We start from the raw sequence: 57671 nt of genomic DNA, 5'->3' as shown, positions 1-57671 counted from the left end.
CAACAGCCGGAACAACCCGACCCTGTATCCCTGATGGCAAAGGTCTACACTGCACCATAGCCGTGTACACGTACTTATTAAAACTTAAAACAACGAACAATGAAATACAATTTTATTGCTTGCTGCCTCTTTGCGTCCCTACTGGGAGCCGGATGCACTGCCGAAACCGAATTTTCCGATACACCCGCCGCAGGACAGTTATCTGTGATTCTGCAACCTGCCGGACTACAAGGTACTGTCGCTACCACCGACGACAAACGGATGAACGACGTAAAAGCTTTCCGTTTCGATGGTGGGCAGTTGCAGGAAATTTACGGTCCGCTGGTGCCCGGCGATGACGGCCGCTGCTATCTGAATCTGGCCGACAATCGCGGAACCCTCTACTTCCTGGCCAATGCTTCGCAAGTAACAGCCTTGGAAGCACTGGTGCCCGACGCTACTACCCTCGATGACTTTCTTGCCTTCTCAGCTTCGACCAGCGATATGACGGAACACGGACTGTTGATGAGCGGTCGGGAGGAACTGGGCAGTCAGTCAGCGTCGGAACTGACCGTTGCCATGACACGCAGTGTTGCCCGCATCGACCTCGAATCGACCGACCAAGGTGTAGAAGTGCTGCAAATCAGTATCGACGGTCTGGTCGACGAAGGCTACCTCAACCCGCAGGCAACCGCCACACCTCCTCAGAATGCCGCGACCACCCGTTTCGACAAGCAGTATTGTACTCCCCTGTCCAATGCGCGCGAAACTATCTTTTACCTCTGCGAGCAGCAGGGCACTGACATACAGGTCGAAGTATTGGTGCGTTTCCGAAATGCGTTGCACAAGATGAAGGCTTCCCTACCCACCACCATCCGACGCAACACGGTCTACACCATCCATGTGTACGGACGCGGAGGTGACGTAACGATGAACATTAGCAATGGCGACTGGGAACAAGGTGATACCTCCGGTTCTGAAACCCAAATCAAAGCAAGGGTTAACATCGAAGACTCTGCCTTGCCGGCCAACGTTAAAGTAAACAGTACCTGCGACAGTGTCTTCATTCCCTATACCGAGAACAATTTCAACCTTGTTCTCGATGCCGAACTGGGAGCAACAGTCACAGTTGACGGACGCATCACCGGAGTCAGTGTACAGGCTACAGCCAGCCGTAACCTTGAACCGGTAGCTCGCCTTGCAGTAAGCAATGTTCACCGTTTGCCCGGTACCATACGCGAGTACATCTATGCCGATGTATACAAAGAGCAGATCCATAAAGGGCGCATCGTGCTTGTTTTCTTACCTAGTCCTATCCAGCTCGAAGGCAGCATTATTTTCGATGAAGACGGTATATGTAACTTTGACCGATACGTAGACGGAGAACTGGGACGTCTCACTCTGCCCGATGGTAAAATAGCTACAGTAGAAACGGACAACGGACAGACACCGTGGATAAAACTGGCCGAGAATGCCGGCAGTTATCGCATACTGGGCGGATGGAAACCCAATGATCCCGAAGCCGACGGACGCATGCAGGAAGCTCGCCTGGTCATTACCGACAGCGACGGAAGTAACCGCGAGGTTTATCCCATACGGCGCAGAAACTGGGGACTCCCCGTTGTCAACATCGGCGGAACCTGGTGGTGTAAATACAATTTGCGGGGCAACGTCAAGAGTTTCGACGATCAGATCAGCATAGCCGACGACCAGGCAGCAGGAACCGGCGTATTGGACCGCTTGACCACCTGCAGTGATGATGAACTGCTATCCCTAATGGGTGGACAATATCAGGGAGGCAATCCTGATGAACTGTCACTGAGCCACAACGGAACAGCATTCTATCATGAAGGGATGAAAGGCTCCGCACAAAATTGGGGGCAAATACCTGCCACGCAAATGGCACCCGATGGCTATCAGTTGCCGACATTCGACGATTATGCTTTCTTCGTGTGGGGCACCAACTGCAATATCGGAGGTGTAGGTACACGAACCCACCAGAACACTCAGGGACAAACCATTACCGTGAACATTGTAGAACGTGAGGCCCGATTTTTGGAAGTGTCTTATGGCACCATAGCTTTTTACGACTTCGAGTATGAAGGTAATCACTGGACATTGTACGGACTTGGACATCAATGGAATACCACTGACGGAAACATCGCACAGATGTCCATCATTATGGCCATTACCGGAAACACGTCGAACAGTTGGTATATGGAAGGCTATGCCCAAGCCAGCCGTCCGGGACAGAACTGGTTCAAATTTACAGCACAAAACTCTATCAAAACCCGTACAGTACGCTGTATTAAGAGTCCGGTAGAATACATATACAACTAATATAATGATAGGTTCAGCTTACAACTGACATCATGTAGTTTATACTTTTATATTAACTTAAACTAAACAGACGATTATGGATTTGAAGTTTATGAAGGCTATGACCTTTGCAGTATGCACCACATTTGTGATAACGTCTTGTACGAACGATGCAGAAGAGAATCTGCCGTCCGGCAACCCGGGTACTACAATCATCAATGCCCGACTGGCCGCCTACGAAAGCCTGATTCAGGCTGCTGATGGCGAAAATGACATAACCGATGTAAAAGCTTTCCTGTTCAGAAACGGAAAAATGGCAAAAATCTACGAACTGGGAGCTCCTGAATCTGAAAGTTACAACCTGCAGATAGACAACCGTTCGGGCAACCTTTACCTGCTGGCCTACACGGGCGGAACCATCCCCACCGAAGGTCTGGAAGAAACTGAACTGGATGAAACTAACTGGAAGCAAAGCATCATCAACATGCCTGCCCAAACAGAACACTTCTTCACCGGAATGCTGGCTTTGGAAAGTACCGAAAACCAGACAAATACAGCTTTGGTATCGCTGAAGCGCGGAATGGCACGTTTCGACCTGGCTGTAGAATCGATCGAGGAAGTATCGGTAAAGAATGTCACTGTACGCAATCTGGCCAATTCGGCTTACCTGTTCCCGCAAGAAAGCATCCAGTCGCCGTCCAACGCCAATCGCAAGGATACAACCGTGGTATTTCAGCAACCCATTACTGACGGCAAATTAGGAATGCTCTATGTATACGAGCAGGAGAACCAAAGTATAGAAATCAGTGCGACAGTCGTTATCGGCGGTAAAGAGGAAATACTTACTAAAGCCGTCGATGGGCCGCTGAAGAGAAATACCGTCTACACTATTACCGTACGTCAGGATCGCCTCGACATCAAGCTGAACGTATCGTACGACGAATGGGAAGAAGGTACGAACACCGACTTGACGCCTTACAGACGGTGACGCTAAATGCCAGTTGTAAGTTTTTGAGTTTAAACGCAAAACTAAAGAAACCAGAAACTTAGAGACTTAAAAACTCAAGAACGTAAAAGCTTAAAATTTATGAACATCCAAAGATATATTGCACGGATTACTGTCCTGCTGGCAACCCTGCTGATGCTGAATGCCTGTTCGGACGAACATACCAACGAATACTTTGCCGACAATAGCCATACCTTGCTTCGGGTTAGTCTCAGCCATTTCAGCGCCGAAGGACAAGCACAGCCCGTATCCGGTGAGAATCGCATCGAACGTATGGATGCCTACCTCTTCGAAGATGGTATACTAACCGAATATCATCCCCAACTGATAGCCGAAAGCGAGAACAGTTACAAACTTGATCTGCAACGTCGGGCTGGTGCGTTGTACGTGCTGGCCAATGCAGAAACCGGTCTGGTGCCTGAAATCGGTTTGTTGACCGAAGTGGACTTCTGTCAACAAACCCTTACGGTCGCGGACGGACATGTACAACCATTTCTGACCGGACAGATCAAGCTGACCGGACAGGCTGTCAGTTCCATTCCCTTGACACTGAAGCACGGAGCGGCCCGACTCGACTTCCGCATTCGCGTAGCAGGCAGTTTCAGCGTACACCAGTTTGGGGTAAGAAGTGCGGCGAAACAGACGTTTGTCCTTCCGCAAACCGACATACAAACACCGCAGGGAGCCGAAAAAGAAGACATCCTGCTGACCTTCGACCCAGGACTGAAACAGGACTCGGCAGCCATCATGTATCTGTACGAGCAGGCCAATCCCGACCTTAAAGTCTACGTTAAAGCCGAGATGGACGGAACTACCTACGAAATGGAACAGCCATTACCCGAAGTACTGAAACGCAACACAATCTATACCATAACCCTACGCAAGGACCTGAGTGGGGCACACCTCGTGGTTGAGGAATGGGCCAAGGGCGAAGATACCGAGCTCATCCCCAGTCTGGACAGCCGGCTCACCGTGGACCGGTCTGCCTCACAATTGCCCGACGACGTACAGGTGGCCGACGGAGGAAGTACACTCATTTTCCCGCACAACGCCACCGAAGTGCTGCTGGCCGTAGACTGTGATGACGAACTAGAGATGCTTCCCCTCGAAGGCTATCCGCTGACCGTAGAGCCCGTGACACAGGCACGCGGAATCGAAGGTAAGAATCTGTTTCGGATACGCAAATTACTCTATCCGCCGGGTCATGCCAGCGATGAAGCCAGTCTGCAGTTCCACCGCAAAGGACTGGACAACTCCTATCCCGAAGACCACATTCGCTTGGTGTTACAAGCCAACCCGACGCAAATGGAAGGATTGCTGGATTTTGATTTGCAAAATTATGCCCACCGTTTCGACCATTACATCGATAACGAACTGGCAACAATCACCCTGCCCGAAGGAAAAGAAATCTTTGCCGAATTTACCGAAGGTGAAGACCCGTGGATGAAAATCGCTCCACAAGAGGAAGGCAGCAACGTCTATCGTGTACTGGCCGGCTGGAAGCCCAACGATCCTACTGCCAACGGACGGGTGCAGGAAGCGCGAATCGTCATCCGCAACAAAGCCGACGGCTCGGCACGCGAGGCATATACCGTGTCGCGCCGCAATTACGGACTGCCTGTCACCTGGTTGCACGGTGTATGGTGGTGTAAGTACAATGCCCGTGGTAACTCAAAATCGTTCGACGATCAGATCCTTTCGTCCGACGACCCTGCCGTCAAAGCCGGAACCACGGTATTCAACTACCTGCGCGACTGTACCATCGACGAGTTCTACGACCTTTGGGGCTGGGCTTATCAGGGAGGACGCACACAGGGCATGCAAGTAGTAGTGCAAGACAGCGTCGCCGTACTTGACGGATTCACCACATCGAGCAATACACACATGAACAAGCTGGAGCCCACCACCCTTGCCCCCGACGGCTACGAGGTGCCCAGCATGGAAGAGTTTAACCGTATGTTCGATGCCACCGACTATGTATGGGTTATGTGGAACGGAACCCATACCCTGAAGAATCCCTGGGAAGGGCACAGCAAGATACAGCGCGAACAGCGCCGGCGGAACGATCTCGTAATCGACGAACTGGCTCTGAGCGACCTCATCTACATAGCCATGAAGAGTCCCGACTTCACGCAATACGAGCCTGTTGTGTGGTATGGACCGTCTGCCCAATGGAATACATCGGGCATCTATCACGGCCACTACAACAACATACTGTTTACCGTATATTCGCCCACAGGCAGCGGTTGGTATTTCAACGGCAGCATGGCCGGCCTGTATCTGACGCAAAACGGCGCTGGAGTGCACGATACCCGCATCCTGCGCTTCAAAAAGTCGCCCGTGGAGTACATCTACGGTGAAGAGTAAGGAGTTATCCTGATTCCCTTCATTTTTTCCCAGTTAGGAAAAAATAATTTTCTAACTGGAGACTAATTTTTTTCTAACTGGGAAAAACGGCTGTTCTGCAAGTTTCGCACTCGGCCTCTTTCAACGCTTCTTCATCACGCTGTTCACCACACGGACGGTAGAGACAAGCTTGTTGGTTGAAGTAAAGACATCCACGTTCCAGACGTGCGAAGAGCGTCCTTTGTGAACGATGGTGCCCACGGCCCGCACCGTATCGCCTTCGAGTGCCGACGAAATGTGATTGCCGCTCACCTGCATCCCTACGACTATCTCGTCGGGTTGACATAGAATCATGGAACCAAGTCCGGCTACAGTTTCGGCAAGCGCTAATGTGGCTCCGCCGTGAAGGATGCCAAAGGGTTGACGGGTACGGTGGTCTACTGGCATGGTAGCTTCAACGCGGTCTTCGGCTATATAGGTGTATTGGATACCCAGATTTCCCATCAGCGCATGGCTTCCTTGGGCATTCAGTTGGTCGAGAGGTATCTTGGTAGCGCGAATGTCGGCTAAAATCAGTTTTTCTACAGCTTGGGCCACTCCGTCGTTTTCGTTGGTATCTGTCGTATAGTCGGCGCAGATTTTCACAGAATCCACGGAATTCCCCATTGCAACGCCCATGCCAGCCAATTGGATCATGGCAACGTCGCATACACCGTCCCCAATGGCCATCACTTCATCGCGTGTCACTCCCAGCTGCTCCATCAAGACGGCCAGCGTATTGGCTTTGTCTACAGAACAGGGGACTACTTCCAGGAAATAGTCTTCCGAACGGAAAACATCCAATACTCCATCGAGACGTTTTTTCCAGTGGCTTTCAAGGCCGATCAACGCATCTGCGTCATCGCTCACTAACATACACTTGCACGGGGCAAAGTCTATAGCAGTAGAGAATTCGCTTTCTTCAATGATTTCCAGGCCGTTCAGCTTTGCCTCTTCTTTGACATGCGTGTTATCCGGCGTATTGGTCAAAAGGGTATTGTCGTGGTATGTAAACAGAGCAAAATTGTTCTTGACAGCCTTCTTTTCAATATAAGGCAGCATCTCCGGATTAATTCTGCGCTCAAACAAGACTTGCCCGTTGCGTGCATCGATAATCTGACAACCATTGTAAGACAATATGAAACCATCGTAGAGGCCTAATTCCAGTGTTTTGGCTATCGACATCAGTCCGTAGGTCGGCCTGCCTGATGCTAATACAATACGTACTCCCATTTGCTGTACTTTCAGCAATGCGGACAGTGTACGTTTACTAATGGCTTTCTCTTCGTTGAGAAGTGTTCCGTCCACATCCAGAACCAAAAGTTTATATTTCATAGCTGCAAAATTTGATGTCCTTCAAAGATAACCCGATTGTTTGAGCTTTCCGATTATTGGGGCATTAAAAAATGCAAAATGCGCTATCGCATACAGCTTTCGGTTTGTTCGGATAGTTTATCCTTCCATATTCCGTATTTCTACTTCTTTTACTTTGCGGAACAGATCGGAGGCAAAAATGAAGTTGTTCAGACGTTCGTTACTTGATGTAAAGATGTCGTCCTTGCTGCCTTCCCATTCTTTGTGTCCTTCGTATATGAAGATGATATTTTCGCCAATACCCATGACGGAATTCATATCGTGCGTATTGATGAGCGTTGTCATGTTGTACTCGCGGGTGATGTCCTGTATCAGTCCGTCGATGACGAGCGAAGTCTTGGGGTCAAGACCGGAGTTAGGTTCATCGCAGAATAGATATTGTGGGTTGAGAGCGATGGCGCGGGCAATAGCTACACGTTTCTGCATGCCGCCGCTGATCTCGCCGGGATATTTGTCTTTGGCTTCAACCAGATTTACACGATCCAGGCAGAACATGGCGCGGCGTGTACGGTCGCGCAAGGTATCGTTACTGAACATGTTCAGTGGAAACATGACATTCTCCAATACCGTCATGGAGTCGAACAGGGCAGCACTTTGGAAAATCATGCCCATTTCGCGACGCAGGGCCTTCTTTTCCTTCTTGTCCATGATCAGAAAATTACGGTTGTCATACAACAGTTCCCCTTTTTCAGGTGTCAGCAGGCCGACTATACATTTCATCAATACCGTTTTTCCCGATCCACTCTGTCCGATAATCAGATTGGTCTTTCCGTTTTCAAAAGTTGCGCTGATATCAGTCAGCACATCTTTTCCTTCAAATGACTTGCAGAGACTTTTCAGTTCTATCATGGTCTGAAATGTTTATTTGGTCAGTAATTGGGTAAGTATAAGGTCGGCAAAAAGGATTAGTACGCTGCTTGTTACCACAGCGTCGGTCGATGCCTTGCCTACTTCGATCGATCCACCGTCTACCGTATAGCCGAAGAAGGCCGATACACTGGCGATGATGAAAGCAAAAAACAGTGATTTGATGATACTGCACCATACGTACCATTCGACGAACATGTATTGAAGTCCGTACTCCAAGTCTGTAGCGGTCATGATTCCTCCAAACCAGCAGGTGCCGAAAGCACCGATAATACCTGCGAACGTGCTGAAGATTACGAGTAATGGAATGATGGTGACCATGGCGATTATCTTTGGCAGGATAAGATAGCAGGCGGAATTTACTCCCATAATCTCCAGGGCATCAATCTGCTGGGTAACACGCATCGTTCCTAATTCTGATGCAATGTTCGATCCGACCTTTCCGGCCAATATCAGACACATGATACTGGATGAAAATTCGAGTAACAGGATTTCTCGTGTTACGTAACCTACGGTCCATCGGGGCATCCATGGACTTTCGATGTTGTATTTGATTTGTATCGTGATGACAGCGCCGATAAAGAACGATATCAGCAGTACGATGCCGATGGAGTTCACTCCAAGTTGCTCCATCTCGTTACGGTATTGGCGGAAGAACATGCGCATACGTTCGGGACGGGAAAAAGTTCGACCCATCAGCATGATATATCTTCCTACGGTTCTAAGTGCCTTAAACATAATTGGTCAAGTATTTGCCTGCAAATGTACGGCTTTATCTTTTATTTTTGCTACATTTGCGGCAAATTAACGCAAGTATGGAAGATAGTAAAATGGTTCTTCGCACGGAAGATTTGGTGAAAAAGTACGGAAAGCGTACAGTGGTAAGCCACGTTTCGTTTAATGTCAAACAAGGAGAGATCGTTGGTCTGTTGGGCCCTAATGGAGCGGGAAAAACGACCTCGTTCTATATGACTGTAGGTCTGATCACTCCGAATGAGGGACGTATTTTTTTGGACGATCTGGATATTACAGATTATCCTGTGTATAAGCGTGCTCAGACTGGTATCGGCTATTTGGCACAGGAAGCATCTGTTTTTCGTCAGATGAGCGTGGAAGACAATATTGCTTCTGTACTTGAAATGACCAATAAACCGCTGGATTACCAGAAAGACAAGCTGGAAAGTCTGATTGCAGAGTTTCGACTTCAGAAGGTGCGTAAAAATAAAGGTAATCAGCTTTCGGGTGGTGAACGTCGACGTACGGAGATTGCCCGTTGTCTGGCCATTGATCCTAAGTTTATCATGCTCGACGAACCGTTTGCCGGTGTAGACCCTATTGCCGTAGAAGATATCCAGCAGATTGTATGGAGGTTGAAAGACAAGAATATCGGTATCTTGATTACCGACCACAACGTGCAGGAGACACTCAGTATCACCAGCCGTGCCTATTTGCTTTTCGAGGGTAAGATCTTGTTTCAGGGAACTCCGGAAGAATTGGCTGAAAACCAGATCGTACGTGAAAAATATTTGAGTAACAGTTTCGTGTTGCGTCGTAAAGACTTTATGGTATAAGTAATATACTTGTCAATTGATGGCAGGTTTAGTTGGGCTCTGTAGAGCTGTTATGTAATGCTATGAAGAAACTTTGGTTGTTTATCTTATTTTTGATTATATCCCGGATGCTATGTGGAAATGTCTATTTCAAGCATTTGGGTAAGGCTGACGGACTTTCTCAGATTTCTGTCGTTTCCATTTGTCAAGACGAACTGGGGCGTATGTGGTTTGGTACGCTTGAGGGATTGAGTTGTTATGATGGAAATGAGATGGTTGTATATAAACCTTCTGTAGCAAAGGAATACAGTTTTCTGGGAAACGAAGTCCATAAAATGGTAAGTGGTCAGGGAAATATTTTCTTTACCTCTGATAGCGAACTGATTCGTTATGATTTGCGTAAAGAGGCATTTTATGATTTGCATCTTAAAGCTTCGTGCCTTTATTCGGATGGAAGTGATGTCTGGGCTGCTGCTCATGATAGCATGTATCGTTGGAATCCGGTAGAAGAGAATTTTTCATTTGTATATCACATGGAATTGGGACAATCGGTTACCAGCTTTTATGTGGGGAAAGACCGTAGTCTTTGGGTAGGAACATTGACCGGATTATATTACATTGCAGAATCAGGAACACAACAACCAGTTTGTGTGATTCCGAATGTAAATATCTATTCTTTGTATTGTGATACTCAGGGAGCCATGTGGGTTGCAGCCTTCCGTAAAGGAATGTATAAGGTAGAATCGATCTCTGACAATCAATGGACCGTAAAAAAAGATTTTGTGTTTTCCAGTAATGATATTCGTTGCTTTGTAGAAGATGATGAAGGGAGTGTATGGATTGGAACCTTCAATGGTTTGAATAAAATAGATCGGAATGGAGAGGTTACATGCTATCGTAAAGATATGACTCCCGGGGCATTGAAGCATTCTTCTATTTTTTCATTGTATAAAGATCGGCAGGGTACCATTTGGGTGGGAACATATTATGGAGGAGTTCATTATTTTCATCCGGAAGTAGATCTGTTCAGGCATTATTCTGAAAATGACGGTAGACAAGATGGGGTGAGTTTTCCTTATGTGGGCAATATGGTGGAAGATAAGCGGGGAGACGTGTGGATTTGTACAGAAGGTGGAGGATTGAATCGCTGGGACAGGAAAACAGATACATTTACTCATTATCTGTCAGGGAAAAAACAATCCCCGTATTTCCCTAATTTGAAGTGTATAGAATATGACGAACAGAATGATTGTCTTTATATCGGCACGCATAAGCAGGGTTTTTTACGCTTTGATATAGCTTCGGCTACGGTTAAACATTATGCAGACTATGGTCGTACCAGTGATTCTTTTAACGAAGTAATCATGCAAGGGGACAGTTTGTATTTACTGTCAATGAAGGGTATATTTGTGAAAAAAGGCTATGATGGTACTCTTGAACGTCCTTTCCCAAAGATCCCTGAAACTTTGCAAGGAGGAGTCGCTATGTTTATAGACTCTGAACGTTTTATATGGCTTTCTCGTCGGAATGAACTTGTTCGCATCAATATGTCGTCTCCGGGCGAAAAATATATTTATCCGTTGGGGCAGAAGGGACTTGGAAAGTTTATGGTAACAAAGATGACAGAGTCGTCTGATGGTACTTTGTTTTTTGGAACGATAGGTTCTGGATTGTATCGATATAATAAAGAATCGGACAGTTTTGAACATTGTCCGATGGCGGGTGCAGATTATATCTATAACATGCGGTTCCACATGTCAGGCTATCTGATTTTATTGACGGATCGTGGTATTCTTTGTTATCATCCTCAGACAAAGGATATGAAAATATTAGATGCGGAGAATCAGTTGCATCTGTCTGCAGTAAACGATGGTTGTGGACTGCTTGTTTGCCATGACGGGGAAGTGCTGGTTGGTGGTTCGGAAGGTATGACCCGATTTTCTTTTTCTTCTTTATTCGATACCTTGCCGGAACATAACTTGTTTTTTTCGTCGTTATCAGTCAATGGAAAAATAGTGTCAGCTCGGAAAGAGGAAAAAATATTGCCGGTAGCATTGCCTTTCGTTTCTCAATTGAATTTATCGTACGATGAGAATAATATTACCATTTCGTTTGCTTCGAATAGTTATATAGATAATTCAGACCGGAAAATTTATGAATATATATTAGAAGGGTTTGATAAGAAATGGAATACGACTTATGGGAATACATTGGTCTATACAAATTTGGATCCGGGCAAATATAGACTGAAGGTTCGTGAGAAACAACTGAGTGAACGTGATAAAATTCATTCCATTGAGTTACCTGTGATAGTCCATTCACCTTGGTGGGCTACGTGGTGGGCTTATTCTCTATATGCTCTTTTATTTTTAAGCATAGTCAGTACGCTTGTTCGTAATTGGATGGCACGTGTACATTTACGAGCTTCTCTGGCTCAGGAAAAATTGGAAAAGGAGAAAAATGAAGAGTTGATTCAGGCTAAACTCCAGTTCTTTGCCAATATCTCTCATGAATTCCGTACTCCGTTGACACTGATTATTTCACAGCTGGAAGCTTTGTTGCAGACTTCAGGGCTTTCTCCGTTTATACGCACTCGCTTACAGAAGATCTATAAAAATACGTTTCAGTTCCGTGAATTGATTTCCGAGTTGTTGGATTTTAGAAAAATGGAGCGTGGCAAGTTGACTTTGCATGTGGCCCAATCTAATATAGTAGCTTTTATAAGTCGCCTCTGTGATGACTTTCAGCAGCAGGCTCAGCTGCAACATATCCATTTGGATTTTCATTCGGAAACGGATACGGTAATGGGTTGGTTTGACAGCCGTCAGTTAAGAAAAGTTTTTTCTAATTTATTGTCTAATGCCTTGAAATATACGCCCGCCAATGGAAAAGTGGAAGTCCAAATCATAGAAGCGACTGAACAAATTGAAATTAAAGTTCTGGATAGTGGAGAAGGAATACCCAAAGAAGCTTTACCTTTTATTTTCGATCGTTTCTATCAGGTGGATGCTGAGGCCTCTTCTCCTGGTAGCGGTATTGGCCTTGCATTGGCTAAGGGAATCGTGGAACTTCATCATGGATCTATTGGTGTACAGAGTGCTTTGGGGTATGGCAGTGTCTTTACAGTGACTTTGCCAAAAGAAAATCCGTTCCTTCAAGATGACAATGTGGTTTGGGATGCGGCTGAAGGAGAAATGTCGGATGTCCTGCCCGCTTTCTCTGAAGTGTCCGGTGCTGATACGGAAACAGTACCTGTAAGTGACATTCCTAAATCGGACAATGATGCAAAAGATTGTGTATTGTTGGTAGAGGATAATGAAGACTTGTTACAGATACTGATGGATTTGCTTTCACCGCTTTATCGGGTTATTATTGCATTGGATGGCAAAGCCGGGTTTGATAAAGTAATAGAGGAGCATCCGGATTTGGTTGTAAGTGATGTAATGATGCCTGTCATGTCAGGAACGGAAATGTGCATGAAGATAAAGAGTAACTTTGATTTGTGTCATATACCGGTTATTTTGCTGACAGCGATGACATCCGACAATAATAAGATGGAGGGATTGCAATGTGGAGCGGATGATTACATAGAAAAGCCTTTCAACAACAAACTGCTTTTGGGTCGGATTGCCAACTTGTTGCGTAATCGGAAATTGCTGAAAAAGAAATTTTCCACTGTGACACCGTCCTCTGCCGATACAAATGATGCCGGTATGCCGACTTTGGCATTGACTCCGATTGATGCCGACTTTTTGACACGCTTGGATGATGTGGTGAAGACGCATCTGGCTGAACCCGATTTTGATGTCAATCAATTGGCCCGTGAGTTAGGAGTCAGCCGCAGTTCGCTTTACAATAAGTTGAAGGCTCTTAGCTTCGTAACTCCGAATGAGTATATTCTGAATGTACGTCTGAAGGCTGCTGCCGATTTGCTAAAGAAAAATCCAGAAATGCAGATTACAGAGATTGCCTATCAGGTCGGTTTTAATTCTTTGCGTTATTTCCGCCATTGTTTCAAAGCATCTTTCAATCAGACGCCGCAGGAATACAGACAAAGCGAATGAGAGGGACTGATATTTCAAGTCCCTCTTTACAATCGCCAAGTTCATAGTTATGGATGTCAAGTCCATGTTTACGTTCGTCAAGTGAATGTTTACGTGGCATCATCCATATATTCTTTCTTTCAAAGAATGTTTTGTTAATGCTTTCATCCTTTCACGACTCTGTAAGTTTTTATAAATCAGGTTTATATTGTGAAAGAACGATCTTTCACGCTTAATTTGCAAGTTTCACAAGCTGATAAACGATGAAATATACTCCTTCTCTTTTGTTCTTAAAATTAAAACGGAAGCTTTCAACAGGAGTTACATTTCCGTTCCCTTTGACATCTATATTTTTTATAGTTTTCTTTTCTACGGTTTTGCCTTGTTCATTTTTTAGTTCAATAATCAAGTTTGCTTTGCAAGGAGCATCCAGGTTAAAGATAACAGGTTGTATCTGATCTTGTGGACCGTATACGACATCGACATTATTACTTGCGGCCCACATTCGTCCGAATGCCTGTTTGTTGGCATAATAAGCCAGCTTGGGTACACCGAATGCGTCTAACAGAGGCTTCTGGTAAGTAAACATATTAGCACCTGATTCCAAGCTACACCATGAGAATCCATCATAGCCTAAAAGAATTTGCTTTTTCATAGACTCCCATGCCGAGAAAGCTTGGAAAGCCTGGCTGATTTTCCATTCTTCAGCATCCAGTTTCCTGCCGATACTATTTTCTTCGTACTCCCATTCGTAGGATTGCACTTTGTACCAAGGTTCCTTTTGTGCCAGTTCCCAGTTGGGCTGTGCGGCCGATTCTTCATGTTCAAAATTGAAAAATGCTTTATCATTGGCATTGATGCAGGAGGCCGCCCATCGGTAAGGAGCTTTGCGCAATTCGCTCCATGTCGCTCCGTATCCGGTATAAGCATCCTGGTTACCTCTGGTCATTAGTTTTTCCATGATTACAGGATTGGGAGAGATGGGGTTGCCTTTGTAGTCCATGCTGCCGTCATAGTTACCATAATGTGTATGTCCCCAGAAGGAAGTCGGAGAAATAAGCCTGCTCGTATCGGCCTGGCTGATCGTTTTATAAATCAGGTTCATGTAGTCGTGTGAATCTGAGATATCATGCTTTTTGAAACGGTTAGGATGGTTTCCGGCTTCCCACATGACAATGGATGGATGATTATAAACTTGTCTGATGTATTTGGGATATCCTTTGAAGTCTACGTTCCAGGCTTCTCCTTCTCTGACCCATCCGGCTGTTTGCCATAACAGGTAGACACCCAATTGGTCGGCATATTCTGCATACCGAGGGTCATTAATACCATCGATCGTATCTTTTTCTGCATGTACATGGATACGCAGCATGTTTCCATTCATTTTCTTTATCTGCAACAGGTCTTGGATAATGGTTTCGTCAGATACACAACGGTTGGTTTTGGCTATTGTTTCGATGGGATATCTGTAACCCAGGATCTGGGCTCCATTCAACATTTCTACCTGATTGTTTATATAGAGTTTTCCTCTCTCCTGTGTTATAGTACGGATACCTGTTGTTGTGACATAATCGTCGATAACTTTGCCTGTTTTATCTTTTAGAATGACTTCCACTTTATACAAGTTGGGATGGTTGGGATGCCATAACAATGCATCAGGGATACTCAAAGGGATCGAAACTTTATTATTGATAGATGGTCTGATTTGGATTTCCTTTTGAATACTGGCTACCACTCCTCTTTCTTCCGGATACCAGGGGTAATAGTTTATTTCTATGTTTCCTTTATAATATTCTACTCCGTTATATTGAATCGTAATCAGATTGGACTGTACGGCTTCTTTTTCGTGAATGGTCGAAGTATGAACAAGTGCGTCTTTAATCATGCATCTGCTTGTCAGAATCAATTCTGTCCTTCCCAGTAACCAGCCTGTATAGGGGTCGGAAGGTGAGTGAAGCATCTGGTGGCGTGCTTTGTATGGCTTGACACGTACAGCGATCAGATTTTCCTGGTGGGGAATCATGTATTCGGTGACATCTAATTGGTAGGGGTGTCTGTCGTTGATGACAATGACGGGTTGTCCGTTTATCCACACTTCACCTCCTGGATCCAGAGTCTCCAAGTTCAGAATGGCGCGTTCGCAATTGTCAATATGTACTTTCTTTCTGAGGTAGTAACTCTCTTCTTTTTCTGCCAGTCCGCCATGTACAGAGGGTAATTTTACTTCTGTCCATTGGGTATCGTTGTACTCTGGACTATACCATTCCTTTATGGGAACGATGGGGTCGAAGTCTTCGTCCCATACCAGCGAGGTGTAGAAGGGCGTGTGTGCATTGGCTGCATCCTGTACGAACGAATACAGTTGTAGGTTGTCCATATAGGTTGTTCCACCGGTAGAGGTGAATGACGTTTGGTTGATTATGGGAGTGAGGTTGGCATCAAGAGGACATTCCAAAGTGAGTGTCGAATCGAGTGTGACAAAGAATCGTTTGTTGTCAAAATCTCCATATATTTCCAGCATGTACTGGGATTTGCCTTTATAGTTCTTTTCCTGATGGTATTGGCCTGATTGCACATGAATCTTTTGGTCCTGCAACTTTACGGATATGACATCTTGTTCTTGATTACCAAGGCTTAAAGTGTAACAGGAAGCTTCGTTCTGCAAATATGCTTTTAGACGGAAACGCCATTTGATGTCTTCCGTTTCTCTTTTAATGGTACAATCTGACAGGGACAGTTTCCCGTTAGCGATTTTACTGCCTGTCTGTTGTTCCCACAACTTCCATTCTTCTTGTTGTTCCAGTTCTTTTCCCGGACGATAGCCGTATGCTTTCCATTGGTTCAGTGATAAGGTCTTTCTTGTTTGTGAAGTAGGTTGAGGCTTAATGTTCTTTAAGATTGATGGCACTTCCTGAGAAGAAAGAACTGGACGATCTAGTTGTGGATTATTCCAGAATTTGGCAGCATAATTCCCATATTTGTTCAGGAAATCGATACGTTGTTCCAGATTCATCCATTCAGTCTCTCCGTGGAAGTCCGTTTCTCCATTGGCTTTCACGTCAGAGGTAAAATAGCGCGTTTCAAGGGTTGATACTTGCCCGCTTGTGGATAAAGCCCATAAGCTGCTTAAAAGAAAAAGTATTTTTTTCATGGCTTATTATTTTATGTATATACGAAATTGAAAATGTTTTGGAAACAAAATTATCAGTCTGTAGAAGATATAATGGGAGAATTTATGCTTTTTAATGGGGGATAATTGTCTTAAATAGTAGTTTTAACGAATTCTGAGGGTTATACTCGTGCTTAGTATAACAGTTTATAAATGAGGTGCTATGGGAAAATATACAATTAGGGGACATATAAAACAACTGCAAATTGCTTTCCTATAGTTGTGACTACACTGGAAGGCAATTTGCAGTATGGCTTCGTAGATATGTTTAAATAGCTTGGGCTAATTTATTTCCGGCTTATGCTTATTTCAGCGTTTTGTTTAGTAGTGCTTCACCGTTTTTCCCGATAACCTTGATATGGATTTTGCCGTCGTTAAGGTCAAGTCGAGTGGCACACATGGCTCCTTGTTCCAGTACGGGACATTGGTTTCCTGACTCTCCCGGCTCATGATAGAAGAAGCGGTGGGTGTGTCCTGCTACAATCAGATCGATTCCGGCACGGTTCAGTATGGGTAGGAATTTTTGGCTTGCGTCTTGGCAACCTTTCCAGGTAGTTCCCTTTTCCCATTCTTTGTCGGCTACCAGCGGGAAGTGCGAAATGACAATCCGGTATTTTGCTTTCTTGAATTCCTTGCTTTTTACGATTTTTTCCAGCCAGCGGGCTTGTTCGCTGCGATAGTTGTCAAAGTCCGTCAGTCCGGCATAGACTGGATGGGTGTCAGATTTGTCTTCACCCGTGTCGAGCATGATGACCATGACGTCCCCCATCAGGTAGCTGCCGTATATCTTGCCGTTCTGTTTGGGGAAGAAGGACGGGAAGATACGGGCCATGTTTCCACGTGTTTCATGGTTGCCCCGCACGAACTCAAACGGAATGGAGGTGGCAAACAGTTCTACGCTGGTGTCGATGAACGACGTGAACGGATGTTCACCGTTTTCGGTCATGTAGTTCATCATGTCGCCGGCATAGAAGAACGAAGTGCAGGTTTGGTAGTCACATCGTTCCAACAAGTTTTTCAGCAGCTTCGGGTTGCTGTGCATGTCACTGGTAATGAAGATGGATCCACCTTTCTGTTCCGGGTCAATGGTACGGAATGTGTACCAGGGTGAAGCGATGCTGTCTCCGAATACCACCTTGTACGGTTGGAATGATTTGATTTCTTTGGCATGTATGCGGTATTGGTAAGTCGTGTTGGGTTGTAATTCTTCTGCCCTGATGGCAAAGAATGTTGCATCTGCCTGTTTCAATCCGTGTTGTGAGCCGGAATAGTTGTTTGACTGTATCTCTCCTTTTTTCTTGAGCTCGATGAACGAGAAAGAAGGATTGGATGTTTGGAAGGCAAATGTCGCTCCGTTGGTTGTCACTTCCTGCAGGTATGGGCCATGGGCTATTTCAAGGAAAGGGCGACTACTCATGCGTACTTTAATGGTGGCATCTGGTTGGCCGAAGGTACAGTTGGCTTCTATTATGGTTGTATTTCGTATCGGATATTCCTTTGGCGAGGTGTTTTGTGCCAGTCGTGATGTGAAGGTTGCATTTGTCGGTGAAATGATTTGCATATAGAAGTGTTTGCCGTTCAAGGTCAGATGGGCTGTCTTACCATCGGTCTCTACATCAGCCTTTGTGATGACCGACCACGATACGGTTGACTGGGCGTTGGTAAGTTTTATCTCATCTGTCACTTCGACAGTCTGGTCATCGATCAGAGTAAATGTACGGAACACTGATTCGGCTTGATCCTTATATAAGGAGGTCATATCCAGTTTGGCGTATGGCTGAGCAATGTCAGCTTTTTCTTCGCAGACAAAGGCTTCGCCTGCAGCGTATTGTATCTGGTGATCGATACTAATCGTATTGTGCGAAAGGTTGTTGTTGCGGAAGTATTTCCAACGTTGTCCATTTGGCTTGTAGTCCCAGAAGCCGGGCAGGTTGTAATCGTCAGATCCCAAATCGTCCGTCCAACGTATACCTTCACTTTCCAGTACAAAAGTTCCACAGTCCATCTGTTGGTGTGCCTGCATGGGCTCTCCACCTTTAGCTGTGAGGAATATGGAGCCTTGTACATCACGTTTGCCATTGAGTACAATGATGTCATTGATCGTGTTGTGGTATACTTCCAGTTTGGGTAGGGAAGATTGTGGATTGGGCTGTGCATTGTCGTACCAGGGAAGTGAAAGGAAGAATAATTGGTGCAGCGGTTGTTGTCCCTGAATGACCTTCCCGATCTCTTTCCGATACCATTCTGCTACTTCCGCCTGGGAATACAGTCTACTGAAGAGGAAAAATGCAGGTGTGTTGAGCGCTTCGTCATGGGCGTTGGCAAAATTGAAGACTCGTCCTGATGGTGAAAGGGTGCGCTTATAATAGAGGGCTGTATTTTCTATGCCAGGCAGTTGGCCTATTTTCCCCTTATCGCCTCCATTATCGGTAACGGCTTTCAAGTACAATGACAGGTAACTGGCTGTATATCCCCAGTAGGAAGGCCCTTCATAGCATACTCCGTCCGGAGCGAAATGCCTCAGACAATTAGGCATATACCGAGCTGCATTTTCCAGAATGGTACGTGCTTCTTGAGGATAATCTTCGGCTACAGCTAGTGCTCCCAGTACCATACCGGTGTTGCACACTACATTCCAGTTCGTTTCACGTTTGGCCCAGCTGCCCGGTCCTCCCTTTTCATATTCCTTCAGGACGCGGGTTATGGCGTTGCGGTAGATGCTGTTTTTAATCAGTTTCCGGGTAGATGCAGGTAGGGATTTGTACAACCAGTCGTAGGCTATCGCTACGGCAGTTGTCATTTCAGCTGTATCCAGATAATGGTTCGGGTCCCAGTCTGGGAAGTTACAAACCCATTGTAATGCCTGGTCGGCTGCATCCAGGTATTTTTTTTCTCCATAGAGGCGGTAGGCCAATGCCAATGTCCCTAGGCGGTCTACATAGGCTCTGGAGGTATATAACATATTACCGTACCTGTCCATTTCGTAAGGGATTTGTGCCAATGTAGCAAGTGAGTCTGCCCGGTTCTTTAAATAGTAGGCTAATTTTCGGACATCTTGATTTTGCTTAATGAGTTCTTTAACTTGAATTTCTTCGTTAGGTGTAAATAGCAGACGTGGGTGTGACTGCCAATCTGTTTGTGCCAGAATGGTACAGGTAGGCATCAATAAAGTAAATAATAGAAGCAATAAAATGCAATTTTTAATATTCGTCTTTAAAAAACGACAGAGGATTGCATTGTTCTCAAGGTGTTTTTGTGTAAAGTTCATAGGACTTATTAATTTAAGTTGATGATTGTTGCAGCTTTTTTTGTAGGGGCTATATGTCGTAGCCTTTTTTAACTTCATGCAAAAATAGTCTTTTTCTAGATTAGGTTGGGATGATTTTGTCTAAATTGGGGGATGTATGTGTGTTGGACATGTTTTTTAAAGATTTACTTTGTGAGGTTTCGAAGAAGCGGACTATAATTAGCCCTTTGAATTCTGATCTATGATATAATATGTTGTAGTACAAATGTTTAACGTTTGTGTATTGGATAATATTTCCCCTTTTGGACGATTATGCATCCCTTTCTTTAAATGTTAAAAATGTAAGGATGAAATAGAGTGTACTCTAAAAAAGACAGTGTGTCCCATTTATAAAAGAACAGTTTTCCATCTTTGCGATAGAAATCATAAAACATTCGAAATAGTGTTTTAAAACTTACTGATAACTTAAAATTTAATGCTTATGTATCAACGAAGAGAAAAACGTATGTTGGAAGGTAATCTTTCCAAGTTCTTGTTGGGCGGTGTATTTTTTCTTTCAATGACTCCGGCTTATGCTGTATCGGGAAAAGCTATTGAAGTCGAAAAGGTACACTCTGTTCTTTCTATTAATCAAGATGGCCGTACGGTTTCGGGTAACGTTGTCGATGAGACGGGCCTTCCGGTAATCGGTGTGAATGTCAAAGTGAAAGGTACTACTATCGGTGCTATTACCGATTTGGATGGTAATTTTACACTTAAAGGTGTTCCTCAAAATGCAGTTTTGGTTGTAAGCTATGTGGGATATAAAGAACAAGAAATCAAAGTCGGTACTCAGAGCCAGCTATCTATCAAACTTCAGGAGGATACAGAATTGATTGATGAAGTGGTGGTTGTAGGTTATGCAGCTCAGAAAAAGGTAAATTTGACGGGATCTGTTTCTTCTGTTAATATGGCTGATATTGCGGAAAAAAGACCTATTACAAACTTATCTTCAGGTTTGGCTGGTATGGCCTCTGGTATTTCTGTTACTTCTAGCAGTAATGTTCCCGGTAATGATAATGCTTCTATTTTAGTACGCGGTCAAGGTACATTGAACAATTCTGCTCCTTTGATTATCATTGATGGAGTGGAGAGTAACATTAATACGGTGGCTCCTCAGGATGTGGAAAGTATGACCGTACTGAAAGATGCTGCTTCAGCTTCTATTTACGGATCGCGTGCTGCAAATGGCGTTATCCTGATTACTACTAAGAAAGGTAAGCAGGGAAAGATTAATATCGATTATACGGGATATGCTTCTCTTCAGTCTGTAGGAAAAACTGTAGATGCAGTAAGCGATTATGCAACTTACATGGAATTGAGAAATGAAGCATATAATAATACTACTCCAGGAACTTATCAGTTTGAACAGGATGTTATTGATGCTTGGCGCAATGATGGAGGGCGTAACCCCCTGCTTTATCCTATATACAGACTGGGTTGAAGAAATTTTCCAGACAGCAGTCTCTACTAATCATAACCTGTCTTTAAGTGGAGGTACCGATAAGCTGTCATTTTATTCTTCGTTCGGGTATAATAATAATCCGGGTATTATTGATAACGCTGGATACGAACGTTATAGCTTCCGCTCAAATATAGAAGCTAAGCCGACTAAATGGTTGACTTTAGGTATGAAGTTGAATGGCTATTTATCAAATAATGAGATAGGTTCTGATCGTATTGACGATGTATTTACTTATGGATATGCTAGTACTCCAGGTATAGTCTTGCGTCATCCGGATGGACGTTTTGGTGGTGCACAAGCTAAAGGTGAGGATATTCAGACCAATAACCCGTTGGCTTATTTGTATAAGAATGAGGGTAATAAGAAAGAACGTAATTTCCGTGCAGCGTTTAATGGAGTTATTACTCCGTTTAAAGGTTTGAGTATTTCTGGTTCTTATTCTTATGAATTGACTGATAAAGATAATTGGTCCAAGCCAAATTTGAACGATTTGTGGGATTTTCAGACAGAAAGTGTGGTGAGAGCAGCTACTGACCGTACATATATTTACAATTATAATCGAAAGATTGAACGTATGTTTATGGATGGAGTTGTTCGCTATGAGAACAGCTTTGTTGACAATCAATTAGATTTGAATGTAATGGTTGGAGCCAGTCAAGAGATGCGTCGTGATCGTAGTTTCAGTGGACAAAAGTATGATTGGATTGATTCATCTGTAGACGTAATTAATGGAGCTACAGGGGATGCGTTGGCAAGTGGTAGTCATACAGAATGGGCGATGCGTTCTTATTTTGGTCGTATTAATTTAGGTTGGGCTGATCGATATTTATTGGAAGCAAATTTACGTGCAGATGCTTCTTCACGCTTCTTAAAAGGTAATCGTTGGGGATATTTCCCTTCATTCTCCGCTGGTTGGCGTATAGATCAGGAAGCATTTATGGAAGGTACGCGTAATTGGTTGGATGCATTGAAACTTCGTGTATCTTATGGTGAATTAGGAAACAATTATTTGGATAGTGATTATATGGCTATCGCTTCCTATTCACAGTCCAATTACAGCTTAGGCAATGTACTTCAGGTTGGTATGACGCAAACAGCACTTGCTAATGGCAATTTGACATGGGAAAGTACAGCTGTAAGTAATGTGGGTGTAGATTTTACAGTATTAAATGGGCGATTGTCTGGTACTACAGAATACTTTTATAAGAAAACATCTGATATCTTAATAGATTTACCAGCTCCGTTGGTACATGGAAACTCAAGTATCCCAACTCAGAATAGTGCAGAAGTCCAGAATCAAGGTTTTGAACTTACATTGAACTGGTCGGATAAAATTAATGATTTTCATTATAATATTGGTACAAACGTAACTTTTGTCGATAATAAGGTGACGAAGTTTAAAGGGGATGAGGCTAGTATAAGTGGTAGTACAATGATCAAAGAAGGCTATCCTATAAATGTACAGTATGTGCTGGTCGCAGATCGTATCATACAGAGTCAAGCAGACTTGGACTATGTGCAGTCTTTGATTGATAATGCTCCTATAGGTGAAGATGGAAAAAAAGTGGATCCGTTCCAAAGCTATAAACGTCCGGAAATGGGTGATGTGCTTTACAAAGATATGGATGGTAATGGAATCTTTAATGATGATGATCGTGTTGCAATGGGGCACGGAGATACTCCTCGCTTCTTTTATGATATTAATCTGGGATGTGAATGGAAAGGTTTTGATTTCTCCATGCTGATGTCTGGAACAGGTAGTCAGAAAGTTCAATACCAAACTATGCATACAACGAATATTCCAGCTAGTGGTTATCAGATAGGTCAGGAAATAGCAGATGGACGTTGGTATGAAGGACGTACTACTCCAGCTAAATATCCGCGATTGTTGTTAAATGATAGCCGTAATACCCGTAATAGTACCTTGTGGGAAACCGATAAAGCTTTCTTTAAAATCCGTAATATCCAATTGGGATATACGTTACCGGAAAAATGGGTTAAGGCTGCAACTTTGAGTCGTGTACGTGTATTCTGTAGCTTGGAAAACTTCTTTACGTTTACAAGCTTTGCGGGTATGGATCCGGAAACCACAAAGTTGACTTATCCGACTATTCGCCAAGCTTCCTTTGGACTTAATGTTTCATTCTAAAAAACGATTTTTGAATTATGAAAAAATATATATTGTTTTTGCTTGCTGCCGGAATGATGAGCAGTTGCTATGATCTTGATCAATATCCTCATGATAAGTTAAGTTCTGTAACCTTTTGGAAGACAGAAGATCATGCTCATCAAGGCATGGTTGCAATGTATGCTACTTTGCGAAATGAGAACGGTTTTGGTGCCTATTATGATAATGATGCTTTAGGTGAAATCGGATGTGATTATAACAATTGGTTAATGCCTAGTATTATAAAAGGAACTTATACAGACCGTACAGGAACAGTGCAGAGCCGTTGGCAGACGTGTTATGATGGGGTCTTTCGGGCAAATCTTTTGCTGCAGAATATAGATAATGTTGATATGTCTGATGAAAAGAAAAATGTGTATAAGGGTGAAGCTAAGTTTATTCGTGCTTTATACTATTTCTATTTATTAGATTATTTTGGCGGAGTGCCTTTGTATGATGAGACAACTGTAGTGTCTAGCGAGTTTATGGAAATGAAGAAATCTCGTAGTACAGTGGAAGAAACCCGACAGTTTATTTTAGATGATTTGGATGCCGCTGTAGAAGCACTGCCTGTAAAATGGGAGAGTAGTGAATACGGTCGAGCTACTCGTGGTGCAGCTGTGGCACTTCGTGGAAAGGTTAAGCTGTTTGCAGAAGATTATGCAGGTGCTAAAACAGACTTTGAGGAAATTGTAAAAGACCCGGAGAATCGTGGGTATGGATATCAATTGCATGAAAGCTATCCGGAATTGTTCACCTTGGCTGCAGATCAATGCTCTGAGATGATATTTACAATTCAGGCTATTAATGGTACCAATCAAGATTATGGAATGCCGTATGCTTTACGTATGGGTACTCGTGCCTCATTTGCGGGTGGTTGGAATAATTTTATGCCAACAGATATATTGGCGGATATGTATGAAAATCGTGATGGCTCTAAGTTTAATTGGAATGATTATTTTCCTGGATTTAATGAAAGCCGTGAGGTACAGAATAAGACCTTTCAAGCAGTTTTAACCGATGACAATACCGCAGTTGCTACTTACCCTGCTGACAAAGATAAAATTCGAAAGGCTTATGAAGATCGTGATCCGCGTTTGGAACAAACACTGATAACTCCTTATTCTTTTTATTATGGATGTAACGGGCGAACACCTAAAATGATGGAATATGTGTTAGCTTCAGGAGTTAATGAAGCTAATGGTTTTATTCGTGATAATTTGGGACATTTCAATTATTATTGGCGTAAGTTTGTGCCGGAAGGGGATATGGAAGGAACTTTGTTAGATCGTTCTCACTCTCCAGTTGATTTTCCTCTTATTCGCTATGCCGATGTATTATTGATGTTAGCAGAATGTTATAATGAATTAGATCGTCAGGATGATGCTGTAGCCTTGATTAATCAGGTACGTCAACGCCCGTCTACAGATATGCCTGCTTTGAATAGCGGTCCTGCATGGTTAGAGGCTCATTCTAAAGAAGAAGTGTTTGAGCGTATCGTACAGGAACGTGCTGTTGAATTGGCTTGTGAAGGTCATCGTTTTAGTGACCTACGCCGTTGGGGACTTGCTATGGAAAAATTGAATTTTGAGTATGATGATATCCGTGGCAATTTACGTTATGTACGTGTGTTTAAGGAGCGTGACTATTTGTGGCCTATTCCGGCTGTTGAGTTTGAACGCAATACGAATTTGGGATACCAAAATCCAGGTTGGTAAGGGACACTTATACTGAGTATTTCTAGCTAATAATGGATCAAGTAGGATAATTTATTTTAATCTATATAGGGTGCATCGACTTGTGTTGAATTTAATAGGAGTTCATCTTGTCGATGTACTCTTTGAAAAAAGCGTATAACAAATTAAAGAATTTATATTTATATGAATAAGAATAATAAGGTAAAAACGATTGCAGCTCTCTGTTTGTCCTGCATGTTGGGCATAGCCCATGCGCAGGACTCGGAGAAGGCATTTATTAAGGAGAACATGAACTTTGCGGCTGAGCAATACCGGCTGATGCTGAAGACGCCTGCGCAGGGTAAGGATGGGAAAGGAGTGATGCCCCATAGTATGAGAAAGGACGGAACTGTGTCTAAGGGTAGCATCTATCTTTGGACGTCAGGTTTCTTCCCTGGTTCGCTGTGGTACATTTCTGAGTATCTTGGTGACAAGGCTTTGCAAGATTCCGCTTTGGTTTATACTCGGAAGATGGAGCCGGTTAAGACTTTCACGGACAACCATGACATCGGCTTCATGATGTATTGCAGCTATGGCAATGCCAATCGCTTCGAACCGAAGCCGGAATACAAAGACATTCTGGTAGAGTCTGCCCGTTCACTCTGTACTCGTTTCCGTCCGAAGGCCGGTGTAATCCAGTCATGGAACGGTTTTCGTTCCTGGCATGGTGACAAGGTGTACGATTTCCCTGTCATTATTGATAATATGATGAACCTCGAACTGCTCTTTTATGCTTCTCGTGTGACGGGTGACGATTCGTTCCGTAAAGTAGCCATTAGCCATGCCGAGAATACGATGAAGAACGCAGTTCGACCTGACTACAGTTGCTATCACATTGTTTACTATGACAAAGAAACGGGTAAGCCCATCAAGGGTGAAACTTCACAGGGATGGTCGGACAACTCGGCTTGGAGTCGTGGACAGTCTTGGGGCATTTATGGTTTCACGATGTGCTATCGCGAGACGAAAGATCCTCGTTTCCTGGAGACGGCTATAGGTATGGCGGACTTTTATCTTGATCATCCGAATCTGCCGGCTGACAAGATTGCATGGTGGGACTTCAATGCTCATCAGGAAGGCTACGTACCGGGTATTCGCTCTAATGCGAACAATGTGGTGCTGAACTATCGCGATGCTTCGGCTGCCGCTTGCACGGCTTCCGCTCTGCTGGAGTTGAGTACCTACGTTAAGGGTAGCAAGAGTGCCAAGTATCTGGAAGGAGCCAAAGCCATCCTGCATTCTTTGGGTAGCAAGACGTACCGCGCCGAGTTGGGCAAGAACGCCGACTTCATCCTGATGCATAGTACGGGAGCTATTCCGCAGAACTCCGAAATCGATGTGCCACTGACTTATGCTGACTATTATTTCGTAGAGGCATTGCATCGATACGACAAGCTGCTGGACGGCAAACCACTGTTCTGATCTATCTGAATCTATATCTTTATGAACGGAGCGCATCGGAGGTCGGAATCCGGCATAATGCCCGGTCTTAGGATGCGCTCCTCTTTTGTTAAATGCTTAAATTAATGGTTATGAAATGTAGTACTGCTTTTGTCTTATTGAGTGTAAGTTTATTATCTTTCTCTTGTCAGAACGAAGATTTGGATTTACAGAATGGAATAGTAAATTCCAAAGTGTTTGTGGATGAAAATCTAACGAGTAACTCTTTTAACTTGAATGTTTCGGAAGAGGAGGCTGTTAGGACGGCTTCTTCGTTCCTTTCCGATAACTCTCAATTAACCCGTTCTTCTGTGCAGAATATTTCTAATGTAGAGGCCTTGACCAATCAACAAGGCGATACCTTAATCTATGCTGTGAATTTTGCAGATAACCAAGGATATGTATTGGTTGCTGCAACGAAAAAGTACACACCGATATTGGGCTATGCGGAAAAGGGACATTTTGATGCGACCGTCAAAGGTTTGGACATTTGGCTGGAAGATGAAATGAATATACTGACGGCTTGTTTGAGTGATACGACGGAGATGTTCAATCGGCAATGGGGAGAATATATGATTGAAAGGAGTCCAACAAAGGTTTCGACAAGAGTGGAATCTGCGTTTCCTCAAAATTTAGACTGGTGGTGGATGGAATTTGCCAATGAATTGACTTATCCGGATTATTCTTCAAATTATGAAGATCAAACAGCTGCTCCTGGAGAGTTGATTAATAGTTATTGCTATCATATAGATGAAGCGCGGAGTTTCTTTCCGGATTTTTCTTATATATTTGATGAAATGGCTGCCAAATGTGCATCTTTGGGGTATGACGAGCGAGATGTAATTTATCATTTTAGAGATTTTAAAGATTACCAGGTTCATGGGCCTATTCTAAAGACAAATTGGCACCAGGGTTGGCCTTATAATTGGAAAGTGGATAAGCCTTTAGGATGTGTGACTGTTGCAGTCGGACAAATTATGTATCATCACAAAATACCGGCTTATTATGATTGGGAAAGTATTAATGTTTCAAATCGAGAAACAGATGCTCAAGGTAGTTTCTTTAAGAATTTAGGAGAAAGTCTTGGCATTGATTATAGCGGAGATGACAGCGGCGCTTCTATTGAGGATGCTGAACGGGTATTAAAGAGTTTTGGATATAAGGTAAAACAAACAGATGAGTATACGGTAGCGCAAATCAATATGGCTTTCCGATTTAATAATCCCATACTTATGGGTGGGCATACTCATCAGATTTTAGGCTTTGATGCAGGAAATGGTCATGCTTGGGTTTGCGATGGTTATAAGTATGAAAATTATACGACTATAATGACTGTATATTTTCCTGAAGTCAATAGACCTACAGATGGATTGTATACTGAAAATCCTTACAGAGAGCAATGGAGCTTGAGAGGGGAAGCGAAAAGTGGTTCAAGCTATCTTCATATGAATTGGGGGTGGAAGAAAGATGCTGATGAGGACGAAGATGAGAATGGAACTTGGAACTTGTATGGTGATTATACAGCTCCCAATGAAAAGGTATATCATCGTAATACGGAGTTTTTATTTGTAGAACCTTAAAAAAATTATATAATATGAGAATTTTATTTGCTTTGTTGGCTATCCTGATAGGATTGGCCGGGTGTGATAAGAAATATGGTCCAAGTAATGATACTTTTCCGCCGGAACTTTATTTTGTACTGGAAAATGCAGTAGGAGAAAGCATTTTGCCTGAAATTCCTGAAGGAAAAGAATGCATTGGTTTGAAAGACTTTCAACTGACTTATGAATTGAATGGCAAACGGTATCCGGTTTACGAAACTGATCTTGAGTTGAATCGGCATCTTTCAGTTTGTCGTGAAACGCAATTGGGCGAGGACGTTCGTTCGATAGACCTGTTAACAACTGGTTTTACCGGAATCTTGTGTGACTATGCCCGCAAACATAAAAAAGAGGTGCTTCAGGTGAAAATAGAACTTGCGTGTGAGGCAGCTTTTGGAGATAAGGAAACGCATCTGTTTGAAGTACAGATGAAATATGTCGGTGATACTGAAGAGGATGTGCTACATTGCATAGAAGAAGGCGCACGTGTAGATGGCATTGAGGCGGAGTATGTAGGAGGGCGCGAGAATCCGTATTTGTATCGGGCGACAATTTAAAGCCCCGTTTGAGATGATGGACATTTATCCGTATTTTTATGGGTTGTCAATTGGGATCTACTTAGTAATGTAATTAAAGGAAATGACAATGAAAAAACTGAATTATTGGATTTTGCTGCTGGTAGCGGCAATGTTGATGCCAGCACTCACCGTGCAGGCCAAAGGGAAAAAAGATAAGAATGTGGTGGCTGAACAGACTACCGGTGCCCAAGACCGTGAGCAATGGGTGAAGTGGCTGTGGAAGATTTCTTATCCCGTCATCCATAATCTGGCAGAAGGTACTTTGCATCAGAATATGCCGATAGAGACGGTAGGTGGAGACCCGGCCGGGTATGATGAAATTACGCATCTGGAAGCTGTGGGGCGTACGTTGGCCGGTGTGGCTCCCTGGTTGGCTTTGCCCGACGACGATACAGAGGAAGGAAAACTGCGTAAGCAAATGCAAGAGGAAGTGCTGAAAGGATTGAAGAATGCGGTGGATCCCAATTCGCCCGACAAACTGAACTTTACGAAGCAGGCTCAGCCTATCGTGGATGCAGCTTATCTGGTACATGCTTTCCTGCGTGCTCCTAAGGCCTTGTGGGAACCATTGGACGAGGTGACCAAACAGCGTTATATTGAGTCGTTCAAGGCATTGCGTGACCGTACAGGTGCCTATAACAACTGGTTGCTTTTTACCGGTCTGACCGAGGCTTTTCTGATGCAACAGGGCGAGAAGGCCGACCAGTTCCGCCTGCGTGTGTCGAAGAACAAAATACAGGAATGGTACGTGGGTGACGGCTGGTACAGCGACGGAAGCAAGTTCAGCATGGACAATTACAATTCCTATGTGCTGAATCCCATGATGGTGGCTATGATGGAGACGCTGGTTCCTTTCCGTTGGGCCAGCCAGAAGGAATATGAACAGGCTTTGCGTCGCATGGTTCGTCATGCTGAGTTCTGCGAACGTCTGATCGGACCGGATGGTACTTATCCTGCTTTTGGACGTTCAGTTACTTATCGTACCGCTGCTTTTCAGTCGTTGGCCGATGCTGTTTTGAGAGAAAAACTGCCTGAATTTATCAAGCCAGCTCAGGTTCGTTGTGCACTGACTGCCGTACACCGCAATATGTACGAAGGTAATCAGAATTTCGATAAGGACGGTTGGCTTGTGCTGGGCTTTAACGGTCATCAGCCCGAAGTGGCCGATGGATATACGTCCACTGGTAGCCTTTATATGGCTACGTTGAGTTTCTTGCCTTTAGGACTTCCTGCTGATAATCCATTTTGGACTGACGAACCAGCCGACTGGACTACCAAGAAGGCTTGGAAAGGAGAGAAAATACGCAAGGACTATAAAGTGGAATATTGATAAATGGTTTGTTCGAAATGAAAAAATTGTTTATCGGAGTATTGATGGCCTATCTGTTACCATTCGTGGTATTGGGACAGAAAACTTATGAACCTCGTTCATCGGAAAAGCCTTCCAAATATCAGAAACAGCAGATCAAACGGAAGTATGGCATGTTCATACATTTCGGTATCAATACTTTCCATGATATGGAGTGGTCGGACGGCAGTTTGCCGTCCGCTTCATATCGTCCGGATACGATTGATGCAGCTCAATGGGTGAAAACCGCCAAAGATGCCGGGATGAAATATGTTATTCTGGTGACTAAACATCATGATGGATTCTGTTTATGGGATAGCCAGTATACAGAGTATGATGTCGCACGCTCGGGCAATACGACAAATGTGATAGAGGCTGTGGCTCGTGAGTGCAAGAAACAAGGGATACGTTTAGGATTATATTACTCGTTGTGGGATAGAAAAGAGAATCCGGAAGTGGATCGTGTGGAGGATGACGAGGCTTACAATCGCTATATGTTGGCCCAATTGGACGAGCTGATGGATATTACGGAAAAACATACTCGAATCGTAGAGTTCTGGTTTGATGGTACTTGGGCGAAGCCAAGTTATCGTTGGCCGGTCAAGGAGATTTATGCAGCCATCAAAAAACGTGAGCCGCAATGTCAGATTGGTATTAACTGGAGTATTGGGCGGGATGTTAATCCCAATGATCCTACAGCTCCTAAGCAATCTATTAATATTAAACCTGATAAACAGAAGGAGGGTGATCCGATTCGCTATTTCCCGAGTGATTTTCGTTTGGGTGATCCGATGCTACCTTCTGATCCTGATCCGAAATTGTTTACGCATGCGGGGAAGACATATTACATGCCTTTTGAATCGACCGTATGTGTCTCAAAACGTTGGTTTTATAATTCTCAAGACACAGTTTACAAGTCTGTTGCAGAACTGAAGGAGGTCTATGAACGTGCTACGGCACAGGATAATATTTTGATATTGAATATACCTCCTGCGACCAATGGAAAAATGAGGCAAGGAGATATTGAGTTGCTGCAGAAATTGAAGAAAGTGATAAAATAATATCCTGAGTTTGCTGGTATTCAGAAATCGTGTATTTTTGCAGCAATTAATATCAAGCTACTATGAAAAGAAAACTTTTATGTTCCGTTTGGGCTGGGTGTTTGTCATTGGGAATGCTTTCCGCTCAAGAATTCCATCTGCAGCCCACTCCTCAAGTTTATGAAACCCTTCAAGACAGCATTGTCCTGCCTGATGCCTATCGATTTTCGGCAGACGTCGAAGGGGCGGCTTCTGATGCTGTTCGTCTGCTCGGTACGTTGTTGCCTGACCATCAGGAGAAGGCTGATTTTCGAATAACCGTGGGCGTAAAAGGAGATAAGGCTGTACGTAAGTATACCCGCTTGATACCGTCCAAAGCCGAAGGTTATTACCTGAAAGTTGGTAAGAACGAGATTGTAATAGCTGGTGCTGATGCTCGTGGTGCCTATTACGGTGTACAGACTTTAGCACAATTGCTGACTTTGCCTAAACTGCCTCTGGTTGAAGTGACGGATTATCCTGATATCCCTTATCGTGGGGTGGTCGAAGGTTTTTACGGCACACCTTGGAGTCATGAAGCCCGTCTGTGTCAATTGGAGTTCTACGGCCGCAACAAAATGAATGTGTATCTTTATGGTCCGAAAGATGATCCTTATCACAGTACCCCAAACTGGCGGAAACCTTACCCTGAACGTGAAGCTGCTCAGCTGAAGGAATTGGTGGACAAGGCAAAAGAGAACAATGTCATTTTCTATTGGGCTATTCATCCGGGGCAGGACATCAAATGGAACGACGAAGATCGTCAGAATCTGCTCAATAAGTTCGAAAAAATGTATCAGTTAGGTGTACGAGGTTTTGCCGTATTTTTCGATGATATTTCGGGAGAAGGTACGAAAGCTGACAAACAGGCAGACTTGTTGAACTACCTGGACGACCATTTTGTAAAGGTGAAAGGTGATGTGGAGCCGCTTATTATGTGTCCTACGGAATATAATAAGGCATGGTCCAACGTGAAGGGAGGCTATTTGACTACTTTGGGAGAGAAGCTGAACAAAGGTATTCAGATAATGTGGACAGGAAACAGTGTGATCGCTACCATTGACCGTGAAACGATGGATTTCATCAATCCGCTTCTGAAACGTAAGGCTTATATTTGGTGGAATTTTCCGGTATCTGATTATGTACGCGATCATCTGCTTATGGGGCCCGTCTATGGCAATGCACTTGATATCAAGGACGAAATGGAAGGTTTTGTTTCTAACCCCATGGAGCATGCCGAAGCGTCCAAGATAGCTTTGTACAGTGTGGCCGATTATGCATGGAATCTGTCCGATTACGATAGTGACTTATCGTGGAAGCGAGCCATTAAAGACTTGATGCCCCAACATGCCGCTTATCTGGAAACTTTTGCTGCTCATAATTCCGATTTGGGTGCTAATGGGCATCGTTTCCGTCGCGAAGAGTCCGTTGCTTTGCAACCTGCTTTGGAAGCTTTGCTTTCTACGTATGAAAAACAGCATATCATTGACGAGGATGCTTGGCGTCAGGTTAATGAAGAGTGTTGTAAAATTGTCACTGCATCCGATATTTTGTCTGTATCTCAGGAGAACCAACCATTCATTGCCGAAATAACGCCTTGGCTCATGCAGTTTAAACTGGTGGGACAATATGGTGAGGCTGTCCTGCAGATGATGCGTTGGGCCGTGACAGACAAAACAGGCTTTGAAACGGCTTATGAACATGCAAAATCCTTACAGTTGCTGATGTATAAAGTCGATACTTCTTACAATCAGAATCCCTACCAGCCTGGAATCAAGAGTGGAAGCAAGGTGCTTCTTCCTACGTTCTATGCTTTGTTTGAGGCGAGTGTCGGACTTTATAATCAAGCTTATCAGGCTGCATTGGATACACGTGCGGTGTATATGCCATATACTTGGAACAGTGATGTGCCTCAGTTGGCGGCCCTGCCAGTATTGCGTAAAGGAAAGATGGGAAATGTGTCTCCTTCTAATGAAGTGATCCGCTGGCAGGCAGGAGGTGAGGCTTTGTTGATGATGGATCAGATGCGTACATTGAAAAGTCTTACTGTCGATTTGGGTATAGCTGATGCTCCGAAGTTTATTCGTTTGGAAATAACAGCTGATGGGCAAAGATGGGAAGCCATTCCTCTCCAACCTGTTAATGGAAAGACTCGTTTTAAGGCAGAAGTAGAAGGACGGAATGTACAAAAAATCCGTCTGACCAATATCACAGGACAGGAACAGAAAGTTTACTTTAAACAGTTTGGATTTGAAGAAAAGTAAACTCTTCTTTTTTCGAGATAACAGGTAGAGTTTTAATTGTTTTTAGGCACAGACTTATATGAATGTCAAATGGGATCGTTCGTATAATCTGTGCCTAAATTTTTGTTAGTGGAAGATTTTTCTGTAGATAGTTTGTGCCATGCTAGTGGCGTCTCCTTCTGTCTCCTGTAGATAAGGATTCTGTTTCTGCGTCCAAGCTTCTTCCTGTGCATAGAAATCTATATTTTCAGGTTCTTGTCCGTTCAACTTGGCTTCCAGATAATCAAAATAGGCCTTCCAGCGCAGGTAATAGAAATCTTTTAGTAGCCCGTTCCATTCCTTATGAGCATAGTCCCTCAGGCCTCCTGCATCGGCAGCTTGCCGATTGCCCCATGTGGTAATCTGCACACGGGCATTCCATTCCAGCCAGTCTTTTTCGGCGTCTGTCTTGCCCATGTTTCGGGCCATTCCTATCCATTTCCCTAAGCGAAATTCATCACGCGTGCCCAGCAGACTGTCCTGTAGCTCTATCAGGTGCAGGAAGTGGGAGGAAGCTGCTTTGAACAGTTCCTTTTCTCCAGCGAGATAGGCACTTGTCACGACGGAATAGACCAAACGACCTTTTTCGGCTACGGCTTGACGTACGATATCTACCAGATCGTATTCAAAATTGTTATTACCTTTGAAGCGGGGAGCAGCTTCCACCATCAGTCCGGCTGCTTTGATAACGTCCTCCGGCTTATAATAGTCTTGCATTTCCGACCAGCTGGAAGCTTGATAAGCCTTGAGCGAAGGACGTGCGCAAAAAATGGATTCGTGTGTGCCTTGCTGGGTAGAAGATGGAGGGCAGTTGTAGATGCTGGTTCGTAACAGTTCCCATGCTTCCTCGATTTGTGGGTCACTTTTTCCGTAGCGTGCCCGGATGTAGTTTTTTAACCATTCGTCACTGGTGAAGAGGGATTTGCGCCAAGGCAGTTCACATAGCAGTTCGTACATCACGGGGTTGTTCTCTATTCCTTCCATCGTTAGGCCTACCCCCTTTAATGTTTGTCCAAAACGGCTGTCTCGAGCTTTGTAGAATTCATTGATGACATGTGTCATTTTTCCGTGCAATCCTACATTGCCACCGTAATTGAGCAACATGCAGTAGAGCCAGTCATGAGCGCCAAATCCGTTTTCACGATACCATGTTGAGGATGGATCGCCCCATTGTGGACGGCTTTCCGAGTACAAGTCAAGCACAATCAGGTCGCCTGCGGGCAAGTTGGCTATCATCTCTTCATAAGGACACCGTTGCCAGGCCTGTGCCACCCATACGGCGTTCGGGTTGGCCCGCTTCATGGCGGCGTGAATGGCTTTTCCAGCGGCATCGAGGTCTACACCCGCTACGCTGCCCCCCTCGTGGAAGGGATCCATACTGTAGTAGTTGGCTTTTCCGTAGAGTTTGGTCAACTCTTCGTAATAGAGGTCGGCTATATGTTGAAACTGCTGATCGGTAGGCTGTAGGATGGCAGGACGACGGTAGCCGCACCACAGACCGGGCTCGGACACATCCAGTCCTAGCTTCTCTTTGGCGTTGTTGGGCACCATACCTGAGTAGCCGGGTAAAACCGGTTCTATGCCGAATTCCCGCATGCGTTTGAGTATTTTCTTTTGTAATTTCTCCTGTTGCTCATACCAGTTGGCTGTATTGGGACCTCCCCAGGCTTCCAGGTTGTTCATTAGCCACCAGGCCTGGAAAGCGGGTCCTGCCACGAAGTTGTTCACCTCATCCGTACTGTAGCCCAGTCGTATAAGTACGTTTCGCCACACGCTGGCTGTACCAGTGATGGCCAAAGGCAGGTTGATGCCATGTAGGGCCATCCAGTCTATTTCTTGTTGCCATCGCTCCCAGTCCCAGAAAGCCATGGAGTAGGAGTGGGTACAGTAGTTCAGGTAGTAGCGATGCTTCAGCATTGTTTCGTGTCGTTCCTTTTTCGTGACGGCAGGAAGTACGTCCGGCAGCTTGGCTTGCATGTTGTTCCATGTCAGGTGGATACCGGCGTAATACTTCAGATACCAGTGGATACCTGTCGCAATACTTACATGATTATTTCCTCGTATAACAACCTTTTTCCCTTTCTGGTCGAGTTCAAAGAAATCTATATCCGACTTTACATATTCGATGGCAAACTTGCGGGAGGCGTTTGTGTCGATACGTTCCAATAATCCGTTGATGGGCGTTCCTGCCTGGCTTGTCAGTGTCAGAAAGAGTAGGCCGATCAGTGTAAACGTTAGTTTTGGCATAAGCAATCCAGCTTTTTAAAGTTTGAATATGGGTGGATTATAAAGTTTATCGGGTCAGGTTGAATACTTCACCAGCTTTCATCTGTTTTTCAATCACTTTACGGGTGAAGGGATCAAATACTTTCAACAGAACACCTTTTTCCGAAGTGATATGGATACTTTCTGTTTCGCCGTTATGATAGGTGGCACTGACTAAGAAAGCTCCCATAGCTCTAAGATTTTTGAAAGAAGCATTTTGCCAACTCATCGGCAAGGCGGGGAACACCCGTATGATGCCAGTGTGACTTTGCAGGAGCATTTCCTGTATGGCTGATGCGCAGGCGAAGTTGCCTTCTAGGGTAAAAGGACGATACGTGAAGCCAGAAAACCCTTGTTTCAGTTGGTCACCGTTCAGATGGAAACTATTGGGCGAACAAAAGGCTTTGGCAAAGATATGGAGTGAGCGTGCAGCGGCATCACCATCGAATACACGGGCCTGGAGGTTGGCAAGCCAAGTGTAGGTATAACCGACCCATCCCTGAGTTCCCAGCTCTTGGAAATGGTGGATGGAGCGTTCGATGAGGCGGCGGGCTTCTTTTCCCTGTGATACGTCTAAAAGTCCTAGCGGATGGATGGCCAGCAGGTGCGATAAATGGCGATGAGTGTATTCAAGTGGATAGTTGGGAGCGATGGTCAGGCCGGTACTGTCTGTTGCTAGGTTGGGCCATTCGCTTAGCTGCTTTTGCCAGTGTGCAACTTCCTTGTCCAATTGTAAGTGTTTGGCCATTTCGATAGCGGCTTGATATGTGAAGCGGATGCATGCCAGATCGAAATTGGTGGTCTGTTTGAACCAGGCTTCCAGACTATTGTCATTGATTTCGGGCGAACTGGACAAGGGAAGTTTGCGTTTCCCGTTCTCGTCTTTTACGGAAATGTTCTCAAAATAGCGTGCCGCTTCCTTCACCCAAGGATATGCCCTCGTGCGTAGGAAGATGTCGTCGGCTGAGTATTTCCATTGCAGGTAAAAGTGTTGTGCGAGCCATCCCGAAGCAGTGGGTTGGTGGGAGTATTGATTCCATCCACCCAAATTCTTGCCGTCTAGCGTTGAGATACAGGGCACGTTCAAGCCTTCTACGCCAAAGAACTGGCGAGTATAGGCTTCGCTGTTTTCTTTGATCTGCCAGAGCCAGTCAGTGAAAACGGCGGATTCTTCCAGGTGGTTGGCCGCATAGCCCGGCCAGTAGCTCAGTTGTGTATTAAGGTCGTTATGGAAGTCGCCTCTCCAGGGTGGAGTTTGGCCGTTGTCGGCTGTCCAGACGGCTTGCAGGCAGATGGGAGGCGCATCCTTGCGCGAGGCGGCACCGAATTTGTACATTTCCAAGTACCATTGCCTTTCCAGCGTTGGGTCATCGGGCAGGCTGAGACTGCATTGTTCCCAGTAGTTTTTCCACCAGTCTGTATGTTCGTGCAAGGCGGCTGTGAAGTCCTTTGCGTAGTTATCCATTTGTTGGGAAGCTTGTGTGGCTTCGCTGTAGGGAGTGCCTTGTGTGGTCAGACAGAAAGTTCCTTCCAGAGTCTGAGGGTCGGGCTGTTTCCATCGTACGTCTATCTCGTAACTTACGTTTCCGTAGGCTTTTTGTCGATAGGTGATATGGTCTTTTTTGACGATCACCTTTCCTTTTTTATAGCCCAGGCGTGCCAGTGAATTACGTTCGATTTTTGTTCCTTGAGGAACTTCGTAAGAAGGAGCTTCCAGCAAAATTTCAGGCTTTTGTGGAAGATGGGTGAATCGGAAATGTCCAACTTTGTCTGTGGCGTTGGTGAAGATTTGGGCAGTCGTGCCATTTTCCCATGTGATGGTACATACAGCTGTGTGAACGTCCAATTCTGTACTTTTTACTTTCCCTAAACCTGCGATAGGTATTTCGATGGCACCTGCAGGAATTTTGGAAGGAGCGATGTCTATACTCGTACGGTCGTCGATTAACCTGTAGACGGGACTCATGTCCTTCTTTTCTACGGCTTCACAGATGAAACGGAATGTATAGTCGGAGCCTGAAAACTCTTTGACGGGACGCAGGTCCCACAAATCGGCACGGTCAAGAGCCAGGCGTAGCCTGTCATCTTTTTGCCAGATGAGCGCTCCCATGATGCCGTTGCCCAAGGGGATGCCTTCGTCCCAAACTTGGGGCAGTTGTCTGAACTGGAGGCCGTGGACTGAAGCCGGTGTGTCTGTGGGGTGGAATACTGTGGCGGTGGTTTCGAAAGGTAGTCCGCCGGTAGTCTGAGTTGCATTAAGCTGACCCAGGCTCGTGGCCATAAGCACGAGCAAGCCAATGTTTCTTGTTTTTTTCATGGAGAATATTGTTTTTCTTTGCAAATATAATTCTTTTATATACAAATCTGTTAGAGGATCGGAGCTATTTACTGTTTTTACTTCGTCTTTTTTCTCGCTTGATATGGAATTTAAGGGGGGGGTCTTGCTGTTTTTCAATTTAATAAAAAGAGGCTTAAATCTCATGATTATATTAATTTTGTGGTGGCTTGGCAAATTTTTTGTGGATGCCATTCTTCAAATAAAAAAACTTCGTATTTTTAGCCATTGATATATGAATGGCTTAAAATGAACATAGATGATGAATAATAGAATTACAGAGCTTTTTGAGATACAATATCCCATTATTTCGGGTGGAATGGTGTGGTGCAGTGGTTGGCGGCTTGCATCAGCGGTCAGTAATGCTGGCGGATTGGGACTCATTGGTGCCGGTTCGATGAATGCTGATTTACTGAGGGAGCATATCCGAAAATGTAGGATTGCGACTGACAAACCTTTCGGTGTGAATGTCCCCTTGTTGTATAAACATGCAGAAGCTATGATGGATGTTATTATGGAAGAAAAAGTTCCTGTGGTGTTTACGTCTGCCGGAAGTCCAAGGATATGGACGGATAAGTTGCACGGAGCGGGGATAAAAGTAGCCCATGTGGTATCCAGCACTAAATTTGCTCAGAAGTGTCAAGAAGCAGGAGTGGATGCTGTTGTGGCAGAAGGTTTTGAGGCTGGTGGGCATAACGGAAAGGAAGAAACAACAACGATGGTGCTTGTGCCTCATGTAAGGAAAAGCATTGATATACCTTTAATTGCCGCAGGCGGAATAGGTACGGGAACCGGTATGCTGGCTGCTTTTGCGCTGGGAGCAGAGGGCGTACAGATTGGTACCCGCTTTGCCCTTACCCAAGAGAGCTCGGCTTGCGAAGAATTTAAGAATTTGTGTATCGGTTTGCAGGAAGGTGATACGATGTTGTCTTTGAAGAAGGTGGTACCAACCCGACTTGTTAAGAACGAATTTTTCCGTAGAGTGGAAGAGGCTGAAAATAGAGGCGCTTCTGTGGAAGAACTGAAGGAAATAGTAGGCTTCGGTAAAGCGAAGAAGGGAATTTTTGAGGGATATCTTGACGAAGGGGAACTTGAAATCGGGCAAGTAGCATATCTGATACGGAGTATTCCTACAGTGCAGGAAGTTTTTGATAGTTTGATCACGGAATATAGAGGGCAGTTGGGACATTTGGTTGAAATGTAGCTGGTTGGAGTAAGTTTGGGGAAGATGTGAAAAGTCTCTCTTAAAAATAATTTGCTTCCCGTTTTTTTGATAATTGAAAGAATAACACTAATTTTGCGCACTCATTTTGAGATTTTGGAATATAGTATAAATCAAATAAATAATTTGTTACGATGAACGTTTCATTGCAAAACATTGACAAGGTGAGCGCACTGCTTACCGTAAAGCTTGAGAAAGCTGACTACCAGGAGAAGGTAGACAAGGCTCTGAAGTCTTTCCGTCAGAAAGCTCAGATGCCCGGTTTCCGTAAAGGTATGGTTCCGATGAGCCTCGTGAAGAAGATGTATGGCAAGTCGGCATTGGCTGAGGAAGTGAACAAGTTGCTTTCTGAAACTGTATACAAGTATATACAAGACAATAAGGTGAACATCCTGGGTGAGCCGCTGCCCAACGAGGACAAGCAGCCCGCCATTGACTTCGATACGCAGGAAGAGTTCGAATTCCTGTTCGATATCGCACTGGCTCCCGAATTCAAGGCTGAAGTAAGCGCTGCCGACAAGGTAGACTACTATGACATCGAGGTTACCGACGAAATGGTGGACAATCAGGTGAAGTCTTACACACAGCGTAACGGCAAGTATGACAAGGTAGATGTATATGCAGACAACGATATGCTGAAGGGTCTGTTGGCAGAACTTGACGAGCAGGGTAACACGAAGGAAGGCGGCATTCAGGTAGAAGGTGCCGTGATGATGCCTTCTTATATGAAGAACGACGAGCAGAAGGCTATCTTTGCCAATGCGAAGGTGAATGACGTGCTCGTATTCAACCCGCACACAGCCTGGGATGGTAATCCTGCCGAATTGGCTTCGTTGCTGAAGATCGACAAAGAAGCCGCTGCCGAGGTGAAATCCAACTTCAGCTATCAGGTAGAAGAAATCACTCGTTTTGTCCCTGGCGACTTGAACCAGGAAATCTTTGATCAGGTATTTGGCGAAGGCGTAGTGAAGACGGAAGAAGAATTCCGTGCTAAAGTAAAAGAAGCAATTGCCAAGCAGTTTGTAGCCGATAGCGATTATAAGTTCCTCATCGACCTGCGTAAGGTAATGATGGAGAAAGTTGGCAAGCTGGAATTCCCTGATGCATTGCTGAAGCGCGTGATGCTGGCTAACAACGCTGATAAGGGCGAGAAGTTCGTGGAGGAAAACTACGACAAGAGTATCGAAGAGCTGACTTGGCATCTGATTAAGGAACAGCTGGTAAAGGCTAACGATATTAAGGTTGAGCAGGATGATATTACCAACATGGCCAAGGAATCAACTCGTGCACAGTTTGCTATGTATGGCATGTTGAATGTTCCTGAAGACCTGTTGAATAACTATGCCAAGGAAATGCTGAAAAAGAAAGAAAGCATTGAAGGTCTTGTAAACCGCGTGGTAGAGACGAAGCTGGTAGCTGCTGTGAAGCCTCAGGTTACGTTGGAGCATAAGAGTATCTCGGCTGCCGATTTCAATAAAATGTTCGAATAAGATTTGACTTATCATTGTTATAATCGGGGATGTTTGAAAAACTTTTCAAACATCCCCGATTTTTTTGTGTCTCTCTATTCTTTTTTGTTTCTTTGCACCCGCATTTAATTAAGTAAGAAAGATTATGGATGATTTTAGAAAGTATGCCACCAAGCATTTGGGAATGAACAGCCTTGTATTGGACGATGTGATCAAGTCGCAGGCCGGTTATTTGAATCCCTATATCTTGGAGGAACGTCAGCTGAATGTTACCCAGCTCGATGTGTTCTCCCGTCTGATGATGGATCGCATTATCTTTTTGGGTACTCAGATCGACGATTATACGGCTAATACCCTCCAGGCGCAGTTGCTTTACCTGGATTCGGTAGACCCGGGTAAGGATATCTCTATCTATATTAATTCACCGGGCGGTTCAGTATATGCCGGTCTGGGTATCTACGATACGATGCAGTTTATCAGCAGTGATGTTGCTACTATTTGTACGGGTATGGCAGCCAGTATGGCGGCTGTATTGTTGGTGGCTGGGGCTGAAGGTAAACGCTCTGCTCTGACTCATTCGCGTGTCATGATTCATCAGCCGATGGGAGGAGCACAGGGACAGGCTTCGGATATCGAAATTACAGCTCGTGAAATTCAGAAATTGAAGAAAGAACTCTATACGATCATAGCCGACCATTCACATACACCCTTTGATAAGGTATGGGCTGATTCCGATCGTGATTATTGGATGACTGCGCAGGAAGCTAAAGAGTATGGTATGGTAGATGAAGTGTTGATTAAGAAATAAATATGGCTGATTCAAAAAGAACAAAGAACAGATGCAGCTTTTGTGGTCGCACGGAAGATGAAGTCGGACTTCTGATAACAGGAATGAACGGCTTCATCTGTGATAGTTGTGCCATGCAGGCTTACGAAATCACGCAAGAAGCCATGGAAAGTAAGCGGAAGGACGGTACTAAGAAATTAAATCTGAAGGAACTGCCCAAACCTGTGGAAATTAAGGCTTTCTTGGATCAATATGTCATCGGACAAGACGATGCCAAGCGCTTTCTTTCCGTTTCTGTATACAATCATTATAAGCGCTTGTTGCAGAAAGATAGCGGTGATGATGTGGAGATTGAAAAATCAAACATCATCATGGTGGGCAGTACGGGTACAGGTAAAACACTGTTGGCACGTACCATTGCCAAGCTGTTGCATGTGCCTTTCACGATTGTAGATGCTACGGTACTGACCGAAGCTGGCTATGTAGGTGAGGATATTGAAAGCATTCTGACCCGTTTGCTTCAGGTGGCTGATTACAATGTAGCTGAAGCTGAGCGTGGTATTGTGTTTATAGATGAAATTGATAAGATTGCCCGTAAGGGAGACAATCCGTCTATTACTCGTGATGTCAGTGGTGAAGGTGTACAGCAGGGGCTGCTGAAGTTGCTCGAAGGTTCGGTAGTCAATGTACCTCCCCAGGGTGGACGAAAACATCCTGAACAGAAGATGATACCGGTTAATACCAAGAATATTCTCTTCATTTGTGGCGGAGCGTTTGACGGTATCGAGAAGAAAATTGCCCAACGTCTGAATACCCATGTTGTAGGCTATAGTGCTGTACGCAATACGGCTACCATTGATAAGAATAATCTGATGCAATATATTGCTCCTCAGGATTTGAAGTCCTTTGGCTTGATTCCGGAAATTATCGGTCGTCTGCCGGTGCTCACTTATCTGAATCCGTTGGACCGTGCTGCCTTGCGTTCCATCTTGACGGAACCCAAAAACTCCATCATCAAACAGTATGTCAAACTCTTTGAGATGGACGGTGTGAAGTTGGAATTCGAAGATGCCGTGTTCGAATATATTGTGGACAAGGCTGTGGAGTACAAACTTGGTGCTCGCGGTTTGCGTTCCATTGTCGAGACCATCATGATGGATGCCATGTTTGAGATTCCTTCTGAGCGGAAAGAAACCTTTACCGTGACGTTGGATTATGCCAAACATCAGTTGGAAAAGGCCAATATTGCCAGATTGCAGAATGCTTAATAGCATGAAATGAAGCATAAGAAGCGTTTTTAGTGTTTTTTCCTAAAAATATTCGATGTGTTTTGCTTGAAAATTGAGAAGTTGTTTATAACTTTGTTAGGACTCTTGAAAGAAACATTTCAGGGGAGAGAGAAAAAGAACGTGTAATAAACAACATTCTAATTTAGAAACATGGCAGAGAAGAAGATTAATTTGACAGACCAACTGAAGAAATACTTCGGGTTCGATACATTCAAGGGAAATCAAGAGGCGATCATCCGAAATCTGCTGGATGGTAACGATACTTTTGTACTGATGCCCACCGGTGGTGGAAAATCGTTGTGCTACCAGTTGCCTTCATTGCTGATGGATGGAACTGCTATTGTCATATCTCCTTTGATTGCGTTGATGAAAAATCAGGTGGATGCCATGCGCAATTTCAGTGAAGAAGACGGAGTAGCGCACTTCATTAATTCTTCTCTCAATAAGACTGCCATCGATCAAGTAAAATCGGATATTCTGAGCGGAAAGACCAAATTGCTCTATGTCGCTCCAGAGTCGTTGACGAAAGATGAATATGTAGAGTTTCTGAGAACGGTGAAAATATCGTTCTATGCAGTAGACGAAGCACATTGCATCTCGGAATGGGGGCACGACTTCCGTCCTGAATATCGTCGTATTCGTCCCATTATTAATGAGATTGGAAAAGCTCCTTTGATAGCTCTGACTGCCACGGCTACTCCCAAAGTGCAGCATGACATTCAGAAAAATCTGGGTATGACCAATGCGAAGGTGTTCAAGTCGTCCTTTAATCGTCCCAATCTTTACTACGAGGTACGTCCAAAAACGAATAATATAGATAAGGACATTATAAAGTTCATCAAGAACAATCCGGAAAAGTCTGGTATCATTTATTGCCTGAGCCGTAAGAAGGTGGAAGAATTGGCTGAAGTGCTGCAGGCAAATGGTATCAATGCTCGTCCGTATCATGCTGGTATGGATTCTGCTACCCGTTCGCAAAATCAGGATGACTTTTTGATGGAAAAGATAGATGTCATTGTAGCTACTATCGCTTTTGGTATGGGTATCGATAAGCCTGACGTACGCTTCGTAATTCATTATGACATTCCTAAGAGCCTGGAAGGCTATTATCAGGAAACGGGACGTGCGGGAAGAGACGGTGGTGAAGGTCAGTGCATCACATTTTATACAAACAAGGACTTGCAGAAGCTGGAGAAGTTTATGCAGGGCAAACCTGTGGCAGAACAGGAAATAGGCAAGCAGCTTCTGCTGGAAACCGCTGCGTATGCTGAGTCATCCGTATGTCGTCGCAAGACCTTATTGCATTATTTTGGCGAAGAATATACGGAGGAAAATTGTGGTAATTGTGACAATTGTTTAAATCCTAAAAAACAAGTGGAAGCTCAAGACTTATTGTGTACTGTGATTGAAACTATTCTCGCTGTAAAGGAGAATTTCAAGTCAGATTATATTATAGATGTCATTCAAGGACGTGAAACGTCGGAAGTTCAGGCACATTTGCATGAAGATCTCGAAGTATTCGGTTCGGGAATGGGTGAAGAAGATAAGACGTGGAATGCCGTAATCCGTCAGGCTTTGATAGCAGGTTACCTGAGTAAGGATGTAGAAAACTATGGCTTGCTTAAAGTGACGGATGAAGGAAAGAAATTTCTTAAGCATCCTAAATCTTTCAAGATAACAGAAGACAATGATTTTGAAGAAATGGAAGAAGAAGCACCTGCTCGAGGAGGCGGTGCCTGTGCGGTCGATCCTGCTTTGTATTCCATGTTGAAAGATCTGCGTAAAAAAATGTCTAAGCATTTGGAAGTGCCGCCCTATGTAATATTCCAGGACCCTTCGTTGGAGGCTATGGCAACGATATATCCTATTACGCTGGAAGAACTGCAGAATATTCCGGGTGTAGGTGCTGGAAAGGCAAAGAGATATGGCGAGGAGTTTTGTAAATTGATCAAGCGTCATTGCGAAGAAAATGAGATAGAACGTCCTGAGGATTTGCGTGTTCGTACCGTCGCTAATAAATCTAAGATGAAGGTTGCTATCATTCAGGCCATCGATCGTAAGGTTGCGCTTGACGATATTGCTGTGTCGAAGGGTATTGAATTTGATGAACTGCTGGATGAAATAGAAGCGATTGTCTATTCAGGTACCAAACTGAACATAGATTACTTCTTGGAAGAAATTATGGATGAGGATCACATGCTGGACATTTACGACTATTTCAAAGAATCGACAACAGATAATATTGACGATGCCTTGGAAGAGTTGGGTGACGATTTTACAGAGGAGGAAGTGAGATTGGTTCGTATCAAATTCATATCTGAAATGGCAAATTGATTTTTTGTCTTTGGCTTTAAAAAAAGAAAATTTATTGCGTGCTGATATATGTAAAATGGAATAAAAAACGTATATTTGCACGCAATAAATTTTATACGTCTTATGTCATTTATTGCAGATAAAATTGTCATGGATGGATTAACGTACGATGACGTACTGCTAATCCCCGCTTATTCTGAAGTGCTCCCCAAAACTGTCGAACTCTCGACAAAGTTTTCAAGAAACATTGAGTTGAAAATCCCTTTTGTAACGGCCGCGATGGATACAGTTACGGAGGCGAAAATGGCGATTGCTATTGCTCGTGAAGGTGGTATTGGTGTAATTCATAAGAATATGTCCATTGAAGAGCAGGCTCGTCAGGTAGCTATCGTAAAGCGTGCGGAAAATGGAATGATTTATGATCCTGTTACAATTAAGAGGGGATCTACAGTGGCTGATGCACTTTCTTTGATGGCTGAGTACAAGATTGGTGGTATTCCTGTGGTCGATGATGAAGGTCATTTGGTGGGTATTGTTACCAATCGCGATTTGCGTTTTGAAAGAGATCAGAACAAGCGCATCGATGAAGTAATGACAAAAGAAAATATTGTTACGACCAATCAAACAACTGATTTGGAGGCCGCTGCACAAATCCTGCAGGAACACAAAATAGAGAAACTTCCGGTTGTTGACAAAGACAATAAGCTTGTTGGTTTGATTACATACAAGGATATCACGAAGGCAAAAGACAAACCGATGGCTTGTAAAGATGCTAAGGGCCGTTTGCGTGTGGCTGCAGGTGTCGGTGTTACAGTTGATACATTGGATCGTATGAAAGCATTGGTAGAAGCTGGTGCGGATGCTATTGTGATTGATACGGCTCATGGTCATTCCAAATATGTGATTGAAAAGCTGAAGGAGGCTAAAAAAGCATTTCCGGATATTGATATTGTCGTGGGTAATGTTGCTACAGGTGAAGCTGCTAAAATGCTGGTTGAGGCTGGAGCTGATGCTGTGAAGGTTGGTATTGGTCCGGGTTCTATCTGTACTACTCGTGTAGTAGCAGGTGTGGGAGTTCCTCAGTTGTCTGCTGTTTACGATGTTGCTAAGGCTTTGGAAGGAACGGGTGTTCCTTTGATTGCCGATGGTGGTTTGCGCTATTCTGGCGATGTTGTGAAGGCATTGGCTGCCGGCGGTTACAGTGTGATGATTGGCTCTTTGGTAGCTGGAACAGAGGAATCACCGGGCGATACCATTATCTTTAATGGACGTAAGTTCAAGTCTTATCGTGGTATGGGATCTTTGGAAGCGATGGAAAACGGTTCGAAAGACCGTTATTTCCAGAGTGGAACAAGCGATGTGAAAAAACTGGTGCCGGAAGGAATTGCAGCCCGTGTTCCTTATAAAGGTACGCTGTATGAAGTAATTTATCAGTTGGTTGGTGGCTTGCGTGCAGGTATGGGATATTGTGGTGCTGCTAACATTGAACAGCTGCACAATGCTAAATTTACACGTATTACTAATGCAGGTGTACTTGAAAGTCATCCGCATGATGTAGCTATTACCAGTGAGGCACCTAATTATAGCCGACCTGAATAACCGTTTATTATACTTTGAAGCACGGACAACACGTATTTTGCAGGTCTTTTAGAAAAGGGACTGTAGTATGGTGTTGTCCGTGCCTGTTTTTATGAATATATGAATACGATTTAGGAACTATGGTGTTGAAATATTGGTGGTTGTGTGTGTGCGCCTTGGTCGTGTCGGGGTGGTGTCGGGCACAGTCGAATACAGTGTTGATGCACGTGGGCGGAAAACCTGTCGATGTAGCTGAATATAGGTATTTTTGTTCCAAGCATGTGGAAGAGTCTGCTAGTTTGGAGCAGTTTATAAATTTCAAGCTTAAGGCCTTGGCTGCTGAAAAGAATCAACTGGATACGGTGCCTGATATTCGCTTGCTTTTAAGTTCCTATTGTCATGGATTGCTACAACAATGTTTGTGGAATAACGGGCATGCAGATTCTTTAATTAATGAATATTCTCGTCTTTTACAGAAACGGAAGTATGCAGGTCGTGCTCTTGTAAGTCATATATTTAAGTATATTCCTCAGAATGTTTCAGCATGGAGGCTTCATGAGATTGAAACTCAGATGGACTCTTTGTATCAATTATTGAAAGATGGAAAGGTACAGTTTGATGAGTGTGTAAATCGTTTTTCTGAAGATAAAGGGACGTTTTGGGTAACTCTTTTGCAGATGCCTGTCGAATTTGAAGAAGTCGTGTTTAACTTACCGGTCGGTAAAGTGTCTAATCCTTTTTTTACACCCCAGGGAATTCATATAGTGAAGGTGCTGGAATATCAGAAACAACTTGATTCAGAGAAAGTCCGTCAGGGTTTGGAGGAACGGTTGCTGAACCAGCCAAACAGTCGTTTGCTCCTTTCGTCAATTGATTCCTTGAAACAGTGTTATGGATATATGCCAGATAAGTCTGGGGTAGAGGAACTATTGCGAGAGGGGAAGAGTACTAATACTTTATTCACCTTGAACGGGAAAGCATATACTGGGGTTGATTTTGCTTTGTTTGCAAGGACCTATCCGGCTTCTGTTCGTAAACAGTTGGATGCATTTGTTGCAAAATCGGTATTAGATTGTGCCTATACTCATTTGGGGGCTGATGGTTCTGATTTAAGATGGGAGTTGTGTTTCTTTCGGGATAGCTTGTTGGGTAGTGCAATCGTGCATCGGGAAATCCGTAATTTAGTTAAAACGGATTCAGCTGGTATAGCAAAATACTTTAAGAAGCATGCAAAACGTTATAATTGGCCGGAAGAACGTTACGATGGAATCGTTTTACATTGTAAGACGAAGCGTATGGCAAAACAAGTACGGAAGTTTCTTAAAAAAATCCCTCAGGAAGACTGGACGGAAGCTATTCGTTTGGGCGTGAATACTGGAGGGCAGGCAAATGTCGTAGCAGAGAGAGGTTTGTTTGCTCCTGGTGATAATGCCTTTGTAGACAGTCGCATCTTTAAAAAAGACAAACCTCAATCTTTGGCAGATTACCCTTATTGGATCGTTTTAGGAGAAAAACGTAAGGGACCTGTACGTTGGGAAGATGTGGGGCAACAGATTTGGACAGATTATTATCGTAATTTAGAAGATGGTTGGCTGCATCAACTTCGTCGTGATTCTAAGGTTGAAATAAACGAAGAGGTTTTAAAAACCGTTAATTCTCACTGAAGCAATTGATTAAACCGCTATCTTCGTATTCCAAATATGAGAAAAAAAGTGGCAATTCGAAAATTTTGTCTGTTTTGTCTCTGTTTGTTCCTTCTGGGGGCATGTAAAGAGTCACAGTACGACCATAAAGGGCGAACGCCTTTGGTGGAACTGGACGGTAATTTTTTGTACAAGGAGGATTTGATGGCAGTACAGCCTGCTGGACAAAATCGAGATGACAGTTTGTTGTTTGCAGAACATTATATACGTAATTGGGCGGAAGATATTTTATTATATGAAAAGGCACAAAATAATGTGCCCAATAATGATGAAATAGAAAAATTGGTGCGCAATTATCGGAAAGCGTTGATTATGCATACTTATCAGCAGGCATTGATCCATCAGAAATTGTCGGAAGAAATTACAGAAGAGGAGCTACAGGAATATTATGAGCAAAACAAAGCTGTGTTCAAAGCTGATGCTCCATTGATGCGTGGTTTGTTCATCAAGGTCCCTTTGACAGCTCCGCAGTTGAGTCGAGTACGCCAGTGGTATAAAGATGAAAGGCAGTCTGCGGTTGAGCACTTGGAAAAATATAGTTTGCAGAATGCTGTGAAATATGAGTATTTTTATGACAAATGGGTACCAGCTTCGGAGATTTTGTCATGGATACCTTTGAATACGTCGGATATAGATACTTATTTTTCCCGTAATCATCGGGTGGAAGTCAAGGATACGGCTTTTTGGTATTTTTTGAATGTTGCAGAATATATTCCCACAGGAGCCCAAGAACCTTATGAAGCGGCTAGGCCGTTGGTAAATGATCTGGTGTTGAATCGGAAGCAAGTTGAGTTCCTGAATAAAGTGAAAGATGACTTGTATAAGCAAGCTATCGAAGATGGAAAGATTAAATATTGTGAGAACTAAGATATTAGGAATGAAAAAGTGTATGAACGTTAAGTTTGTAGTTTTATTGGCTTTTATGCTACTGCCTTTTGTATCTTCATGGGGGCAGGACAATGTGATTGATGAAGTGGTTTGGGTAGTTGGTGACGAAGCCATATTGAAATCTGATGTGGAAGAAGTGCGTTTGGATGCGTTGTACAACGGACGTAGGTTCGATGGCGATCCATATTGTGTCATTCCGGAAGAAATAGCTGTGCAGAAGTTGTTTTTGCATCAGGCTGCCTTGGATAGTATAGAGGTGTCTGAGAGTGAAGTCGTAAGCCAGGTAGATTTCATGATCAACCAATATGTCAGCCGCATCGGCTCTATGGAGAAGATGGAAGAATATTGGAACAAGAGTGCTACGCAAATTCGTGAAACCTTACGTGAGAATGCCCGTGAAGGATTGACGGTGCAGCGCATGCAGCAGAAGTTGGTAGGTGAGGTGAAAATTACGCCTGCTGAGGTGCGTCGCTATTACCAAAGTTTGCCTCAGGATAGTATCCCTTATATTCCTACACAGGTAGAAGTACAGATTATCACACAGAAACCTAGAATTCCGGTAGAAGAAGTAGAAGAGGTGAAAAAACGCTTGCGTGAGTTTACCGATCGCATTAACAAGGGTGAAACCAGTTTCTCTACTTTGGCTCGTATGTATTCCGAGGATCGTGCGTCGGCTATTAATGGTGGTGAAATGCCTTTCTATGGTCGTGGACAGCTTGATCCGTCTTTTGCGAATGTCGCTTTTAACTTACAGGACCCTACCAAAGTTTCTAAAGTGGTGGAATCGGAATACGGTTTCCATATTATCCAGTTGATAGAAAAACGTGGTGACCGTATTAAAGTTCGGCACATATTGCTGCGCCCCCATACGCCTGAAAGTGCATTGGAAGCCGGTATGGCTCGTCTTGATTCTATTGCTGACGATATTCGGAATAATAAGTTTACATTTGAAGAGGCTGCAGCGGTTATTTCGCAAGACAAGGATACTCGTAATAATCACGGTTTGTTGCCCAATCCCAACAACAATACATCGAAGTTCGAGATGCAGGAACTTCCTCCCGAGATTGCCAAGGTGGTCGATAAAATGAATGTAGGTGAAATTTCTGAAGCCTTTACCATGATCCCTGAAAAAACAGGTAAGGAGGAATGTGTAATCGTCAAGCTGAAAAGTCGTATCAACGGTCATAAAGCTACTATTACGGACGATTATCAGAATTTGAAAGATCTGGTACTCGAGAAGCGTCGTGCTGAAGTACTGGATAAATGGATACGTGAGAAGCAGCGTCATACTTATGTTCGTATTAAGGAAGGCTGGAATCAGTGTGAATTCAAGTATCCGGGCTGGATTAAGGATTAAGTTTGGCTGTTTAGATACAGTCTGTGAATGTTAGACTAGCTATATGCACAATAGAATTGTTTTTAAATTCCTAAGCAGGCATAGATATCTTCTGACAGGTATTCTATGCCTGTTTGGCATCTGTCTGCTCAGTGCGCAGGATAAGAAGGGAGAGCCAGAGAAAAAAAAGACCCGTGTTGATTTGTTGTATGCAGATGAGGCACAGGCCGATGATCAGGTTCGGCCGGATGTTCAGGTGTTGATTGGGTCAGTGAAGCTACGCCATGACAGTATGTATATGTACTGTGACAGTGCTTTGATTTTCAAACGCATCAATTCCGTAGAGGCTTTTGGAAATGTGCGGATGGAACAAGGCGATACATTGTTCATTTACGGTGATTATCTCTATTATGATGGGATGGCCCAATTGGCTATGCTTCGTGAGAACGTACGGATGATTAATCGTAATACAGAGCTGACTACAGACAGTTTGAATTACGATCGTATTTACAATCTGGGATATTATTTTGATGGCGGTACTCTGACAGACGAAGAGAATGTGTTGACTTCCGTATGGGGAGAATACAGTCCTGCTACTAAAATAGCCGTGTTCAACCATGAAGTGAAGCTGACCAATCCTCGTTTTGTTTTGACTTCTGATACGTTGAAGTATCATACGGAAACCAAAGTGGCTACTATCTTAGGACCTTCGGATATTGTAAGTGACAATAATCATATTTATTCCGAACGTGGTATATATAATACTGTGACAGAGCAGGCTGAACTGCTGGACCGTTCTATTTTAACCAATCAGGGAAAGAAACTGACGGGTGACAGCTTGTTCTACGATCGCAAGCTGGGATATGGTGAGGCTTTCGATCATGTGCAGATGAATGATACGGTAAATCGTAATATGCTGACCGGCGATTATTGTTTTTATAATGAATTGACCGGTAATGCTTTGGCTACAGATAGAGCTGTTGCGGTGGATTATTCACAAGGTGACAGCCTGTTTATGCATGGTGATACGCTACGTTTGGTAACTTATCATTTGAACACCGACTCCATGTATCGTGAAATGCGTGTCTATCACAAGGTGCGTGCTTTCCGTACAGATATACAGGCTGTTTGCGACTCGTTGGTCTATAATTCCAAAGATTCCTGTATGACCATGTATACTGATCCGGTACTTTGGTATGGGTCTGAACAGTTGTTGGGTGAACAAATCAAGGTTTACATGAATGATAGCACTATCGACTGGGCGCATATCATTAATCAGGCACTGACTGTAGAACAGAAAGACACCTTGCACTACAATCAAGTATCCGGGAAAGAAATGAAGGCCTATTTTGTTGGTGGTGAAATGCGTCAAGTGGATGTGAATGGAAATGTATTGGTTATTTTCTATCCAGTAGAGGAACGTGACAGCTCGTTGATTTTGATGAATTATTCTGAAGGCGGTTTCCTGAGAATGATGTTGAAGGATAGAAAAATGGAACGGGGAGCCTTTATCGGGAAAGCTAACGGTACTGCTTACCCGATGGAGCAGATTCCTGCTGATAAGTACCGCTTGCCTTCTTTCGTATGGCTGGATTATATTCGTCCTTTGGACAAAGAGGATATTTTCAATTGGCGGGGTAAGAAGTCGGATGCAGTGTTGAAGCAAAGCTCGCGTCGACCGACTGTTTCTCCGCGTGATATGCATATCGAACGAATTAAAAAATAGGAGAGTGCTTTATGGGTATGTTTACGATGAGAAAACCACGAGGCTTTCATCATTCCTATATTTACGTGGACGAGCGTAAGGAAAAGTTGGACAAGATGAAAGAGAATGCCAAGCGTGAGTTAGGCATGCTGACTGAGAAAAAAGAATTCAATCCCGAAGATATTCGTGGAAAATTCATAGAAGGAACTACTCACCTGAAACGTCGTAAGGAGAGCGGAAAACGTCCTTTGCATTTTATTGTCATACTGTTTTTCATTATGTTGCTGGCTTATCTGTGGTATGCCATCAGTAACGGAATAATCTAAAATTGCATAGGCATGAGTGATATTATTCATTTGCTGCCTGATTCGGTGGCCAATCAGATTGCAGCTGGCGAAGTGATACAGCGGCCTGCCTCTGTTATCAAGGAATTGGTCGAGAATGCCATCGATGCAGAAGCCACGGAAGTTCATGTATTGGTAACAGATGCCGGAAAAACAGGCATACAGGTGATCGATAACGGTAAAGGTATGTCCGAAACAGACGCCCGACTGGCTTTTGAACGACATGCTACATCCAAGATCCGTGAAGCTGCTGATTTGTTTGCCTTGCGTACGATGGGCTTTCGTGGGGAGGCCTTGGCTTCCATTGCAGCTGTTGCCGAAGTCGAACTGAAAACAAGACTGGCCGATGAGGAACTGGGTACACGCTTGTTGCTGGCTGGTTCCAAAGTTGAAAGTCAGGAGCCTGTGTCTTGTCCTAAAGGGAGTAATTTCTCTGTAAAAAATCTGTTTTTTAATGTTCCTGCCCGACGTAAATTCTTGAAAGCCAATTCTACGGAATTGAGTAATATTTTGGCTGAGTTCGAACGTATTGTTCTGGTTCATCCGGATGTCGCTTTTTACCTTTACAGCAATGACAGTGAATTGTTCAATCTGCCTGTCATGCCTTTACGTCAGCGTATTATGGCTGTTTTTGGCAAGAAGTTAAATCAGCAGCTGCTTTCGGTAGAGGTAGACACGACGTTGGTCAAGATATCTGGTTATGTAGCCAAGCCTGAGACCGCACGTAAGAAAGGAGCGCACCAATACTTTTTTGTAAATGGGCGCTACATGAGGCATCCTTATTTCCATAAAGCTGTAATGGATGCTTTCGAACATTTGATTCCGGCGGGTGAACAGATCTCTTACTTTATATATTTTGAAGTGGATCCGGCCAATATCGATGTGAATATTCATCCGACTAAGACCGAGATTAAGTTTGAGAATGAACAGGCCATTTGGCAAATCCTTTCTGCGGCAGTCAAGGAGTCTTTGGGCAAGTTCAATGCTGTGCCATCTATTGATTTCGATACCGAAGGTCTGCCGGATATTCCTGCTTTTGAGCAACCTCGGCCCATAGAGCCTCCTCAGGTACACTATAATGCTGATTTTAATCCTTTTAAAACCTCTTCTTCTTATGGAGGCGATCGTTCTTATTCACGTCCTCAGACAGAGTGGGAAAGCCTTTATGCCGGTTTGGAGAAAGCTAGTCGGATGAATGATCCGGTTGTCCCTGATGAGCCGGTCGAAGAGGAATTGTCTCCTGCTTCAGTACCATCGGAAGAGTCTTCTTCACCGCTTCCTTCGATGATGTCCGAGGGAGGAAATGTAACTTCCGGCCAGCATTGGCAGTTCAAGGGGCGTTATATTTTGACGTCCGTTAAGTCTGGTTTGATGCTGATAGATCAGCATCGTGCTCATGTACGTGTTTTGTTTGACCGATATATGGAGCAAATTCGTCAAAAGCATGGTGTGGCGCAAGGCGTATTGTTCCCTGAGATTGTTCAGTTTCCGGCGTCTGAGGTGGCTGTACTCGAAGATATTCAGGAGGATTTGTCTGCTGTGGGTTTTGAGTTGACTTCTTTGGGTGGAGGCAGCTATGCCATCAACGGGGTTCCTTCGGGTATCGAGGGACTGAAGCCTGTGGAACTGGTGCGTAATATGGTGCATACGACTTTGGAGAAAGGCTGTGATGTGAAAGAGGAAGTACAGTCTATGCTGGCATTGACCTTGGCTCGTGCGGCAGCTATTGTTTATGGACAAGTACTGAGTGTAGACGAAATGTCTGCTTTGGTAGATAGTCTGTTTGCATGCGAGTCTCCCAATTATACTCCTGATGGGCGTGTTGTACTGACTACAATCCGCGAAGAAGAAATTGAGCGGCTTTTTGCCAAATGATATTGATGCTTTTTTGAAAGGAAAAGATCTTTTTCGGAACTTTTTCCAGGTTCTGGTGTTTATATGAGTGTCCACTGTGTGAGTGGACAGAATATAAACCTAAACTATTTTAAAGAAAAAGTATGAAAAAGAATCTAATGTTGCTGGCTTTGTCCGGATTGTCGGTTGCCGCTGTAGCACAAAACACGACAGAAGTTACAGAAGAAGTGTTGGAAGTCGTAGAAGTGCGTCAGGACAAGTACGCGGTTGTTACCAATCCCTTTTGGGATAATTGGTTTGTCTCGTTTGGTTATGGTGCTACTGTACTGTTTGGTGATTATGATGCTGCCGGCAGTTTCGGCAAGCGTATCAGTCCTACATTGAACGTAGCTGTAGGCAAGTGGTTTACTCCGGGTATGGGTGCCCGTTTGCAGTATAGCGGTCTGCAGGCACGCGGTTATGTTCCTTCTGCGGGATCTGATTATGCGGTTGGTGCCATGCAGGACGGTGGCTACTATAAGCAACGCTTCAATTACATGAATCTCCACGCTGACGTGATGTTCAACATGAATGCCTTGTTTGGAGGCTACAATCCTTCGCGGGTCTACGAGGTCATTCCTTATGTAGGTGTCGGCTTTACGCACAATTATTCTACTCCCCATCGTGAAGCTTTGTCAGTCAATGCCGGTATCATCAACCGTTTTCGGGTATGCGATGCGTTAGATGTTAATGTGGAGCTGAGTGCTGTAGCCACTGAGGATAAGTTTGACGGTGGTATCGGTGGTAAGGGCTATGATGGTCTCGTCAGTGCCACGGTTGGGCTCACGTATCGTTTCCCCCGTCGTGGGTTCAATCGCCCTCAAGCACCTGCCATATCCGAAGCTCGTTTGGCTGTGTTGCGCGACAAGATGAATCGTATGGCCGCGGAGAATGCCCGATTGGCAGAAGCTTTAGAGGCTGCCGAAAGCAAAGAACCTGTGGTGGAAGAAGTAGCAGTTGTGGTGAACAAACCGGTCATTGTACCGCGTACAGTGTTCTTCACCATCGGTTCGGCTGAGGTTTCTTCTCGTGAAGCGATGAATCTGTCCTATTTGGCAGAAACCATGAAGCAATATCCTGAAGCTACTTACGTAGTCAATGGTTATGCGGATGCTGCTACGGGAACTACTGCGTACAATGAGAAACTGGCTCGCCAACGTGCCGAGGCTGTAATCAATGTATTGGTTGAAAAGTATGGTGTAGATCGTGAAAAATTGTTGGTAGGTACTGCAGAAGCAGTCGACTCTTTCGGCGAACCGATTTTGAATCGTGTCGTGGTTGTAGAGTCTGCCCGATAAGCTGGGACTTATAGGTGAATAAAAATGAGGCTGAATTCCTTTGTGGGGAGTTCAGCCTCTGTTTTTTGTTTCTTGTTATTATTCTCCGCGGAAACGTTTGGCCTGTTCGGCTATCAGGTCCGCATCGTCGAAGTAGTTGATCTTCATGGCACGGCGAACGTCGTCCAGTGTGGCGGCTGCCGTTTCACGAGCCTTCTCACAACCTTTTTTCAGCATGTCGTAGATAGCCGGTATGTCCTGTTCGAATTCCTTGCGGCGGGTACGGATGGGCTCCAGAGTTTCCTGCATGATGGCATTCAGGAAGTTCTTCACTTTTACATCACCCAAACCGCCACGCTGGTAGTGAGCCTTCAGCTCGTCGAGATTGGGGTAATCCGGCAGATAGCGTTCAAAGTGTTCGGGGCGGCAGAATGCGTCGAGGTAAGTAAATACGGTATTGCCTTCCACCTTACCAGGATCTTGTACACGCAAGTGATCCGGGTCCGTATACATGCTGCGTATTTTTTTCTGTACTTCGTCGGCGGGGTCACTCAGGTAGATACAGTTCCCCAGACTTTTGCTCATTTTCGCTTTACCGTCCGTTCCTGGCAGACGCAGGCAGGCGGCATTGTCCGGTAGCAGGATCTCCGGTTCTACCAGTGTTTCGCCGTAAATGTAGTTGAAACGGCGCACAATTTCACGGGCCTGTTCCAGCATAGGCTCCTGGTCTTCACCTACAGGTACGGTCGTAGCCTTGAAAGCCGTAATGTCAGCAGCCTGGCTGATGGGATAGGTGAAAAAACCTACGGGGATACTTGCCTCAAAGTTACGCATCTGAATCTCGGTCTTTACAGTCGGATTGCGTTGCAGGCGTGATACGGTTACCAGGTCCATGTAGTAGAACGAAAGTTCACACAGTTCCGGTATCTGCGATTGGATGAAGAGCGTGCTCTTTGTCGGATCCAGTCCGCAAGCCAAGTAATCCAATGCCACTTCGATGACATTTTGACGCACCTTTTCCGGATTCTCCATATTGTCTGTCAAGGCCTGTGCGTCGGCTATGAAGACAAACATATCTTTGTAATCTCCGGCATTTTGCAGTTCCACGCGTCGGCGTAGTGAGCCCACGTAGTGGCCTATGTGCAGGCGTCCAGTTGGGCGGTCGCCTGTGAGGATGATTTTCTCTTTTGCCATATATATCTTCTTTTTATTTATTGCTGACTAGTTTGTTGCGGGCGTAAAGTTAGCTCTTTTTTCAGATATATTAGTGGAAGCGGGCGAGAAAAAGCGACCTGCTATCTTGGACGATATCCGTTTTATAAGTTCCGTAATGAATTCTCTTTGTTTAGTTGTTGGTATTTTTTGTAGTGCAATGATGGATCCTAATAGCACTTTTAGATCCTTATTCTTTTCTTTTTCTCTGGATTTTTATCATTGTCTTGTTTCTATGTTGTTTATTATCAGGGTATTATGTGCTTGTGAAATTATCTGCGAAATAACGGAAGAATTAATTAGCTTAATAAGTGTAAAACAAATTACAAACGGAGAGGGAAATTCGGCAAGAACTAAACGATTAAATATGAGAAACTCAAT

The 57671-nt window shown here is 44.2% G+C and carries 37 protein-coding genes (1 of these 37 running past the window's edge); 29 read left to right on the top strand and 8 right to left on the bottom strand.

The window, feature by feature from the left end:
• The 4 genes from HF894_RS09935 to HF894_RS09920 all read left to right on the top strand — a co-directional run.
• Window positions 1–34 carry the final stretch of a hypothetical protein gene (locus HF894_RS09935; protein WP_204972078.1) on the top strand. It extends 1829 nt beyond the left edge of the window, so 34 of the gene's 1863 nt are visible here — the last part of the coding sequence; the start codon falls outside the window, past its left edge; it ends in the stop codon at window positions 32–34.
• A 65-nt stretch (window positions 35–99) separates the two neighbouring features.
• The gene (locus HF894_RS09930; protein WP_204972077.1) at window positions 100–2319 is read left to right on the top strand and encodes a hypothetical protein; all 2220 of its coding nucleotides are present in this window, start codon (window positions 100–102) and stop codon (window positions 2317–2319) included.
• 76 nt (window positions 2320–2395) lie between these two features.
• The gene (locus HF894_RS09925; protein ID WP_204972076.1) at window positions 2396–3286 is read left to right on the top strand and encodes a hypothetical protein; all 891 of its coding nucleotides are present in this window, start codon (window positions 2396–2398) and stop codon (window positions 3284–3286) included.
• A 99-nt stretch (window positions 3287–3385) separates the two neighbouring features.
• Window positions 3386–5671, top strand: coding sequence for a hypothetical protein (locus HF894_RS09920; RefSeq protein WP_204972075.1), 2286 nt, complete (start codon window positions 3386–3388; stop codon window positions 5669–5671).
• A gap of 120 nt (window positions 5672–5791) precedes the next feature.
• On the opposite strand, the gene HF894_RS09915 is transcribed toward HF894_RS09920, so the two are convergent.
• The 3 genes from HF894_RS09915 to HF894_RS09905 all read right to left on the bottom strand — a co-directional run bounded on the left by HF894_RS09915 (window position 5792) and on the right by HF894_RS09905 (window position 8668).
• Complete coding sequence (locus HF894_RS09915) at window positions 5792–7024, bottom strand: Cof-type HAD-IIB family hydrolase (protein WP_204972074.1); 1233 nt, start codon at window positions 7022–7024, stop codon at window positions 5792–5794.
• Between the two features lie 117 nt (window positions 7025–7141).
• Window positions 7142–7912, bottom strand: a complete 771-nt coding sequence (locus HF894_RS09910) for an ABC transporter ATP-binding protein (RefSeq protein WP_021847816.1) — start codon at window positions 7910–7912, stop codon at window positions 7142–7144.
• 12 nt (window positions 7913–7924) lie between these two features.
• Window positions 7925–8668, bottom strand: a complete 744-nt coding sequence (locus HF894_RS09905) for an MlaE family ABC transporter permease (RefSeq protein ID WP_021847815.1) — start codon at window positions 8666–8668, stop codon at window positions 7925–7927.
• A gap of 77 nt (window positions 8669–8745) precedes the next feature.
• Between HF894_RS09905 and lptB the strand changes: the two genes are divergently transcribed.
• On the top strand, window positions 8746–9501 hold the full coding sequence (gene lptB, locus HF894_RS09900) for an LPS export ABC transporter ATP-binding protein (RefSeq protein ID WP_021847814.1): 756 nt from the start codon (window positions 8746–8748) through the stop codon (window positions 9499–9501).
• Between the two features lie 62 nt (window positions 9502–9563).
• Window positions 9564–13544, top strand: coding sequence for a two-component regulator propeller domain-containing protein (locus HF894_RS09895; protein WP_204972073.1), 3981 nt, complete (start codon window positions 9564–9566; stop codon window positions 13542–13544).
• A 211-nt stretch (window positions 13545–13755) separates the two neighbouring features.
• Here the strand turns inward: HF894_RS09895 and HF894_RS09890 are convergent, their stop codons facing one another.
• Together HF894_RS09890 and HF894_RS15185 are read right to left on the bottom strand one after the other, a co-directional pair.
• The gene (locus HF894_RS09890) at window positions 13756–16674 is read right to left on the bottom strand and encodes a glycoside hydrolase family 2 protein (RefSeq protein WP_204972072.1); all 2919 of its coding nucleotides are present in this window, start codon (window positions 16672–16674) and stop codon (window positions 13756–13758) included.
• 322 nt (window positions 16675–16996) lie between these two features.
• A complete protein-coding gene (locus HF894_RS15185; protein ID WP_246593208.1) occupies window positions 16997–19879 on the bottom strand; it encodes a metallophosphoesterase in 2883 nt (960 codons plus the stop codon).
• 565 nt (window positions 19880–20444) lie between these two features.
• On the opposite strand from HF894_RS15185, the gene HF894_RS15180 reads away from it, so the two are divergent.
• The 9 genes from HF894_RS15180 to HF894_RS09840 all read left to right on the top strand — a co-directional run bounded on the left by HF894_RS15180 (window position 20445) and on the right by HF894_RS09840 (window position 33656).
• Window positions 20445–21422 carry a carboxypeptidase-like regulatory domain-containing protein gene (locus HF894_RS15180; protein ID WP_246593207.1) on the top strand — a complete coding sequence of 326 codons (978 nt, stop codon included), beginning with the start codon at window positions 20445–20447 and terminating at the stop codon, window positions 21420–21422.
• Window positions 21352–23592: a SusC/RagA family TonB-linked outer membrane protein gene (locus HF894_RS09875; RefSeq protein WP_246593206.1), complete on the top strand. Its 2241-nt coding sequence runs from the start codon at window positions 21352–21354 to the stop codon at window positions 23590–23592. The genes HF894_RS15180 and HF894_RS09875 overlap by 71 nt, the downstream gene beginning before the upstream one ends.
• 17 nt (window positions 23593–23609) lie before the next feature.
• Window positions 23610–25328, top strand: a complete 1719-nt coding sequence (locus HF894_RS09870; protein WP_021847808.1) for a RagB/SusD family nutrient uptake outer membrane protein — start codon at window positions 23610–23612, stop codon at window positions 25326–25328.
• A gap of 162 nt (window positions 25329–25490) precedes the next feature.
• On the top strand, window positions 25491–26768 hold the full coding sequence (locus tag HF894_RS09865) for a glycoside hydrolase family 88 protein (RefSeq protein ID WP_204972071.1): 1278 nt from the start codon (window positions 25491–25493) through the stop codon (window positions 26766–26768).
• Window positions 26769–26878: 110 nt separating this feature from the next.
• Entirely contained in the window at window positions 26879–28366 is a 1488-nt protein-coding gene (locus tag HF894_RS09860; protein WP_204972070.1) for a C10 family peptidase, read from the top strand.
• Window positions 28367–28380: 14 nt separating this feature from the next.
• Window positions 28381–28944, top strand: coding sequence for a hypothetical protein (locus HF894_RS09855; RefSeq protein ID WP_021847804.1), 564 nt, complete (start codon window positions 28381–28383; stop codon window positions 28942–28944).
• An 88-nt stretch (window positions 28945–29032) separates the two neighbouring features.
• Complete coding sequence (locus tag HF894_RS09850) at window positions 29033–30295, top strand: DUF2264 domain-containing protein (RefSeq protein ID WP_204972069.1); 1263 nt, start codon at window positions 29033–29035, stop codon at window positions 30293–30295.
• Window positions 30296–30312: 17 nt separating this feature from the next.
• On the top strand, window positions 30313–31374 hold the full coding sequence (locus HF894_RS09845; RefSeq protein WP_204972067.1) for an alpha-L-fucosidase: 1062 nt from the start codon (window positions 30313–30315) through the stop codon (window positions 31372–31374).
• A 62-nt stretch (window positions 31375–31436) separates the two neighbouring features.
• Window positions 31437–33656: a beta-N-acetylglucosaminidase gene (locus tag HF894_RS09840; protein WP_204972064.1), complete on the top strand. Its 2220-nt coding sequence runs from the start codon at window positions 31437–31439 to the stop codon at window positions 33654–33656.
• Window positions 33657–33761: 105 nt separating this feature from the next.
• Here the strand turns inward: HF894_RS09840 and HF894_RS09835 are convergent, their stop codons facing one another.
• Together HF894_RS09835 and HF894_RS09830 are read right to left on the bottom strand one after the other, a co-directional pair.
• Entirely contained in the window at window positions 33762–35921 is a 2160-nt protein-coding gene (locus HF894_RS09835; RefSeq protein WP_204972062.1) for an alpha-N-acetylglucosaminidase, read from the bottom strand.
• Between the two features lie 46 nt (window positions 35922–35967).
• A complete protein-coding gene (locus tag HF894_RS09830) occupies window positions 35968–38256 on the bottom strand; it encodes a glycosyl hydrolase family 95 catalytic domain-containing protein (RefSeq protein ID WP_246593205.1) in 2289 nt (762 codons plus the stop codon).
• Between the two features lie 280 nt (window positions 38257–38536).
• Between HF894_RS09830 and HF894_RS09825 the strand changes: the two genes are divergently transcribed.
• From HF894_RS09825 to HF894_RS09765, 13 genes are all read left to right on the top strand, one after another.
• Window positions 38537–39478 carry an NAD(P)H-dependent flavin oxidoreductase gene (locus HF894_RS09825; RefSeq protein WP_204972094.1) on the top strand — a complete coding sequence of 314 codons (942 nt, stop codon included), beginning with the start codon at window positions 38537–38539 and terminating at the stop codon, window positions 39476–39478.
• Window positions 39479–39630: 152 nt separating this feature from the next.
• Window positions 39631–40986, top strand: coding sequence for a trigger factor (tig, locus tag HF894_RS09820; protein WP_204972060.1), 1356 nt, complete (start codon window positions 39631–39633; stop codon window positions 40984–40986).
• A 124-nt stretch (window positions 40987–41110) separates the two neighbouring features.
• Window positions 41111–41773 (top strand): ATP-dependent Clp endopeptidase proteolytic subunit ClpP, encoded by a 663-nt coding sequence (clpP, locus tag HF894_RS09815; protein WP_021847796.1) that lies wholly within the window; start codon window positions 41111–41113, stop codon window positions 41771–41773.
• A 2-nt stretch (window positions 41774–41775) separates the two neighbouring features.
• Window positions 41776–43020, top strand: coding sequence for an ATP-dependent Clp protease ATP-binding subunit ClpX (clpX, locus tag HF894_RS09810; RefSeq protein ID WP_021847795.1), 1245 nt, complete (start codon window positions 41776–41778; stop codon window positions 43018–43020).
• Between the two features lie 171 nt (window positions 43021–43191).
• Entirely contained in the window at window positions 43192–45375 is a 2184-nt protein-coding gene (gene recQ / locus HF894_RS09805) for a DNA helicase RecQ (protein WP_021847794.1), read from the top strand.
• Window positions 45376–45477: 102 nt separating this feature from the next.
• Window positions 45478–46953, top strand: coding sequence for an IMP dehydrogenase (gene guaB / locus HF894_RS09800; RefSeq protein WP_204969396.1), 1476 nt, complete (start codon window positions 45478–45480; stop codon window positions 46951–46953).
• A gap of 206 nt (window positions 46954–47159) precedes the next feature.
• On the top strand, window positions 47160–48596 hold the full coding sequence (locus tag HF894_RS09795) for a peptidylprolyl isomerase (RefSeq protein WP_204972058.1): 1437 nt from the start codon (window positions 47160–47162) through the stop codon (window positions 48594–48596).
• 54 nt (window positions 48597–48650) lie between these two features.
• Window positions 48651–49502: a peptidyl-prolyl cis-trans isomerase gene (locus tag HF894_RS09790; protein ID WP_204972085.1), complete on the top strand. Its 852-nt coding sequence runs from the start codon at window positions 48651–48653 to the stop codon at window positions 49500–49502.
• 10 nt (window positions 49503–49512) lie between these two features.
• Complete coding sequence (locus tag HF894_RS09785; protein ID WP_204972084.1) at window positions 49513–50880, top strand: peptidylprolyl isomerase; 1368 nt, start codon at window positions 49513–49515, stop codon at window positions 50878–50880.
• Between the two features lie 43 nt (window positions 50881–50923).
• Complete coding sequence (locus HF894_RS09780; protein ID WP_204972056.1) at window positions 50924–52585, top strand: OstA-like protein; 1662 nt, start codon at window positions 50924–50926, stop codon at window positions 52583–52585.
• Window positions 52586–52596: 11 nt separating this feature from the next.
• Window positions 52597–52890, top strand: a complete 294-nt coding sequence (locus tag HF894_RS09775) for a hypothetical protein (protein WP_021847788.1) — start codon at window positions 52597–52599, stop codon at window positions 52888–52890.
• A 12-nt stretch (window positions 52891–52902) separates the two neighbouring features.
• Window positions 52903–54783, top strand: coding sequence for a DNA mismatch repair endonuclease MutL (gene mutL, locus HF894_RS09770; protein ID WP_204972054.1), 1881 nt, complete (start codon window positions 52903–52905; stop codon window positions 54781–54783).
• A gap of 122 nt (window positions 54784–54905) precedes the next feature.
• The gene (locus tag HF894_RS09765; protein ID WP_204972052.1) at window positions 54906–56099 is read left to right on the top strand and encodes an OmpA family protein; all 1194 of its coding nucleotides are present in this window, start codon (window positions 54906–54908) and stop codon (window positions 56097–56099) included.
• Window positions 56100–56177: 78 nt separating this feature from the next.
• On the opposite strand, the gene trpS is transcribed toward HF894_RS09765, so the two are convergent.
• Entirely contained in the window at window positions 56178–57272 is a 1095-nt protein-coding gene (gene trpS, locus HF894_RS09760; RefSeq protein ID WP_021847784.1) for a tryptophan--tRNA ligase, read from the bottom strand.
• 106 nt (window positions 57273–57378) lie between these two features.
• Between trpS and HF894_RS09755 the strand changes: the two genes are divergently transcribed.
• Window positions 57379–57671: hypothetical protein (locus HF894_RS09755; protein WP_204972050.1), on the top strand; the 293-nt coding region annotated here is incomplete at its 3' end.

The sequence above is a fragment of the Caecibacteroides pullorum genome (assembly GCF_019239235.1).
Classification (GTDB): domain Bacteria; phylum Bacteroidota; class Bacteroidia; order Bacteroidales; family Bacteroidaceae; genus Bacteroides; species Bacteroides pullorum.
Note: the sequence above shows the minus strand (reverse complement) of the source record. Positions and strands in the feature narration are given on the sequence as shown.

Bases quoted from the DNA above. Each gene is read 5' to 3' on its own strand.
- HF894_RS09925 (WP_204972076.1), top strand. From the start codon at position 2,396: ATGGATTTGAAGTTTATGAAGGCTATGACCTTTGCAGTATGCACCACA.
- HF894_RS09910 (WP_021847816.1), bottom strand. From the start codon at position 7,912: ATGATAGAACTGAAAAGTCTCTGCAAGTCATTTGAAGGAAAAGATGTG.
- guaB (WP_204969396.1), top strand. From the start codon at position 45,478: ATGTCATTTATTGCAGATAAAATTGTCATGGATGGATTAACGTACGAT.
- HF894_RS09845 (WP_204972067.1), top strand. From the start codon at position 30,313: ATGAAAAAATTGTTTATCGGAGTATTGATGGCCTATCTGTTACCATTC.
- HF894_RS09830 (WP_246593205.1), bottom strand. From the start codon at position 38,256: ATGAAAAAAACAAGAAACATTGGCTTGCTCGTGCTTATGGCCACGAGC.
- lptB (WP_021847814.1), top strand. From the start codon at position 8,746: ATGGAAGATAGTAAAATGGTTCTTCGCACGGAAGATTTGGTGAAAAAG.
- HF894_RS09890 (WP_204972072.1), bottom strand. From the start codon at position 16,674: ATGAAAAAAATACTTTTTCTTTTAAGCAGCTTATGGGCTTTATCCACA.
- tig (WP_204972060.1), top strand. From the start codon at position 39,631: ATGAACGTTTCATTGCAAAACATTGACAAGGTGAGCGCACTGCTTACC.
- HF894_RS09870 (WP_021847808.1), top strand. From the start codon at position 23,610: ATGAAAAAATATATATTGTTTTTGCTTGCTGCCGGAATGATGAGCAGT.
- HF894_RS09825 (WP_204972094.1), top strand. From the start codon at position 38,537: ATGAATAATAGAATTACAGAGCTTTTTGAGATACAATATCCCATTATT.
- HF894_RS09930 (WP_204972077.1), top strand. From the start codon at position 100: ATGAAATACAATTTTATTGCTTGCTGCCTCTTTGCGTCCCTACTGGGA.
- HF894_RS09875 (WP_246593206.1), top strand. From the start codon at position 21,352: ATGTTATTGATGCTTGGCGCAATGATGGAGGGCGTAACCCCCTGCTTT.
- HF894_RS09865 (WP_204972071.1), top strand. From the start codon at position 25,491: ATGAATAAGAATAATAAGGTAAAAACGATTGCAGCTCTCTGTTTGTCC.
- clpP (WP_021847796.1), top strand. From the start codon at position 41,111: ATGGATGATTTTAGAAAGTATGCCACCAAGCATTTGGGAATGAACAGC.
- HF894_RS09785 (WP_204972084.1), top strand. From the start codon at position 49,513: ATGAAAAAGTGTATGAACGTTAAGTTTGTAGTTTTATTGGCTTTTATG.
- HF894_RS09840 (WP_204972064.1), top strand. From the start codon at position 31,437: ATGAAAAGAAAACTTTTATGTTCCGTTTGGGCTGGGTGTTTGTCATTG.
- trpS (WP_021847784.1), bottom strand. From the start codon at position 57,272: ATGGCAAAAGAGAAAATCATCCTCACAGGCGACCGCCCAACTGGACGC.
- HF894_RS09775 (WP_021847788.1), top strand. From the start codon at position 52,597: ATGGGTATGTTTACGATGAGAAAACCACGAGGCTTTCATCATTCCTAT.
- HF894_RS09780 (WP_204972056.1), top strand. From the start codon at position 50,924: ATGCACAATAGAATTGTTTTTAAATTCCTAAGCAGGCATAGATATCTT.
- HF894_RS09915 (WP_204972074.1), bottom strand. From the start codon at position 7,024: ATGAAATATAAACTTTTGGTTCTGGATGTGGACGGAACACTTCTCAAC.
- mutL (WP_204972054.1), top strand. From the start codon at position 52,903: ATGAGTGATATTATTCATTTGCTGCCTGATTCGGTGGCCAATCAGATT.
- HF894_RS09920 (WP_204972075.1), top strand. From the start codon at position 3,386: ATGAACATCCAAAGATATATTGCACGGATTACTGTCCTGCTGGCAACC.
- recQ (WP_021847794.1), top strand. From the start codon at position 43,192: ATGGCAGAGAAGAAGATTAATTTGACAGACCAACTGAAGAAATACTTC.
- HF894_RS09895 (WP_204972073.1), top strand. From the start codon at position 9,564: ATGAAGAAACTTTGGTTGTTTATCTTATTTTTGATTATATCCCGGATG.
- HF894_RS09860 (WP_204972070.1), top strand. From the start codon at position 26,879: ATGAAATGTAGTACTGCTTTTGTCTTATTGAGTGTAAGTTTATTATCT.
- HF894_RS09835 (WP_204972062.1), bottom strand. From the start codon at position 35,921: ATGCCAAAACTAACGTTTACACTGATCGGCCTACTCTTTCTGACACTG.
- HF894_RS09855 (WP_021847804.1), top strand. From the start codon at position 28,381: ATGAGAATTTTATTTGCTTTGTTGGCTATCCTGATAGGATTGGCCGGG.
- clpX (WP_021847795.1), top strand. From the start codon at position 41,776: ATGGCTGATTCAAAAAGAACAAAGAACAGATGCAGCTTTTGTGGTCGC.
- HF894_RS09765 (WP_204972052.1), top strand. From the start codon at position 54,906: ATGAAAAAGAATCTAATGTTGCTGGCTTTGTCCGGATTGTCGGTTGCC.
- HF894_RS09850 (WP_204972069.1), top strand. From the start codon at position 29,033: ATGAAAAAACTGAATTATTGGATTTTGCTGCTGGTAGCGGCAATGTTG.
- HF894_RS15180 (WP_246593207.1), top strand. From the start codon at position 20,445: ATGTTGGAAGGTAATCTTTCCAAGTTCTTGTTGGGCGGTGTATTTTTT.
- HF894_RS09905 (WP_021847815.1), bottom strand. From the start codon at position 8,668: ATGTTTAAGGCACTTAGAACCGTAGGAAGATATATCATGCTGATGGGT.